At 35.0% G+C, this 54,856-nt stretch carries 54 protein-coding genes, 6 tRNA genes, 1 rRNA gene and 1 pseudogene; 30 read left to right on the top strand and 32 right to left on the bottom strand.

The window, feature by feature from the left end; genetic code table 11:
* The 3 genes from rrf to ligA all read left to right on the top strand — a co-directional run.
* Nucleotides 1–92 (top strand): 5S ribosomal RNA (gene rrf / locus BM253_RS13005); the annotation flags it as partial.
* A 455-nt stretch (nt 93–547) separates the two neighbouring features.
* Nucleotides 548–1,021 (top strand): DUF6495 family protein, encoded by a 474-nt coding sequence (locus BM253_RS13000; RefSeq protein WP_091525137.1) that lies wholly within the window; start codon nt 548–550, stop codon nt 1,019–1,021.
* An 18-nt stretch (nt 1,022–1,039) separates the two neighbouring features.
* Complete coding sequence (gene ligA / locus BM253_RS12995) at nt 1,040–3,040, top strand: NAD-dependent DNA ligase LigA (protein ID WP_091525134.1); 2,001 nt, start codon at nt 1,040–1,042, stop codon at nt 3,038–3,040.
* Between the two features lie 321 nt (nt 3,041–3,361).
* Here ligA and BM253_RS12990 read toward each other — a convergent pair whose 3' ends face one another.
* From BM253_RS12990 to BM253_RS12980, 3 genes are read right to left on the bottom strand one after another with little or no spacing between them, the layout of a single operon-like run.
* Nucleotides 3,362–3,850, bottom strand: a complete 489-nt coding sequence (locus tag BM253_RS12990; protein ID WP_091525130.1) for a hypothetical protein — start codon at nt 3,848–3,850, stop codon at nt 3,362–3,364.
* A gap of 45 nt (nt 3,851–3,895) precedes the next feature.
* Entirely contained in the window at nt 3,896–4,807 is a 912-nt protein-coding gene (locus tag BM253_RS12985; RefSeq protein ID WP_091525126.1) for a bifunctional metallophosphatase/5'-nucleotidase, read from the bottom strand.
* Complete coding sequence (locus tag BM253_RS12980) at nt 4,807–5,586, bottom strand: 5'-nucleotidase C-terminal domain-containing protein (RefSeq protein WP_091525123.1); 780 nt, start codon at nt 5,584–5,586, stop codon at nt 4,807–4,809. The genes BM253_RS12985 and BM253_RS12980 overlap by 1 nt, the downstream gene beginning before the upstream one ends.
* A 103-nt stretch (nt 5,587–5,689) precedes the next feature.
* Between BM253_RS12980 and dapA the strand changes: the two genes are divergently transcribed.
* The 7 genes from dapA (at nt 5,690) to recN (ending at nt 12,130) form a co-directional block, all read left to right on the top strand.
* Nucleotides 5,690–6,565 (top strand): 4-hydroxy-tetrahydrodipicolinate synthase, encoded by an 876-nt coding sequence (gene dapA, locus BM253_RS12975; RefSeq protein ID WP_091525119.1) that lies wholly within the window; start codon nt 5,690–5,692, stop codon nt 6,563–6,565.
* A 20-nt stretch (nt 6,566–6,585) separates the two neighbouring features.
* Complete coding sequence (locus tag BM253_RS12970; protein WP_091525116.1) at nt 6,586–7,098, top strand: ferritin; 513 nt, start codon at nt 6,586–6,588, stop codon at nt 7,096–7,098.
* Between the two features lie 153 nt (nt 7,099–7,251).
* Entirely contained in the window at nt 7,252–8,061 is an 810-nt protein-coding gene (locus BM253_RS12965; RefSeq protein WP_091525113.1) for an outer membrane protein assembly factor BamD, read from the top strand.
* A 4-nt stretch (nt 8,062–8,065) separates the two neighbouring features.
* Complete coding sequence (locus tag BM253_RS12960; RefSeq protein WP_091525109.1) at nt 8,066–8,374, top strand: DNA-directed RNA polymerase subunit omega; 309 nt, start codon at nt 8,066–8,068, stop codon at nt 8,372–8,374.
* A gap of 7 nt (nt 8,375–8,381) precedes the next feature.
* On the top strand, nt 8,382–9,590 hold the full coding sequence (gene coaBC, locus BM253_RS12955) for a bifunctional phosphopantothenoylcysteine decarboxylase/phosphopantothenate--cysteine ligase CoaBC (RefSeq protein ID WP_091525105.1): 1,209 nt from the start codon (nt 8,382–8,384) through the stop codon (nt 9,588–9,590).
* Nucleotides 9,580–10,467 (top strand): type IX secretion system protein PorD, encoded by an 888-nt coding sequence (gene porD, locus BM253_RS12950; RefSeq protein ID WP_091525101.1) that lies wholly within the window; start codon nt 9,580–9,582, stop codon nt 10,465–10,467. The genes coaBC and porD overlap by 11 nt, the downstream gene beginning before the upstream one ends.
* A 10-nt stretch (nt 10,468–10,477) precedes the next feature.
* Entirely contained in the window at nt 10,478–12,130 is a 1,653-nt protein-coding gene (gene recN / locus BM253_RS12945; protein WP_091525097.1) for a DNA repair protein RecN, read from the top strand.
* Between the two features lie 83 nt (nt 12,131–12,213).
* Here recN and BM253_RS12940 read toward each other — a convergent pair whose 3' ends face one another.
* From BM253_RS12940 to BM253_RS12840, 21 genes are all read right to left on the bottom strand, one after another.
* Nucleotides 12,214–12,963, bottom strand: a complete 750-nt coding sequence (locus BM253_RS12940; protein WP_317040963.1) for a maleate cis-trans isomerase family protein — start codon at nt 12,961–12,963, stop codon at nt 12,214–12,216.
* Between the two features lie 127 nt (nt 12,964–13,090).
* Complete coding sequence (locus BM253_RS12935) at nt 13,091–13,999, bottom strand: fumarylacetoacetate hydrolase family protein (protein WP_091525090.1); 909 nt, start codon at nt 13,997–13,999, stop codon at nt 13,091–13,093.
* A 15-nt stretch (nt 14,000–14,014) separates the two neighbouring features.
* Nucleotides 14,015–14,659 carry a DNA alkylation repair protein gene (locus BM253_RS12930; protein ID WP_218154379.1) on the bottom strand — a complete coding sequence of 215 codons (645 nt, stop codon included), beginning with the start codon at nt 14,657–14,659 and terminating at the stop codon, nt 14,015–14,017.
* 27 nt (nt 14,660–14,686) lie between these two features.
* A complete protein-coding gene (locus BM253_RS12925; RefSeq protein WP_143095661.1) occupies nt 14,687–15,148 on the bottom strand; it encodes an acyltransferase in 462 nt (153 codons plus the stop codon).
* Complete coding sequence (locus tag BM253_RS12920; RefSeq protein WP_091525083.1) at nt 15,145–16,551, bottom strand: hypothetical protein; 1,407 nt, start codon at nt 16,549–16,551, stop codon at nt 15,145–15,147. Before BM253_RS12920 ends, BM253_RS12925 begins: the two co-directional genes overlap by 4 nt.
* Nucleotides 16,548–17,663 (bottom strand): cupin domain-containing protein, encoded by a 1,116-nt coding sequence (locus tag BM253_RS12915; protein ID WP_091525079.1) that lies wholly within the window; start codon nt 17,661–17,663, stop codon nt 16,548–16,550. Before BM253_RS12915 ends, BM253_RS12920 begins: the two co-directional genes overlap by 4 nt.
* A gap of 70 nt (nt 17,664–17,733) precedes the next feature.
* On the bottom strand, nt 17,734–18,351 hold the full coding sequence (locus tag BM253_RS12910; RefSeq protein ID WP_091525076.1) for a hypothetical protein: 618 nt from the start codon (nt 18,349–18,351) through the stop codon (nt 17,734–17,736).
* Nucleotides 18,352–18,465: 114 nt separating this feature from the next.
* Nucleotides 18,466–19,434 carry a carbon-nitrogen hydrolase family protein gene (locus BM253_RS12905; RefSeq protein WP_091525073.1) on the bottom strand — a complete coding sequence of 323 codons (969 nt, stop codon included), beginning with the start codon at nt 19,432–19,434 and terminating at the stop codon, nt 18,466–18,468.
* Between the two features lie 50 nt (nt 19,435–19,484).
* Nucleotides 19,485–19,958 (bottom strand): DUF1572 family protein, encoded by a 474-nt coding sequence (locus BM253_RS12900; protein WP_091525071.1) that lies wholly within the window; start codon nt 19,956–19,958, stop codon nt 19,485–19,487.
* A 15-nt stretch (nt 19,959–19,973) separates the two neighbouring features.
* A complete protein-coding gene (locus BM253_RS12895) occupies nt 19,974–20,447 on the bottom strand; it encodes a hypothetical protein (protein WP_091525067.1) in 474 nt (157 codons plus the stop codon).
* A gap of 3 nt (nt 20,448–20,450) precedes the next feature.
* A complete protein-coding gene (locus BM253_RS12890; RefSeq protein WP_091525064.1) occupies nt 20,451–20,870 on the bottom strand; it encodes an acyl-CoA thioesterase in 420 nt (139 codons plus the stop codon).
* 36 nt (nt 20,871–20,906) lie between these two features.
* Nucleotides 20,907–22,487 carry an AMP-binding protein gene (locus BM253_RS12885; RefSeq protein WP_091525060.1) on the bottom strand — a complete coding sequence of 527 codons (1,581 nt, stop codon included), beginning with the start codon at nt 22,485–22,487 and terminating at the stop codon, nt 20,907–20,909.
* A gap of 58 nt (nt 22,488–22,545) precedes the next feature.
* Entirely contained in the window at nt 22,546–24,837 is a 2,292-nt protein-coding gene (locus tag BM253_RS12880) for an oxidoreductase (RefSeq protein ID WP_091525057.1), read from the bottom strand.
* Complete coding sequence (locus BM253_RS12875; RefSeq protein ID WP_091525054.1) at nt 24,834–25,442, bottom strand: flavin reductase family protein; 609 nt, start codon at nt 25,440–25,442, stop codon at nt 24,834–24,836. Before BM253_RS12875 ends, BM253_RS12880 begins: the two co-directional genes overlap by 4 nt.
* 109 nt (nt 25,443–25,551) lie before the next feature.
* Complete coding sequence (locus BM253_RS12870; protein WP_091525052.1) at nt 25,552–25,854, bottom strand: type II toxin-antitoxin system RelE/ParE family toxin; 303 nt, start codon at nt 25,852–25,854, stop codon at nt 25,552–25,554.
* Nucleotides 25,836–26,078: a hypothetical protein gene (locus BM253_RS12865; RefSeq protein WP_091525050.1), complete on the bottom strand. Its 243-nt coding sequence runs from the start codon at nt 26,076–26,078 to the stop codon at nt 25,836–25,838. Before BM253_RS12865 ends, BM253_RS12870 begins: the two co-directional genes overlap by 19 nt.
* A 63-nt stretch (nt 26,079–26,141) precedes the next feature.
* The gene (locus BM253_RS12860; RefSeq protein ID WP_143095660.1) at nt 26,142–26,951 is read right to left on the bottom strand and encodes a DUF4249 domain-containing protein; all 810 of its coding nucleotides are present in this window, start codon (nt 26,949–26,951) and stop codon (nt 26,142–26,144) included.
* Nucleotide 26,952: 1 nt separating this feature from the next.
* Nucleotides 26,953–29,325 carry a TonB-dependent receptor gene (locus BM253_RS12855; RefSeq protein WP_091525045.1) on the bottom strand — a complete coding sequence of 791 codons (2,373 nt, stop codon included), beginning with the start codon at nt 29,323–29,325 and terminating at the stop codon, nt 26,953–26,955.
* 22 nt (nt 29,326–29,347) lie between these two features.
* Nucleotides 29,348–29,749, bottom strand: a complete 402-nt coding sequence (locus tag BM253_RS12850) for an NUDIX hydrolase (RefSeq protein ID WP_091525042.1) — start codon at nt 29,747–29,749, stop codon at nt 29,348–29,350.
* 73 nt (nt 29,750–29,822) lie between these two features.
* The gene (locus BM253_RS12845) at nt 29,823–32,045 is read right to left on the bottom strand and encodes an NADP-dependent isocitrate dehydrogenase (protein ID WP_091525040.1); all 2,223 of its coding nucleotides are present in this window, start codon (nt 32,043–32,045) and stop codon (nt 29,823–29,825) included.
* Nucleotides 32,046–32,284: 239 nt separating this feature from the next.
* Nucleotides 32,285–32,674, bottom strand: coding sequence for a DUF1573 domain-containing protein (locus BM253_RS12840; protein ID WP_091525037.1), 390 nt, complete (start codon nt 32,672–32,674; stop codon nt 32,285–32,287).
* Between the two features lie 192 nt (nt 32,675–32,866).
* Between BM253_RS12840 and BM253_RS12835 the strand changes: the two genes are divergently transcribed.
* On the top strand, nt 32,867–35,500 hold the full coding sequence (locus tag BM253_RS12835; protein WP_091525035.1) for a valine--tRNA ligase: 2,634 nt from the start codon (nt 32,867–32,869) through the stop codon (nt 35,498–35,500).
* Between the two features lie 72 nt (nt 35,501–35,572).
* Here BM253_RS12835 and BM253_RS12830 read toward each other — a convergent pair whose 3' ends face one another.
* Both BM253_RS12830 and msrA read right to left on the bottom strand, forming a co-directional pair.
* Entirely contained in the window at nt 35,573–35,878 is a 306-nt protein-coding gene (locus BM253_RS12830) for a hypothetical protein (RefSeq protein WP_091525032.1), read from the bottom strand.
* 44 nt (nt 35,879–35,922) lie between these two features.
* Nucleotides 35,923–36,468 carry a peptide-methionine (S)-S-oxide reductase MsrA gene (gene msrA, locus BM253_RS12825; RefSeq protein WP_091525030.1) on the bottom strand — a complete coding sequence of 182 codons (546 nt, stop codon included), beginning with the start codon at nt 36,466–36,468 and terminating at the stop codon, nt 35,923–35,925.
* A gap of 113 nt (nt 36,469–36,581) precedes the next feature.
* Here msrA and BM253_RS12820 point away from each other — a divergent pair, with 113 nt between their 5' ends.
* The 5 genes from BM253_RS12820 (at nt 36,582) to BM253_RS12800 (ending at nt 41,150) form a co-directional block, all read left to right on the top strand.
* The gene (locus BM253_RS12820) at nt 36,582–37,244 is read left to right on the top strand and encodes an ABC transporter ATP-binding protein (RefSeq protein ID WP_091525027.1); all 663 of its coding nucleotides are present in this window, start codon (nt 36,582–36,584) and stop codon (nt 37,242–37,244) included.
* Between the two features lie 15 nt (nt 37,245–37,259).
* Nucleotides 37,260–37,682 carry a DUF2750 domain-containing protein gene (locus BM253_RS12815; protein WP_177205784.1) on the top strand — a complete coding sequence of 141 codons (423 nt, stop codon included), beginning with the start codon at nt 37,260–37,262 and terminating at the stop codon, nt 37,680–37,682.
* Nucleotides 37,683–37,732: 50 nt separating this feature from the next.
* A complete protein-coding gene (locus tag BM253_RS12810; RefSeq protein ID WP_091525022.1) occupies nt 37,733–39,889 on the top strand; it encodes a S9 family peptidase in 2,157 nt (718 codons plus the stop codon).
* 46 nt (nt 39,890–39,935) lie between these two features.
* Nucleotides 39,936–40,418, top strand: coding sequence for a glutathione peroxidase (locus tag BM253_RS12805; protein ID WP_091525019.1), 483 nt, complete (start codon nt 39,936–39,938; stop codon nt 40,416–40,418).
* A 117-nt stretch (nt 40,419–40,535) separates the two neighbouring features.
* The gene (locus BM253_RS12800) at nt 40,536–41,150 is read left to right on the top strand and encodes an NUMOD4 domain-containing protein (RefSeq protein WP_091525016.1); all 615 of its coding nucleotides are present in this window, start codon (nt 40,536–40,538) and stop codon (nt 41,148–41,150) included.
* 15 nt (nt 41,151–41,165) lie between these two features.
* Here BM253_RS12800 and BM253_RS12795 read toward each other — a convergent pair whose 3' ends face one another.
* A complete protein-coding gene (locus BM253_RS12795; RefSeq protein ID WP_091525014.1) occupies nt 41,166–42,017 on the bottom strand; it encodes a DUF6929 family protein in 852 nt (283 codons plus the stop codon).
* A gap of 40 nt (nt 42,018–42,057) precedes the next feature.
* Between BM253_RS12795 and BM253_RS12790 the strand changes: the two genes are divergently transcribed.
* Nucleotides 42,058–42,924: a PPK2 family polyphosphate kinase gene (locus tag BM253_RS12790; protein ID WP_091525139.1), complete on the top strand. Its 867-nt coding sequence runs from the start codon at nt 42,058–42,060 to the stop codon at nt 42,922–42,924.
* 31 nt (nt 42,925–42,955) lie between these two features.
* Here the strand turns inward: BM253_RS12790 and BM253_RS12785 are convergent, their stop codons facing one another.
* The 3 genes from BM253_RS12785 to BM253_RS12775 all read right to left on the bottom strand — a co-directional run bounded on the left by BM253_RS12785 (nt 42,956) and on the right by BM253_RS12775 (nt 46,366).
* Nucleotides 42,956–44,302: a DEAD/DEAH box helicase gene (locus tag BM253_RS12785; protein WP_091525011.1), complete on the bottom strand. Its 1,347-nt coding sequence runs from the start codon at nt 44,300–44,302 to the stop codon at nt 42,956–42,958.
* 55 nt (nt 44,303–44,357) lie between these two features.
* Nucleotides 44,358–45,116: a C40 family peptidase gene (locus BM253_RS12780; RefSeq protein WP_091525007.1), complete on the bottom strand. Its 759-nt coding sequence runs from the start codon at nt 45,114–45,116 to the stop codon at nt 44,358–44,360.
* Nucleotides 45,117–45,187: 71 nt separating this feature from the next.
* The gene (locus tag BM253_RS12775; protein WP_091525004.1) at nt 45,188–46,366 is read right to left on the bottom strand and encodes an acetyl-CoA C-acyltransferase; all 1,179 of its coding nucleotides are present in this window, start codon (nt 46,364–46,366) and stop codon (nt 45,188–45,190) included.
* Between the two features lie 256 nt (nt 46,367–46,622).
* Here BM253_RS12775 and BM253_RS12770 point away from each other — a divergent pair.
* The 6 genes from BM253_RS12770 to BM253_RS12745 all read left to right on the top strand — a co-directional run bounded on the left by BM253_RS12770 (nt 46,623) and on the right by BM253_RS12745 (nt 47,172).
* Nucleotides 46,623–46,706: transfer RNA gene (locus BM253_RS12770), tRNA-Ser, on the top strand.
* 5 nt (nt 46,707–46,711) lie between these two features.
* A tRNA-Pro gene (locus tag BM253_RS12765) sits at nt 46,712–46,786 on the top strand.
* A gap of 25 nt (nt 46,787–46,811) precedes the next feature.
* A tRNA-Arg gene (locus BM253_RS12760) sits at nt 46,812–46,885 on the top strand.
* A 27-nt stretch (nt 46,886–46,912) separates the two neighbouring features.
* Nucleotides 46,913–46,985: transfer RNA gene (locus BM253_RS12755), tRNA-Lys, on the top strand.
* 9 nt (nt 46,986–46,994) lie between these two features.
* Nucleotides 46,995–47,077 (top strand) — tRNA-Leu (locus tag BM253_RS12750).
* A 22-nt stretch (nt 47,078–47,099) separates the two neighbouring features.
* Nucleotides 47,100–47,172, top strand: a tRNA-Lys gene (locus tag BM253_RS12745).
* Nucleotides 47,173–47,953: 781 nt separating this feature from the next.
* On the opposite strand, the pseudogene BM253_RS17705 reads toward BM253_RS12745, so the two are convergent.
* Nucleotides 47,954–48,214, bottom strand: a pseudogene (locus BM253_RS17705) (recombinase family protein); the annotation flags it as partial.
* Here BM253_RS17705 and BM253_RS17545 point away from each other — a divergent pair.
* The 7 genes from BM253_RS17545 (at nt 48,170) to BM253_RS12715 (ending at nt 54,528) form a co-directional block, all read left to right on the top strand.
* Entirely contained in the window at nt 48,170–48,631 is a 462-nt protein-coding gene (locus BM253_RS17545; protein ID WP_317040962.1) for a hypothetical protein, read from the top strand. The pseudogene BM253_RS17705 and the gene BM253_RS17545 overlap by 45 nt on opposite strands.
* A gap of 4 nt (nt 48,632–48,635) precedes the next feature.
* Entirely contained in the window at nt 48,636–48,770 is a 135-nt protein-coding gene (locus tag BM253_RS17620) for a hypothetical protein (protein WP_317040961.1), read from the top strand.
* A gap of 647 nt (nt 48,771–49,417) precedes the next feature.
* Complete coding sequence (locus BM253_RS17365; RefSeq protein WP_177205783.1) at nt 49,418–49,615, top strand: hypothetical protein; 198 nt, start codon at nt 49,418–49,420, stop codon at nt 49,613–49,615.
* Entirely contained in the window at nt 49,606–53,238 is a 3,633-nt protein-coding gene (locus tag BM253_RS12730) for a DUF6443 domain-containing protein (RefSeq protein WP_177205782.1), read from the top strand. The genes BM253_RS17365 and BM253_RS12730 overlap by 10 nt, the downstream gene beginning before the upstream one ends.
* Before the next feature lie 3 nt (nt 53,239–53,241).
* Nucleotides 53,242–53,652, top strand: a complete 411-nt coding sequence (locus BM253_RS12725) for a restriction endonuclease subunit S domain-containing protein (RefSeq protein ID WP_091524993.1) — start codon at nt 53,242–53,244, stop codon at nt 53,650–53,652.
* Between the two features lie 10 nt (nt 53,653–53,662).
* On the top strand, nt 53,663–54,073 hold the full coding sequence (locus tag BM253_RS12720) for a hypothetical protein (RefSeq protein WP_143095659.1): 411 nt from the start codon (nt 53,663–53,665) through the stop codon (nt 54,071–54,073).
* 11 nt (nt 54,074–54,084) lie between these two features.
* A complete protein-coding gene (locus BM253_RS12715; protein WP_091524984.1) occupies nt 54,085–54,528 on the top strand; it encodes a hypothetical protein in 444 nt (147 codons plus the stop codon).
* A gap of 124 nt (nt 54,529–54,652) precedes the next feature.
* Here the strand turns inward: BM253_RS12715 and BM253_RS17540 are convergent.
* Nucleotides 54,653–54,856: hypothetical protein (locus BM253_RS17540; protein WP_450088498.1), on the bottom strand; the 204-nt coding region annotated here is incomplete at its 5' end.

Here is a 54,856-nt window from a genome sequence, read left to right as displayed (position 1 = left end):
GGCTCACCTCTTCCCATTCCGAACAGAGAAGTTAAGCCCGATTGCGCAGATGGTACTGCATCTTAATGTGGGAGAGTATGTCGCCGCCTTTTTTTAAGAAGAGGATTACTAAGATAGTAATCCTCTTTTTTTGTTATAGGTGCGGCGTGTCCCTACGGTCGATCCGCCGCCTTTTTTTAGAAAGTCCTTTACAGAAATGTAAGGGACTTTTTTGTTTTAGATAGGTTTGGATTTAATAACAGATGGATAGTACACCTCGACAGGGTGTGTTTGGCTAAAGCTCGGCGCAATTGATTTTTCAGCCACAGATTCCACAGATTTGAAGTAATTTAAAACATACAGTATCAAACACCGCACATTGAACACGCAACTGCAATAGGGATAGAGCGATTGTTGGAGCTATTTGTTTTGGAAAAACAAAAGCGACTCGCGACAGCCCGACCTGTAGCGACAGCGGAAAGGATTGCTTTAAATGTAATTTAATAATCTTTTTAAAAATGGTAGAACTATAATTTAATCCTTGTATTTTTGCTTAAAATAAAGATTAATGAAATACGCACGTTTAACAAAGGAACAATTAGAGGAATTACATGTAGAGTTTGCTAATTTTTTGGCATCGCAACAAATTGATAAAGCAGAATGGGAACAGTTAAAGATTGATAAACCTGAAGTTGCCGAACAAGAAATTGATATTTTTTCTGATTTGGTGTGGGAAGGTGTTTTAAAATCGGCACAATATATTGAGCATTTTTCAAAAAACTATATTTTTCTTTTTCGCTTTGATGACAAGGAGATTGATACTATTGTTATAAAAAACACGAATGATCAAATTGACTTTTTAACTAAAGAAGGTTTGCAATGGTTAGGCGATAATCTGTATGCAAATGATGTGGAGATTCGTTTTGGTGCAAAATCCTTTGGTGGTGATCGCAACGGAGAAATCTTTGATATTATTCAGCAAGGCGGAATTTTAAGTCAGGGAGAATTGTATCAGCAGATAAAATCGATCTTAAAAAAATAATTTCAAAACAATATTTCAATGGATATTTCAACAGAAATTGTTTCGCTTCGCAACGAATTAAATCAACATAATTACAATTATTATGTTTTAGATAATCCTACGATTTCAGATTTTGAGTTTGATCAAAAACTAAAGAAGTTACAGGAATTAGAAGAGAAACATCCGGAATTTTTCGATGAAAACTCGCCAACGCAACGTGTAGGCGGTAGTATAACCAAGAATTTTAATACGGTTGTACATGAAAATCGAATGTTTTCTTTAGAGAATTCGTATTCGCAAGAAGATCTAATTGATTGGGAAAAACGTATCCAGAAAGTTTTGGGAAATGTTGCTGTTGAATATGTTTGCGAATTAAAATACGACGGTGCATCGATTTCGATAACTTACGAAAACGGAAAACTTGTTCGTGCGGTAACTCGTGGCGATGGTTTTCAGGGCGATGATGTTACCAACAATATAAAAACCATAAAATCGGTTCCGTTACAGTTGAAAGGTAATTATCCGCCAAAGTTTGATATCCGCGGTGAAATAATTCTTACACTTGCCGGTTTTGAAAAAATGAATATGGAATTGGTCGATATTGGCGAAACTCCGTATTCAAACCCAAGAAATACGGCGTCGGGCAGTTTAAAACTGCAAAACAGTGCAGAAGTTGCCAAGCGTCCGTTAGAATGTTTGTTGTACAATATCGTTGGCGCAAACAATTATTTTAACACGCACGCCAATTCTTTGGAAGCCGCGCGCTCATTCGGATTTAAAGTTCCAAATCAATCAAAATTAGTCAAAAGTTTAGACGAAGTTTTTCAGTTTATAAATTACTGGGATACACATCGACACGATTTACCTTACGAAACCGATGGCGTTGTAATTAAGGTTAACGATTTGTTTCAACAGGAAGAATTAGGCAATACGGCAAAAAATCCGCGTTGGGCAATTGCGTACAAGTTTAAGGCAGAGCAGGTTAGTACGGTTTTAGAAAGCATTTCGTATCAGGTAGGCAGAACCGGCGCTATAACGCCTGTGGCAAATTTAAAACCGGTGCAATTGGCGGGAACAATCGTTAAAAGAGCGTCGTTACATAATGCCGATCAAATTGAAAAGTTAGATGTTAGAGTGGGAGATAGTGTTTTTGTGGAAAAAGGTGGTGAGATTATTCCAAAGATTATAGGTGTTGATTTTACAGGAAGATCTGCAGATAGTGTTAAAACAGAATATATTGCTGATTGTCCTGAGTGTGGAACCGTTTTGGTTAGAAAACCAGGCGAAGCACAACATTATTGTCCGAATTTTTACGAATGTCCACCACAGATTATTGGTAGAATTGAACATTTTATCAGCCGTAAAGCTATGGATATTGACGGATTGGGTGGCGAAACGGTTACTTTGCTGTATAAAAACGGATTGGTTAGTAACTATGCCGATTTGTATGAATTGAAAAAGGAGCAGGTGCTTCCATTGGAACGTATGGCAGAAAAATCGGCAGATAATCTAATGAAAAGCATCGAACAATCTAAAGAAATTGCTTTTGAACGTGTGTTGTTTGCATTAGGAATTAGATTTGTGGGTGAAACCGTAGCTAAAAAACTGGCAAAACATTATAAAAATATTGATGCGTTAATGCAGGCAGATTATAGTGAACTGATAAATGTTGATGAAATTGGCGATAAAATAGCTTTGAGTATTCGATCATTTTTTAAAGACGAAGGAAATTTGCAATTGATTAACCGACTAAAAGATTACGGTTTGCAGTTTGCTGTTGAAGCGAAAGAAAGCACGCAGGTTTCTAATAAATTTGAGGGAATGACAATGGTTGTTTCGGGTAAGTTTGAAACTTTTTCTCGAGATGAAATCAAACAAAAGATTGAAGATTACGGCGGTAAAAATGGAAGTTCGATCACCGGAAAAACTTCGGTAGTTGTTGCAGGAGCCGATATGGGTCCGGCGAAATTAGAAAAAGCTACAAAACTCGGAATTCCTATCTGGACTGAAGATGATTTTATAAATCAGCTGAATAATTAAGTATTCTTCAAAAAAAGAAGTAATAATTACTTAAACATTACTAAATGTTCAAATAACCAAGCTGTGGTAATTTTGTATTGTAATAAAAAAATGCAATATGAAATCTATTGAAATGAAATCTGTTTTAAAAGGAGTTATGAGTTTGTTTGTCTATGTTGCCTTAATGGTATTAGTATTTTCGAACTTATAAAATGGAAATTACTACAATGTAAAAGAAGGTTAAATGATTTGCGAAAGCAATCATTATTTGAATTAGTTAGTTAAAATATGAAAGCATCCATTTTAGTGGATGCTTTTTTTATATCGATAAGACGAAAAATATTAAAAAGGCTCTTCGTATGTATATTTTATTATACCATCTTTAATTTCATATGTTTTATCATTATTGGTTAAAGTTGCAGAAAATGTCATATAAAAACACTTATTTGTGTTACTTATAACTTCGCTGTTTACCACTCCGTGAGTAATATTTCCAGAAAAGTATTCATTTCCCGAATAGTAATGAAATGAAAATTTTGATAGTAAATTTTTTCCTAATTTTTTGTAAGGAAGTTCTATACTAACAGCAACTTCTTTAGTAGGATCACTTTTATAATGTCCGAATCCGAGATCTAAAATGTATCCATTTTGAGTAAGCATTATTCCACGTCCCATTGCTTCCATTTGAATTGGTTCGCCATTAATATTCATTTCAACATACGTAGGATAACAGATTTGGTTAACTTCCTCATTCTTTTGATCATCATTAGAACATCCATAAAAAAATAGCGGTGCAAGTGCTAAAAAAAGAATTTTTAATTTGTTTCTCATTGTAAATGTTTTTATAAATATAATAAATAATGAGAAATAAAAAAATTACACATTTATAACCCTTGCAGTTGTTGATTTGTTTTTAAATTCATCAAAGTAAAAATCAATTTGCCCAACGCGAACGCCGTAACAGCCAACCTGATTTATAATTACTTCTTTTTGTTCGGCATTGAGTATAATCGTTGGTTTTTCGAGAAAAGTATGTGTGTGTCCGCCAATAATCAAGTCGATGTTTTTTGTTTTTGATGCTAAATCTAAATCTGAAATCATTTGAGAATTCCCTCCGAATTTATATCCTAAATGTGATAAGCAAATAATTAAATCGCACTTTAAATCATTTTTTAAAATTCGCGTAACATCTTGCGCAATTTCAATTGGGTTGTTCCAAACTGTTTCGCCATATTCGCTTTTGTTCACCAAACCTTCCAGCTTTATTCCTAAACCAAACACACCAATCTTAATTCCGTCTTTCATAAAAACTTTGTAGGGCTTGGTTAAACCATCCATTAACGTATTTTTAAAATCGTAGTTGGCATTAATAATATCGAAATTAGCTTTTTGTATTTGCTCTGCCAAGCTATTAACACCATTGTCAAACTCGTGATTTCCTAAAGTTCCGGCATCGTACTTCAACATATTCATGACTTTAATTTCTAATTCGCCACCGTAATAATTAAAGTAGGGCGTACCTTGAAACATATCACCGGCATCTAAAATCAAGGTATTCGGATTTTCACTCTTTACTTTATTGAAAATAGTAGCACGTTTTGCAGCACCACCCTGATTTGGAAATTTGGCATCGGTTTGCGGAAAAGTATCCAAATGACTGTGCGTATCGTTGGTATGCAAAATGGTAATGCGCTTTGTTTTTGCCGATGAAAAACTGCTTAACCCAAATCCTGTTAATGTTATGGCGGTTGCAGCCGATGTTTGTATGATAAAATCGCGACGTTTCATTATTCGAAAATTATTCTTGGTTTAGCAGAAGGATTCAATGTATCAATTTTAGTAAAATAAGCAATAAACATGTTTCTTAGCTTATAATCTAACGAATAATTTTCGGCCGATTTTAAAAGAAAATCCATTTTATCGCCACCTTTTGCCAAATAATCGTTTGTAATTACATAATAGGTTTTGTTTTTATCGATCGATTGATTGTTGATCTTTATATCCTTAACCAACTGATTTTTATCAACAAAAATTTCAATTCCACTTAACGGATGTGCCACTTTATTTGCAATAATAAAATTCGCCAATTCGTAAACACTTTCTCCTTTTAATCCCAAAACAATCGCGTTATTTTCAAATGGCATAATATCATAAGCAGTTCGGGTGGTAATAGCTCCTTTGGCAATAGTTGCTCTAATTCCGCCATAATTCAACAAGCAGAAATCAATTTTTTTACCTGTTCGTTGTTCAAAAACTGGGGCTGCAATTTCAAAAATAGCATCGGCATAAAAATTAGTCATTGGGTTTTGCCAGCGTTCAGCAGCTTTGTCCAAATCTTGCGGATTATAAGCTAAAATTTTTGATAAATCGTTGGTAATATGGTCGCGGTAAGGCTTTAAAAAAGCATCAATATCGCTATTGGTTTCAATAGTATTTGCAACTTCAATATAGGTTGTGTTAATTTTTGTATTGGTGTATTTTTTAGGTGCACAATTAGTGACTAAAAATGATGCAACGCCAACAATAATCAGGTAAAAATATTGTTTGTGCAAGTTTTTATATTTCATATTTTTTTTAATGAAAATGGTTAACTTTGTTACAAACAAAATTACAACGAATAATTTGTATCTTATTAAGACAAGATTATTTTTAACTTACTAATTTATTAAAATGAAATCATTTATAGGTACCGGTGTGGCGTTGATTACACCTTTTAAAAAAGATTTGTCGGTTGATGTTGAAGCTTTAAAAAGCATTGTAAAATATAATATTGATGGGGGTGTAGAATATTTGGTTGTTTTAGGAACCACTGCAGAAACCGCTACATTAACGAAAGAAGAGCAAGCTTTGGTAAAACAGATCATTATAGATGCCAATAACGGTAAATTACCTTTGGTTTTAGGTGTTGGTGGAAATAATACTGCAGAAGTTGTTAGCCAGTTGAATGCGGAGAATTTAAAGGGTTTCGATGCAATTTTATCAGTATCGCCTTACTACAACAAACCAACGCAGGAAGGAATTTATCAACATTTTAAAATGATTGCTGAAAATTCGCCTTTACCTATAATAATATACAACGTTCCGGGACGTACAGCAAGTAACATGTTGCCAAGCACCGTGGTTCGCTTAGCTACCGATTTTAAAAACATTATTGGAATTAAAGAAGCAGCAGGCGATATGGTTCAGGCAATGGAGCTAATTCGCAGCACACCAAACGACTTTTTAGTTATTTCGGGTGATGATATTATTACGTTGCCAATGGTATTAGCTGGTGGAGCAGGAGTGATTTCGGTTATCGGAGAAACGTTCCCTAAAGAATTTTCTGAAATGGTGCGTTTGGGATTAAAGAGAGATGTTGATGCAGCTTACAAAATCCATTACAAGTTAACCGATGCGATCAATATGATTTTTGAACAAGGAAATCCGGGTGGCGTAAAAGAAGTTTTTAAGCATTTAGGTTTGTGCGAAAATTATGTAAGACTGCCTTTGGTAAATGTTAATGATGATTTATCGAACCGTTTGGCTAATTTTGTTAAGAAATTCTAACCATAAAAAGAAAATAAACTATGTTATCAAAAGATTTGCAAACAGCTTTAAACAAGCAGGTAAAAATAGAAGGCGATTCATCGCAAATTTATTTGGCAATGGCATCTTGGGCAGAAAATCAAGGATTCGAGGGTATCGCAACCTTTATGTACGCTCAGTCTGACGAAGAACGCATGCACATGCTAAAACTAATAAAATACATCAACCAACGTGGAGGCGAAGCACTAATTCCTAATGTAGAGCAACCGCAGTTAGATCATTCCTCATTCAAAACATTGTTTAAGCAGTTGTTTGAACACGAAGTTTTTGTATCGCAAAGCATCAACGATTTGGTACATATTTCGTTACAGGAACGCGATTATGCTACACACAATTTCTTACAGTGGTATGTTGCAGAACAGATCGAAGAAGAATCAACAGCACGTACAATTTTAGATAAAATTAATTTAATTGGCGACGATAAAGGTGGATTGTATTTGTTTGATAACGATATAAAAAACTTTCCACAACAACAAGCCAATCAAAACATATAATAATTTAACGAATCATTAAGTTTAATTGTCAGGAAAGATGTCTTATTTTAGGACATCTTTTTTTGTTTAAAAAGATATTGTTCTGTAACAAGATAAATATTAACTTTGCGTTTGCTATTAAGTACATAGCTTTTGTATAAACAACAACAATTTATGAAACAAATTTCGTATATTCTTTTAACCGCATTACTGTTTGCAAGCTGCTCGCCACTTCAAAAAGCCTTAAAGGTAGATGACAGTGCTTATAAAAACGAAGTAGCCGACCAATTATACGAGAAAGGAAAATACAAACAAGCCATTCGTTTATACGAACAAGTAGAAAAGAAAGAAGGTTGGGCTGCCAATTACCAGTCAATGTATTACAAATACAGCAAATCGTATTACAATGCAAGAAAGTGGGAAGCTGCCAAACCAATGTTTCAAAAGTTTAATTTGCTTTATTTAGCAAGTCCAAACCGCGAAGAAACTATGTATTTAGAAGCGATGTCGGCTTATCAGATGTCCGAAGTTTTTACGTTGGATCAACACGTAACCTACGAAGGAATTCAAAAATTCGATGCTTTTTTATCGGCTTATCCTGAATCGCAATATAAAGAAGACGCAAATACAAAAAAACGAGAGCTTACCGAAAAAATTGAGCGTAAAGCATACGAATCTGCAAGATTATTCAACAAAATTGGAGAATATACAAGAGATTATAACGCGGCAATTGTAGCTTTAGATAACTTTTTGTTAGATTATCCGGGAACAGTTTATAAAACCGATGCATTGTTTTATAAGTTCGATTCAGCTTACAAACTGGCATTAAACAGTGTGTATTCTAAAATGGAAGAACGTTTAAAAAATGCTGTAAGTTTGCACGAAGATTTAATTGCTTACGATGCAAATACAAAATACAAAGACGAAGCAGACAGAATGCTTGAAAGATTAAAGAAAGAATTACAACAATTTTCAACAAAATAAGAAAATGGATTTAAAGAAAACCCACGCTGCGGTAAACACAATTACCTACAACAAAGCCGAAATTGAAAAACCAACAGGTAATATTTACGAAGCTATTACAATTATTGCAAAAAGAGCTAACCAAATTAATACCGAAATTAAAAAGGAATTAATTGATAAGTTAGACGAATTTGCAACTTACAACGATAGTTTAGACGAGGTTTTTGAAAACAAAGAACAAATCGAAGTTTCAAAATACTACGAAAAATTACCTAAACCACACGCTTTAGCAGTAGAAGAGTGGTTAAATGGCGATATAACATTTAAAGAATAGATAAAAAATGTCTGTCTTAAGCGGTAAAAAAATTATTCTGGGAATTTCCGGTGGTATTGCCGCTTATAAAACGGCAAGTTTTGTACGATTATTAATAAAAGCAGGTGCGCAGGTTCAAGTAATCATGTCACCTGCTTCTTGTGCTTTTATAACTCCGCTAACTTTAGCAACCTTATCAAAGCGACCTGTTTACACACAGTTTGAAAAAGATTTTGGCGAATGGACTAATCATGTAGAATTAGGTCTTTGGGCTGATTTAATGATTATGGCTCCTGCAACGGCAAACACATTGTCTAAAATGGCGAATGGCTTGTGCGATAATCTGTTGCTTGCAACTTATTTGTCTGCCAAATGTCCCGTGTTTTTTGCTCCGGCTATGGATTTGGATATGTTTGTACATCCATCTACAACAGAAAATATTCGCAAGTTAAAAAGCTACGGAAACATAGAAATTGAGTGTACTTATGGCGAACTGGCTTCGGGATTAATCGGTCAGGGAAGAATGGCAGAACCGGAATACATGCTTCAAACCATTACTGATTTTTTCAATAATGATTCGGCTTTAGATCTTAAAGGAAAAAAAGTTGTAATTACTGCCGGACCCACATACGAACCAATAGATCCTGTACGTTTTATAGGAAATCATTCCACAGGAAAAATGGGGTTCGATATTGCCAATGAAGCTGCGAAACGCGGTGCCGATGTAGTTTTAATTACCGGACCAACATCTTTAAAAACAGCGAACGATTCAATACAAGTTGTGAAAGTGCTTTCGGCAAAAGAAATGTATCAGGCTTGTCACGAAGTGTTTCCTTCGGCAGATATCGTAATTGGTGCAGCTGCGGTTGCTGATTATCGACCAAAAGTGGTTGCCGATCAAAAAATCAAAAAGAACGACGAAGAATTTACCATTGTTCTGGAGAAAAATCCGGATATTCTGGCATCATTAGGTGCTATTAAAACCAATCAGTTTTTAGTTGGTTTTGCTTTAGAAACCGAAAATGAAGTAGAATACGCAAAATCGAAACTAAAAAAGAAAAATTTAGACTTAATTGTCTTAAATTCACTAAACGATCAAGGTGCAGGTTTTGGTAAACCAACAAATAAAGTTACCTTTATAGATAAAGATTTTAGCATTTATCCACAGGAATTAAAATCGAAAGAAGCTGTAGCCAAAGATATTATTGACCAAATTGTTAAGAGTTATGTTGAATAAATTTGTATTGTTTTTTGTTTTATTAAGTAGCTTTTCTGGTTTTTCGCAGGAATTAAATGCCAATGTTATGGTTAATTCCGAAAGAATCCAGCAGTCTAACAAGCAGATATTTACTACGCTGCAAAACAGCATGCGCGATTTTTTAAACAATACAAAATTTACCAATTTAAACGTAAAACGCAGCGAATTGATCGATTGCAACGTAATGTTGGTAGTTTCAGATTACGATCCAAACTCAAATTCGTTTTCGGGAACGCTTCAAATACAGTCAACTCGTCCTATTTACAATTCAAGTTACGGAACATCGCTTTTAAACTTCAGTGATAAAAACATCAATTTTAATTATATCGAATTTGAGCCTTTGGTTTATTCAGAAAACTCCATCGGATCTAATTTAGTTGGAATTTTAAGCTTTTACGCGAACATCATTATTGGTTTAGATGCCGATTCTTTCGCCTTATACGGTGGAACGCCAAATTATCAGAAAGCAACAAATGTGGTTTCTATGATGCAGCAAAATGGCGATAAAGGTTGGGTTATGGGCGATCAAAACAACAGATACGCACTTTCAAACGATTTATTGTCGAACATGTATTCGCCGTACCGTGAAGCTTTGTACGAATACCACATAAAAGGATTAGATGTTATGTCAACCGATCCCAATCAAGGAAAAGCAGGCGTTGCAAACGCAATAAATTTATTGTCAAATGTACATAAAGCAAGACCAAATGCCTTGCCTACACGTATTTTCTTTGATGCAAAAGCCGATGAAATTGTAAAGGTTTTTGGAGCTGGACCAACGTATGATACTTCAAAATTAATAGAAACATTAACACGCATTAATTCTATTAACGGAACCAAATGGAACCGAATGTAATTCAACTACAATGTTAACACACTTATCAATTACAAATTATGCCTTAATTGCGCATACCGCTATTGATTTTACAAATAATTTAACCATAATTACGGGAGAAACCGGCGCGGGAAAATCTATTTTGTTAGATGCGCTTGGCTTGGTTTTGGGCAAACGTGCCGATTTGAACACGTTGCGAAATCCCGAGGAAAAATGTGTGATCGAAGCACATTTTAATATCACATCGTATCAGTTGCATTCATTGTTTTCAGAGTTGGATTTAGATTATGAAAATGATACCATTGTAAGGCGAGAAATTCTTCCGTCAGGCAAATCGCGTGCGTTTGTAAACGATGTGCCTACTACATTACAAAACCTTCAGCAGTTAGGAAATTTTCTGATTGATATTCATACACAGCATCAAACACAAGATCTTTTCAGCGAAAAATATCAGTTGAATTTAATTGATGTTTATGCCGATAATAGTAATTTGCTAAAAGAGTACCAGCAACAATTACAAAGTTTTAAAAAGTATCAGCAGCAGTTGAATCTTTTAAAAGAGCAACAATCGCAGGCATCCAAAGAACAAGATTATAATGCTTTTTTGTTAGATGAATTAACGCAGGCTAATTTAAAAAGCGGCGAACAGGAAGAATTGGAAGGTCAGTTTGAAGTATTGGCGAATGTTGAAAAAGTCGGCGGATTTTTAGAGCAAGGATATGCTGTTTTATCAAACGAAGAGTTCGGGATAACCAAACAGTTGTACGAGGTTAAATCGCAAATTCAAAAGTTGGCACAAATCAGCACAAAATACGAAAATCTGTACCAGCGTCTAGAAAGCAGTTTTATTGAATTGGAAGATATAGCCGATGAATTACAAACTGAATTACAACAACTGGTTGCCGATCCACAGCAATTAGAACTGATCAATCAAAAGTTACAATCAATTTATCAGTTGCAAAAAAAACACAATGTTTCATCGATTGACGAATTATTGGAAATTCAAAACGAATTATCGCAAAAAGTTGCCGGAGTTGAATCTATTGAAGAAGAAATAATTGCGGTTGAAAAATTACTGCAAAAGACCGAAGCAGATTTAAATGCTTTGGCACAAGATTTACATGTTAAAAGAACATCGGTTTTAAAAGCGTTGAGTTCAGAAATTGAAAATCTGATAAAGCCTTTAGGAATGCCAAACGCACAGTTTGATATTCAGTTAACTTACACCGAAACCTTTTTGAGCAACGGAAAAGACGAAGTAAGTTGGTTGTTTTCCGGAAATAAAGGAATGCAGTTTGGTTTGTTGAAGAAAACAGCATCGGGCGGAGAACTTTCCAGAATTATGCTTGCCGTAAAGTCTATTTTAGCACAAAAAAGTAAATTACCAACGATTATTTTTGATGAAATTGATACCGGAGTTTCAGGCGATGTCGCCGATAAAATGGGAACTATTATGCAGGAAATGGGCAATTACATGCAAATTTTTTCCATAACGCATTTGCCACAAGTAGCATCAAAAGGAAAACAGCACTTTAAAGTAACCAAGTTTGATGATGATAAGGTAACAACTTCAACCATAAAATTATTGAATACCGAAGAACGTATTCATGAAATTGCACAAATGCTTTCGGGCAATACCATTACAGATGCAGCTTTGCAACACGCAAAACAATTGTTGAATTAATATCCTGCAAGGTTTTAAAAACCTTGTAGGTATCAGAAAATTTTAAAACCTACAAGGTCCGTTAAGACCTTGCAGGATCAATCTTAATAATTCCCTTTTAACAAACTTCCGCCAATCGTAGATTTAGCTTCAATTCCTAATTTTTTCATCATTTCGTAAGTCGTACAAACTGCAGCCGATGTTACCGGAATACCAATTTCCTGTTCAATTTTATCAATTGCTTCCAGCGACGGCATTTGTACGCAGGCAGATGCTACCAGAACATCAACTCCGGTTAAATCCAACTGTTTGTAAATATCCAGTAAATTCAACGGGTTCTGAGCGGCAACTTCTAAATTATCAGCGATTTCCAAAGCAATACTTTCTTTTACTTTAAAACCTTGATGTTCAATATAATCAACAACCATATCAGTTAACGGACGCATATACGGCGTAATGATCGAAACCGTTTTTGCACCCAAAACATTCAAACCGTTAATCAACGCGCCGGCAGATGTTACAATTGGTGTAGGAAATCCGTTTGCAATCGTTTCCTGATGCAGATTCACTTCAGACACGCAATGATATCCGCGACCCATACTCATAATCGCCACCAAACACGCATAACCCATCACATCAACATGCGCGTCAGACAATTCCAACGCACATTTTAAACTCATCGCATCCATCGCTTCCAACTCTTCTTTTGTCACTTTTTTCATTCGCATTCTGCTTGAATGAAAAGTGAAGCGTTCAGGTAAAATAGTTTCGCGCGCCTTGAATATTGCCGGAATTTCGGTTTCCATGGTTACGTTGCTCGATGGAACTATTTGTCCGATTCTGTATTTTTTCATTTTTATTTTCTATATTTTGGGCGTTCCCCGCTGGGACGGGTCGGGCTTTTCGTTTCAATCTTTAAAATGTTTTTAAGAAACATTTTAAAGGATTTTCACTTCAATCCCTAACGCTTTGTTGTTGTAATTAAATTTCTTTAACAGTATTTACAATTGTTCCAATATTTTCCACATAACATTCCACAACATCGCCGTCTTTCATCCATTCCTGCGGATTTCTACCAGCACCAACACCAGCTGGAGTTCCTGTTGCAATGATATCTCCAGGTTCTATGGTAAAAACCGTACTTAAATCTTCGATTAAATCATTAATATTAAACAACAAGAATTGCGTGTTAGAGTTCTGTTTTTCGATTCCGTTTAACTTTAAAGAAAGATTTAAGTTATGTGGATTTTCAATTTCGTCTTTCGTAACCAAGAACGGTCCCATTGGTGCAAACGTATCCTGTCCTTTTGATACAATCCATTGTCCTTCTCTGCGGCAATCACGCGCCGAAATATCATTGATGATCGTGTATCCAAATACATAATCCATGGCATTTTCTTTGGCAACATATTTACCTTTTTTACCAATTACAACGGCTAATTCCACTTCCCAATCTAACTGCTGCGTTAATTTGCTATTTAATAAAATGTTGGTATTTGGTCCGGTAACTGTTGTAGGAGGTTTTGAGAAAATAATTGGTTTTTGAGGCAATTTTCCTGTAGTATCCAACGTGCGAGCGCTTTCGGCAACGTGTTCGGTATAATTTAAACCAATACCAATGATGTTTTTACGAGGTTTTTCAATAGGAGCTAAAATTTCAACATCTTTCAACGAATAAGAAATGTTTTCGAAATCAACTTCGCGTGTGTCTTCAATTAAGTCATTGATTTCAGCAATCACTTCAAATCCCATATCAATTAGTTCCAACATATCGTTTGGTAACGGAAAATTCGAAATTCCACCAAAATCTTCCATGTCCACAACCATATTGTTGTGCATAAATCCTAATCGCGGTTCGCTGTCTTGTGTTTTGTATGTAAGTAGTTTCATTTTATTGTTTATATATTATTTTTTAAGTTTTGCAACCTGTATGTTTATAAAATCGGGTAAATAATTTGGCGTACAATTTTTTGCGACCATTTCGTCTTTAAAAAGCCCGGTGCGTTCGCCAAGAGCAATGCATCTTTTTCTGTATTCCTGTTGATAAACGCCGATTTGCGCTGCGGTAAAATTCATAGCCCATTGCACTTCGGGAACTTCGTTTTCGATTTCTTTTTCAATAACCGAAAGGAGTTCTTCTGTATTTGGCGGCGGTGTTTGACCAACCCATCGTAAACGAGCCTGATGATACCAAAATATACGTCTTTGCAGACTTGATTTGTTGTTTTTCCATGATTCCATCAATGCTACGGTTTTCTTGTCTTTAGCCAATTGATTCGCCATTAACCAATCAATAAGCTGCAGTTTTTCGTCTTCTAGGTGTTTGTTTATGTCTTGATCTAACTGATTGATTACTTCTTGCGAAAGCAACTTTTTATCCATTATCAAAATTGCCAATTGTCGTGCAAAATACGATCCGGTTGACCATAATTCCATTGCCAATTCATGATCTTTCTTAATATCTTTTGCAATAGTACGCAAATCGCCCAATTTGGTGTTTTCGGTAAGTTGATCGATTATATTTTTTGCTTTCGGCGATAGTTTCATCATGGGTAGATTTTTTGAAGCAAGAATTATTTATTCTTCTAAGATAGGAAATTTAATTTTTAATAATTGATAAATGTAATCTGTAGTAAAAAATGAAAAACAAAGTATTAATATGTTTGATGTTGCACGGAATATCCACTTCTTAGTTGAAAAATCTTGCCTTACAAATTTACTTATTAAAACAAATAATGCCATAATTAAAAACCAAATAGAAAAAAATATTGATAATTTTCCACGCACTATTGTTGTAACAAGATCATGAATCATTCCGCAAAATACAAAGGTTGCTACTAAGGAAATTGATGCAGGAACTACCTTTTTTAATGGTTTGTAAATTTTTATTCCTAAGTAATATCCAAAAATAGGATTCCAATAGTTCCAGAATAGTGCAAAATTTTTAGCGCCTAATGAACGATACAAATTGTTTCTAAGCGAATTTGAACTGCTCATTGACACACCGTTTCGTTTTTTTACATATTCTTGTAAGGTCATTTAATTATCAAGTCTTTTATTTGTTCGATTAGCTCAGATTGTTCAACAACTGTCATTGAAGTTATATCATTTGTGAAGAATACAGGGAAATTTGTACCATTCAAAATGTAACTTTCATTTGATTCACTATTAGGATTTACCCAACGGTCTGCACCAAAAATTAAATCTTTGCAATAATCACTAAAAAAGAAAATAGCAACAGGCTTAATTTTTAATATGGTTTCGTATGTTAGTTCAAGTTGTTCACGAATGAAATTATGGTCTGAATTTAATAATAAATCTCTATTGTCTTCACGAGCATAAAGCAAATTTATATGTGTGTAACCTTTACTTATTTTGTTTGCAAAAAACTCTAATGCTTTAAAATATTCTGGTGCGTTAGGAAGTTGATAAAAACTTCCGTACATCAAAGAATTTTCATCATTACTTTTTATAAAAGTATTGTCATCTGATGGATTGTAAGATGGATTGATACCAACGAATAGAATACTATCATTTACTCCGTCTGCTGAAAAAATAGGTTTTCTATTGATGATTTGAGTATTTATTTTTCCGTTGTATTTATTCCAAATTTCAGATAGTCTTTTTTCTATTCGTTCATTCTCGTTTAAGTCGAAAAACACAGATTCTTCAACAACATTGTCTTCTATGATTATTGTATCCTCTATATTATTTGTTTCTTGAACTTTTATTTCTTCTTGAATGTATCTAACATTTGTTGTTTTAGCTGTGTCTTTTTGTTGATTACGTTCGTAATATTTATAACCAAATATAGCTATTACAATAAGTGCTATTGGTCCAAAAATAATAGTGAAAAATCCTTCGGCAATTAGGAAAATACAAAATACAGCAAATATTAAGGAAGCAATTATTAGTAAAGCTATGTTCTTTTTAAAAAATCTTTTCTTTTTAAAGTCCTTGATGTTTTTTTCAAAATATTCTAATTGCGAGTGATTTGAGTCAATTGATTTTAAACGTATAAAAGTCTGATTGTATTTTTCTAACAATGCTTCATTATACTTATTTCTAATTTTTCCTTCTTCGGTATTATATTGCCATTTGTTGGTTTTGATTTGAATAGTTAATTCTGATAATAAATCAACAACTTGTTCTACATTATTGGGAATTTTAATAGAAGAAAGAGAATCAACATTTTGAAGTACGGCAGTATCAATTACAAGTAATTGTTCCTTTTGTCTTAATTTATCTTCAAGTCTAATTTGGGTTAATCTTTGTTGATGAAAATTATCCTCTTGTATTCTTTGTTGATTTAATTTTTGTTGTCGTCTGCTTTCAGCTCTTCGATAAGGTGTTGCGTGTCCGTCTCCGAAAATGACATTACTAACCCATTTTCCCGTATTCTTTCCAAGTTCTCTTTCAAAAGATTTCCCAAATAAACTCATAAGTTATTTTCAATTTGATTCCCACCATCATCCTCATAAACTTTTTCCTGATACAAGCCTAAACCTTCAATAACAGGTAAATCGTTAAATGAAAATAAGCAAGCGTCTTCGGTTTCCGAAAGGTTGTGATGTTCGTGCCAAGCCCAACTTGGAACACAGAAAATATCGCGCTCTTTCCAATCAAAACGTTTTCCGTTAATGATAGAATATCCTTTACCTTTTGCGCATTGATACACGAAAGATCCAGTATGTTTGTGTGCCTTTCCCTTAAAACCTTTTGGCAGTAATTGAATAGAAGCTCCCATGGTTTGCATTACATGACCACCTGTTAGCGGATTGCTGTACTGCATAATAATTCCATCAAAACTATTTACATCATTCACTTTTTCGGCTTCTAAAAGGGCAGGGTAAACGGTTCTCCAAGAATATTTAAACAACGGAGAATATGGTTTGTTCCATTCTTTATCAGGAGGAATCAACCCTGTACCACTATACGTCATTGGCGACTGATTTAACGGAGCGGTTAATTCTTGCTTGCCATCGTAAACCGCATAATCGTTCGCTTCCAAGGCATTTACCAACGGAATGTCTAAACCGTCTTGCCAAATGCAGGTTTTTCCACCTTCTTCTACGCCATGTTCATGCCATGTTGAGTTTGGTGTGATGACAAAATCGTTAACTTCTAACATAATTTTATTACCATCGACAACCGTGTAGCCTTTTTCGCCTTCCATAATAAAACGCAATGCTGATGCCTTGTGGCGATGAGCGGATGTGCTTTCGCCCGGGCGTGTAACCTGAATGCCGGTGTACAACCAACCTACGGCTGCCGAAACATCTTTGCGGTTATCGTTTACCAAATAAACCACACGGCGACCGGCTTGCTCGGGTGTAACTAATTCAGAAGATTTTAAAACCAAATGTCTTAAATCTTCGTATTTCCAAAGCATTGGGATTGATTTACTTTTTGGCTCCCAAGGTTCAATATCGTTGGCAACCGTCCATAAAGCGCCGGCACCTAATGTTTCTAATTCTTTGTAATAAGCTTGCAATTCGGGTGAATCCTGAACTCGAGCTCTTCCTAATTGATCGTCTGAATGGTTTTCGTTCATGGTTTTTTATTTTATTTTCCAACTCCTAACTCCGACAGAGTTCAAAACTCTGTCGGAGTTAGAGTGTTAATTATTCGATTATCAAACTGTTTATTTCACTTAAATTTTGTTCTTGATCATGATATTGGATAAAATTTTCAAGATCACCGTAATATTCTATTACTTCTTGTCTTTTTAGTTTTGTTGGTCTATCGGATAGTATTGTGCCATAAGAACTCCAAGGATAATTGTTTATGTTCGCAGTAAAACCATGAAAGACAGGGTTGTTATGAATATAAAAAATCAAATTTTGAAAATATTTCTCTGATTCTATCAACTTTCGCTCAAACGGTCTTTCAAACAAACTGCCAGTTCGGTTGAATTTTTTGTTTACAGCTTGCGTGTAAGCATTGAACAAATAGCCAAATTGGTTTGAAGGGTTAAAATCTTTTGGTTTTTCAATGGTTGAGTATTCTAATTTTTCAAAATCAATTTCACTATCAGTTTTTATATACACCAACACATGAAAATGGTTTTTAAGCAAGCACCAAGCAAAAGTATCAGCAATAGGCGAAATATATTTGTCATACAGTCGTAAGAAATGATAATAACTTTCATTATCAAAAAATACATCAATACCATTGTTACCACGATTGTAAATGTGGTAATAACGTCCTTTTGCAAGTGGTATTGGTTTGTATGATTTCATGCTGTTTTTTCTCCAACTCCGACAGAGTTCAAAACTTTTAGTTTATTTTTATTATTCACTCTAACTCCGACAGAGTTCAAAACTCTGTCGGAGTTAAATTAATTAAATTACATTTTATTCTTTCGAATGATCTACAAACGTAATTTTTCGGGTAGGAGCAACGTTTACTCGTAAATCAAAAATATCAAAGCGGTTGTAATGCCCTAAAATATCGTGCATTTGTTTTGGTTGGATACATTTTGATAAATCAATATCAGCATACACAATTCCTTCTTCATCAATTAAAGGCTCACCAATTACGGCTCCGTTTGGACCGATAAACCCAGAAAAAGCACTGTTTTTTCGATCTAATAATTCATCTATATTAGGAACATCGTTTCGCAAAGCATCTTTAATTTCCTGTGAAATGGTTGAACATGAAACAATGGTAAACAATTTTCCTTCAAACGAATGCGCGGCAGCACGAATTTTAATCGCTTCTGCCATATTGTAATCGGGTGGGGCAACCGGTAACGAAATATAATTGGCAATGTGGATCAATTCGCCTTGAGAAAGTAACGTAAATCGAGCCAATGTGTTGGTGTTTTCGCCACAAGCTAAAGTTCCAACCGGACCAACTTCGGTATCATATACTTTTAACGAAGATCCATCGCCACTTGTCCAAGTTAGTTTTTCTGCCCATGTTGGCACTAATTTTCGGTGCTTTCCTATTACATTTCCGTTATTGTCAATAATTAAATTGGTGTTGTAAATTTCTCCATAACTATCGCCACGTTCGTTAATTCCAATGACAATATTCATATCGAAATCTTTTGCTGCTTTGTACAGTTTCAGCATAGCTGTATCGTTAACAGCAACCGAGTTTTTATACAATTCTTCGTACCATTTGCTGCCTTGAACGGGTGTCATAATCCAGTTCCAATAAGGATATCCGGCAATGAAAACTTCAGGAAATGCGATTAATTTAGCTCCGTTTTCATGTGCTTCTTTTATGAATGAAATGGCTTTATCAATTGTTTTTTCTACATTTAAAAAAACAGGTGCGGTTTGAACCGTTGCTGCTTTAAATTTTTTAAATTCCATAATAATATTGTATTAAGATTGGAGTATTAAGTATTAAGACATCTGGAAACTTATTTATCTTGTAATAACATTTTCTTTATAAGCACAATTTGACCTAAATGATAATAACTGTGTTCGATCATTGCTTCGATGTTTCTATGATAAGTTCCATATTTTTCATCAACAAAAACCGAATTTAATTTATCATCGTTCATTGCTTCAACTTTTCGAGCAAATTCTTCAGCATCATTCCAAAATCGATTTAAAAACAAATTCCATTGTTCTTGAGATTCAACCGGAGGAAAATCAAAACTAAATTGATCTTTTATATCTAACGTTCCTCCATTAAAAACATTCAGTACTCCTGAAACATAATAATGTATATGTTGCGCTAAAACGGCAATGGTGTTTAACGAATCTATTTTCTTGGTAGCAATTTTCCAATTTAATCCAGCCAACTGATCTTTAAAATTGGTATTGGCGATCCAGGTTCCGTTGAGGATTACTTCACGAAACCGATTAGCTATTTGAAGAGATTGACTCATGTTCAATTAATGATTTTAAATTTTTCTACGATTTTCTCTTAAGATTTCAATCCAATTATTTGTTTCAGATATTAATTCAGATTTGTTCTTTTCCGTTTTGAGGGAAATTGGATATACAGACATGTTTATTAGACGAGAAGCTGAACAAGTTGAATAAGAGTAAAAATATTTTTTCTTTTTAATTTCATTAAGATAAAAAATATATCTTCCTTTTTCTCTCGGAATTGTGAAACAACAATTTGTGTAACCATTCTCGTCAGTAACTGTACCTCTAATTATTTTATCCTTTTTTTCTCCTTTAAGAACTTCAATAACTTTAATTTTATAATTTTCACCTGTTTTTACAACATCTCCAATAATTACAAAATCACTATATTTATAACTCCTCTCGTCAAAATGTCTTAAATCCGATTGACCACAGTCACAAGCGAAAAGTCTTGATGTACTTATGAATAAAAGTAATGTAATAAAAACAGAAATTCTTTTCATAGTTTACAATTGATATTTCTCAATTTTCGCTTTCACTTCGTCATTAAAAGCTTCGGCTTTAATTGTTTTTCTATCTTCGGCAATGGCAACATTTACCAAGGTAACTTCGCCTTCTAAAACTGTTTTTTCTTGCTGATTGATAAATTGAAAACCGCAAATTACCGATGAACTTTTTAATTCTTTAACCCATAATTTTTTGGTTAGAATTTCGCCAATTCGGGCCGCATTTTTAAACTGAACCTTTAAATCAACCGTAGGAATTCCGTTGGTTTCATGGATTTTAGAAAAAGGTCGGTCTAATGCTTCGTCAAACCAATCTTCAACCAAATCGTTCAGCATTTCTAAAAAACGTGGATAAAAAACAATTCCTGCAAAATCGGTATGTCTAAAACGTATTTGTTCTTCTTTTATAAAATAACTCATTATATGTGTCTTAATACTTAAATCTAAAATCTTATATTACTTCAACTTAAAACGCTGAATTTTACCTGTTTCGGTTTTGGGCAACTGGTCAAGAAAATTAATAACCCGCGGATATTTATACGGAGCTGCATTTTCTTTAAACCAGTTTTGAATGTTTTTAGCCAATTCTGTTGATGCATTTGCCTGATTTTTTAAAACGATATTAGCACAAACCAACATGCCGCGTTCTTCGTCTGGCAAGCCAACAACTGCACATTCTAAAATTTCGTCATGAGTAAGTAGCACACTTTCAACTTCAATTGCAGCGATATTGTAGCCCGATGAAATAATCATATCGTCGCCACGCGCCACAAACCAAAAATAACCATCTTGATCCTGCTTAAAAATATCGCCTGTGATATTCCAACCGTTTTCAACATATTCCTGTTGCTTTTCAGGTCGGTTTAAATATTTACAGCCGGTAATTCCACGAACAGCCAATCTGCCTGGAGTATTATGTGGAACATCGTTTCCGTTTTTGTCGATGATTTTCGCTTCGTAACCAGTAATGGCAATTCCGGTTGATCCCGGTTTCATATTTTCTTGGTTCGATGAGATAAAAATATGAAGCATTTCGGTAGCGCCAATTCCATCGATAATTTTTAAACCGGTTGCATTGTACCAATCTTCCCAAATTTTTAATGGAAGTGTTTCACCTGCCGAAATACATCTTCGTAAACTCGACAAATCATAATCTTTAGATTTCTCCGTAAGAATACGCCAAGCTGTGGGAGCCGTAAAACAAATGGTAATTTTTTCGTTCTGAATGACTTCTAAAAGTACATCCGGACTTGGTTTTTCTATCAAAAAAGAACTCGCTCCAAAATACATCGGAAACAAAACCAAACCGCCCAAACCAAAAGTAAATCCAATTGGCGGACTGCCTGTAAAAATATCATTTTCGGTAGGTTGTAACGAATAATTTGGGAACGCTTCACAAATATTCAGAATATCTTTATGATAATGCGCCGTCATTTTAGGATTTCCGGTTGTGCCCGAAGTAAAACCTATTATCGCAACATCATCTGCTTTAGTGTTATAATTTTGAAACGTTTTTGGTTTCGATTGCATTAATTCATCAATAGAACCATTTCTGTAAAAAGAAACCGATTTTAAAAAGTCTGATTTTACCAGATTCATTTCATCTGCCAACGAACTATCACAAATTACATGCGAAATTTCTGCACAATCAATCAACGTTTTTAATTCTTTTGATCGAAGTAAAGGCATGGTTGCAACTACAATTCCACCGACTTTTAGAACGGCAAACCAGCACGCAACCATCATAGGGTTGTTACACGAGCGTAACAAAACACGATTGCCGGGCTGCAAACCTAAATCATCAACCAAAACATGCGCAATCTGATTTGCTTTTTCAAACAAATCGTTATACGTCCATGTTTCGCCAAATGTTTTTAAACATACGTTTGAACCTTTTGCGTTGGTAATGTGATCGTCTAAAAGACGCTCCACACAATTCAAATTTTCAGGTCTTTGGAATTGTGATAAATCCAAGAAAGCATATTTAGGATGTAAGTCCAAACTCGGTAAGCTGTTTTGCGCGAAATTGTCTTTCATATTTTTATAATGTCTTAACTCTGACAGAGTTTCAAACTCTGTCAGAGTTGTAAAAGGTTTATTTTTTATTACTTTTTGGTTTTAAAGCCTTCTTCATACGTTCGGTTTGTTTTCTTTCAGAAATTGTTGAACTGTACAAATTTTCTATTCCTTTTTGATATTGATTCGGAATATCTGCAATAGTAATTTGTTCGTAAGCTTGGGCTTTTCTAACAAAATAAGGATCTAACAACAACGGTTTTCCAAGAGCAACTAGGTCGGCTTTTCCACTTAAAATAATCGTGTTGATTTGATCGATATCTGTAATAGTTCCCGTGGTAATCGTTGGAATATCAGCAGAATTTCTAACCATATCAGAGAACGGAACCTGCCACATTCTGCCAGTTTTAGGGTTTTGATTTTCAACTGTATTTCCTGTTGATACATTAATGATATCGGCACCTGCTTTTTTAAATTCCGAAGTTATAAAAAGAACATCTTCTTGCGAAATGCCATTTTCAGCCCAATCAGTAGCCGAAATGCGGACAGATATTGGTTTTTCTGATGGGAAATTTTCTCGAATGGCATTAAAAACCTGTAACGGAAAACGCAAACGGTTTTCTACAGATCCGCCAAAATCATCTGTTCTATTATTGGTTAAAGGAGATAAGAATGATGCCAATAAAAAGCCGTGATGTGCTTGTAATTCAATCATATCAAAGCCTGCTTTTTCTGCATTTTTAGCAGCATTAGCAAACTGATTGATTACATTTTGCATATCATTTGCAGTCATTTCTTTTGGAGCGGCCATTTTATCATTAAACGCAATTGCAGATGCCGAAAGTAATTCCCAAGCATTATCGATTGGTTCGTTTGTACCTTCCCAAGGTTTTTTAACAGCACCTTTTCTACCTGAATGTCCTAATTGAATTCCGATTTTTGTTGCCGTATGTTCATGAACAAAATCAGTAATCTTTTTCCACTCAACAACTTGTTCTTCATTATAAATTCCTGCACAACCCAACGTAATTCTTCCGTTGGCATCAACCGCTGTCATTTCGGTCATTATCAAACCTAAACCGCCAATTGCACGTGAAGTATAATGCTGAAAATGCCAGTTATTTACTAAACCGTTGTTTGCTGAATACTGCCCCATAGAACTCATCACAATTCTGTTAGAAAGTTCTAAACCACGCAATTTATAGGTAGAAAAAGCGGCTGCGTTTGTGTTGTTATTATGTTGTTGGTTGAATTCTTGTAATACTTTGTCGGTGTATGATTGATCTCTTAATTTAAGATTTTCATAGGTAACTTTTTTAGATCGAGTCATACATCCGAATGAAAACTGATAGAAGGGATATTTTTCGTATCGATTCATATTTTCAAACCATTCCAACGAAACCGATGCAGCGTATTGAATCATTTCAACCGGATTTTTTCTAGTTTTCTCGTATTGCTGAAACGTATTTTGAACGTTATCCGGATTTGCCATCAACGCATCGAACAAACCAATAGCGCAATCCATTGCCAGTTTTGTACCCGAACCTATTGAAAAATGTGCAGTTGCTTTGGCATCGCCCAATAAAACAATGTTGTTATGATACCAGTTTTTGTTGGTTACGTGCGGAAACTGTCGCCAATGCGATTTGTTAGTAATCAATGGATGTCCGTCCAATTCGTCTTTAAATATTTCGGAAAGTTTAGCTACGGTATCCGTTTCATTTTCCACTTCAAACTGCAGGTTTTTCCAAGTTTCATCGGTACATTCAAAAATCCACGTGCTCATTCCTTCTTCATATTGATAGGTGTGTGCAACTATGATTCCGTAAGGTGTTGTTCTAAAAAAATAGGTAAAAGCATCTAACGGTTTGGTAGATCCCATCCATACAAATCGGTTTGATTTTAACTGGATATTCGTACCAAATTCGTTTTGAAACTGGGTACGGATTCCGCTTCCAATTCCATCTGCAGCAACAATAATATCTGAATCGTTAAACTGCGAAAGATCATCAATGTTTTGTTCAAAATGTAATTTTACACCTTCTTCTTCGCAACGCTGATGCAGTAATTTAAGCAAGGTTTTACGCGAACAACCGCAAAATCCGTTACCGGCAATGCTTACTTCTTGTCCGTCACGAGCCACAATAATATCGTCCCAATAGGCAAATTTGCTGCGAATTAGTTCGTAAGACTGCATGTCGCGTTTTAAAAATTCGCCCAAAGTTTCATCGGAAAATACTACACCAAAACCAAAACTGTCTTCTGGTTTGTTGCGTTCGTACACGTTAATTTCCCAATAGGGCATTGCTTTTTTGGTTAAGATTGAAAAATAGAGTCCGCCCGGACCACCGCCTATAACCGTTATTTTCATAGATTTCGTTTTATTGAGAAAGTTTCGCCCAGTTTGCTGTAATTAGATCCGGCTAAACGGGCAACAGGTTGGTATTTGTCTAAATTTATTCGGTAATTTTCCAGAAGAATGTCGTCGGAAATGTGTATCATGAGTACTTTACCAATAACTACACATGCACCGCCATTTTTATGATCTTCCAGAAAATAATGATGCACCATTTCGCATTCAAAATGGGCTTTTGCTTCGGCAACTCGTTTAGGTTTAATCAATTCGCAAGAGATAGGCGTAAGGTTTGCCAGCTGAAATTCATCAACAGCATTTTCTACCGCGTTAGACGTAGTGTTCATTTCTACCACCACCTCTTCGGTAACCAAATTCACGGCGAACTGTTTGTTTGCCAAAACATTGTTTAAGGTATCTTTATTTTTATCGCCTGTACGAACGGTTGAAAACATCACATGTGGCGGATCTTCGCCCACAACATTAAAGAACGAGAAAGGAGCAAGATTGTTAATTCCGTTTTCATCAACAGTAGAAATCCAGCCAATTGGGCGCGGAATTACCAAACCTGTCAATAATTTATATAAAACACCAGAATCGGTATCTTTTACAGAAATTTGCATAAAAAAATGTAGTTTACACAAATAACGTAAAAAATATTTATAATGCTGATTTTTTTTAGATATTAATGAGTTATTTTACGGTGTATGTATAGTGATTTCTTTTGATTATTTATAGAAGTTTTGCAAGATCAGCCGGGTTTTGACGATTATCCCAAAATGCAGTAATGAAAATTTTAGAATCGGTTATTTTATAGTAAATGCTAAAATTTCCCATAGCTGCTTCTCGGGTGTCTAAATGGTTTGTAAGTTTTCCTGCATACGGATTTTTTAAGATCAGTTCAATACGTTTCTTAATAAGCTGTATGAGTTTTTCGGCATAAAGAGTCGATTGATTTCGAATGATCCAATATTTTAAGATTTCACGACGTTGCTTAATTGCAGTTTCAGTCCAAATTACAGACCTTTTAGCCATTCTAAATCCATTTTATCTAATTCTTCTTGAGAAACAATGCGGTTATTCTTTATATCGTCTTCACTCATGTTCAACATTAATAACTGATCTTCTGAAAGTTGTATGGCATCGTTTTCAACAGAACTTTTACTGATTAATTTATAAAGCGCATTTAGATATTCTTTATTAGATATTGTAAGTAATTTATCTATAATATTATTTCTGATGTTATCGGCTGTATCCATAATCGAATAATTTATAACAAAGGTTGTAAATTTATTTCAAAGTTCAAAATTGCATAAAATCAATTACTTAACGGTGTACGTATAGTGATTTCGTTTAGCGATATGAAAATATCCCAATGCAAAATTTGATTGATTTGTTTGGTTTACGATGTTTCCTTTTATGGTTCCCATTGGACTTGAAAACGGATTACCGCTTTCGTTTGCAATAGACAATAATTTTGACAAATACTGATAATATTGCTTGCTGATTGAGGTTAGGGAATGATTCAACGCATCGCCCGGTTTTAAATCTTCTTTATCAAAAAAATATAAATCGTTCATGATGTTTCCGTTTGTGAATTGATCGTCGGTTACACCAAAATAATTATCAACAGGCGAAATCATTTGTACCAGATAATAGTTTTCTTCGTTGGCATTATCCTGAAAATTAAATGCGATTTCATACGAATCTCCACCAAAACCGCCGTCGTCTTTTTGATCTACATTCAAAATTTCTGGCGATGCTAATAGGGTAGAATTTGCTGTATAGGTTTCGTTATTGTACACAACGGTTAACTCGTAATTTCCGCCAATTTCGGGTTGAAAAAGCTCATTGGTGAAATCACCGTTTCCAATACTTGCAAACTGATAAACCGTATTGCTGTCCGTATCTTTAATAGAAACTTCGGCATTATTGACCGTTGGAAAAACTCCCGAATAAAAATCGGTTGTGGTAGAAAGATGTATTTTGTTGTAATAGCTTTCGTCTGCAAAAAGATTTCCTTCAATAACCAAACGCGGTATGTTTTTATCAAAATCAAGCGTAATATCTTCTTCGCAGCTCACAAAAAGCAAACTGCAAACAGTAGCGAATATGTAAAGTAACTTTTTCATGTTAAAATTTAAAATTATAGGTAACACTTGGCACAATTCCAAAAATAGACAGTTTGGTGGTTTCGGTCATAGTATTAGAATCTTCAACTGATCTAAAACTAATCGACGCTGCGTTTTTACGATTATACACGTTGTAAATTCCAAAAACCCATTCGCTTTGCCATTTGCGGTTCTCGTTTTTAGTTGGCGTGTAGGTTGCCGAAATATCTAAATGGTGAAAAGCCGGCATGCTGTAATTGTTTCGTTTGTTGTAGTTTGGTACCTGCACGCCTAAAAATTCGTATTTTCCGTCGGGATAGGTTACTGGTCTTCCTGATTGCAGAGTAAAACTTGCGTTGAAATTCCATTTTTTACTGAAATCATACGTAGCAACAATTGATAAATCGTGTAAACGATCGTGCGGGGTTCTATACCATTCGCCGTTGTTAATACCGGTTTCTTGCGGCGTTCTACCAGGCGTTTGCTGCATACTTTTTGCAATGGTGTAGGCAACCCAACCTGTTAATTTTCCTTCGTTTTTTCTGAATAAAAATTCCAAACCGTAAGCCTCGGTTTTTCCATTTAAAAGAACTTGCTCAATGGCACGGTTTCCTATTAAATCGGCACCATCAATATAATCCAAACGATTTTTACCTAATTTAAAGTACGATTCAATTTCTAACGAATATTTATTGTCACTTAAGTTTTGAAAATATCCAACGGCATACTGATCCACAATTTGCGGTTTTACATACGGTCCGCTTGGTTCCCAAATATCTAACGGAGTTGCCGATGTGGTGTTTGAAATTAAATGAACATACTGTGCCATGCGGTTGTAGCTCATTTTCACCGATTGATCGTCGGTTAATTTCACTGAAACAGCCACACGCGGTTCAAAATTATCAAATTGGCTTATGCTTTTGTTTTTACCGTAATATTTTGTGCCGATCGGGACTGCTTTTTCATACGTATCGGTTTGCTGATTGTAAACCACCGGATTATTGTTCTCATACAAATTGATGTTTTCTTCGCCCAAACGGTTAAACATACTGTATCGTAAGCCGTAATTTACCGATAAAAACGAATTAATTTCTTGTTCGGCTTCTATAAAAATGGCATTTTCCCAAGCATATTTATGCGGAATTTGAAACGGATTTACCTGCGAATCAGGTTTGCTAGGCTCCATCGTGCCCGGATTGAAATTATAGTACAAACTGCTGATTCCGTATTTTAAAGAAAATTCATCGTTGATCTGATGATTGATTTTATAATTGAAATCATAGTTTTTAATGCCAGAATCCCAACTGAAACCAACAAAGTTTAATGTCAATCCATAATAATAATCAGAATATCTTACCGAAGCTTCGCTGTTTATTTTTGATGAATATTTGCTGTTCCAAGTTAAATTGGCAACGGTGTTTCCGAATTTATTATCAAAACTATCATTGAATTTAAAAATATCTCTTCCAAAATATCCGGTAAAGTACAACTGATTTTTATCGTTCATTAAATAACTCCACTTGGTATTTAAATCGTAAAAATAAGCCGAACTTTTAATATCTGTAAGCTTTAAAAACAAATGCGCATACGATGCACGACCTGCAAACAAATACGATAATTTATCTTTAATAACAGGACCTTCAACCATTAATCTGCTCGATAAAAGTCCTATTCCTCCAGTCGCTTTATGATCTTTGTAATCGCCTTCTTTCTGATTGATTTCTAAAACTGATGAACCACGACCGCCGTATCGAGCAGGAATTCCGCCTTTGTACAGTTTGATATTGCTAACGGCATCGTTATTAAAAACCGAGAAAAATCCGTATAAATGCGAAGACCCGTAAACCGAAGTTTGATCTAACAACAATAAATTTTGATCGGATCCGCCACCGCGAACGTTAAAGCCCAATGTTCCTTCGCCCGAATTTACAACTCCCGGCAATAACAAAATAGTTTTTAAAATATCGGTTTCACCCAAAACCACCGGAGCTTTTTTAATTTCGGCAGCGGTAAGCTTATTAACGCTCATTTCGGGTTTGCGAATATTGATTTTGTTCGATGTTGTGATAACGATTTCATCTAAAGAATTATCGTCGGGCTGCAAAGAAATATTCTGAACCACATCTTTTGTAAGATCGATTTTTTGCGAAACGTATTCAAATCCTTCCACATAAACCGAAAGTTGATAAGTTCCGCTTGCTGCCATTAATGAATAATTTCCAGAATCATCGGTCTGTAAAACTTGTTCTTGATCATCTAAAGTAATGGTTACGCTTGTTAATGCCAAAGGCGTATTGTTTTTAGCTTGCGTTATTTTGCCTGACAATTTTTGCGGTTTTTGAGCAAAAGAAAAACTAGAAACCAGCAATGATAATACTACGAGTGTCTTTTTCATAAAGTTTTTAAAATGTATGGCACTATAAAGATAGCCATTTGGGTTGAACTAATTCTTTAGCTAAATGAGCCCAGTTGTATTCTTGATAATTATTTTTGTTCATCCACACAAATTTATCAATTTCATTTGCTATCACCGGTTCAAAAAAGTAGGGCAGATGTAACCAATAAACGTAACCATGTACCATTGTATTGTGTTCGTTTACGGCTTTTGTTTGGTGCGATCCTAAAAAAGTTAACTGCTGAGGTTGAATTTCTAAACCAATTTCTTCTTTAGCTTCACGAATTATGGTTTCGATATCATTTTCATCCTCTTGAATTTTACCACCGGTTAACTGATAAAATTCTGAATTTTTCTTACAAACCAAAAGCAGTTCTTTGTTAGGATTGATAATGGCAACCGATGCTATATGTAAGGTTTTCATGGTGATATAACTGATTTGACATCATAAAAAAACCGTCGTGAATTCGACGGTTTTTGTGTATGTAAATTATGAATTATCCTAATTTAGAAACAATTGCATTTAACGTTGCAGACGGACGCATAGCTTTTGATGTTAAATCAAAATCTGGTTGGTAATAACCTTTAATTTCTTGGGCTTTACCTTGTGATCCTATCAATTCTTCGTTAATTTTAGCTTCGTTAGCTGTCATTTCTTGTGAAATTGGAGCGAATAAAGCTGCTAAATCTGCATCTTTTGTTTGCGCTGCCAAAGCTTCTGCCCAATACATTGCCAAGTAAAAATGAGAACCACGGTTATCGATTGTTCCTAATTTTCTTCCCGGAGATTTATCTGTAGCCAAGAATTTTTCTGTAGCAACATCTAAAGCATCTGCTAAAACTAATGCTTTCGGGTTGTTTTGTGTTTGCGATAAATGCTCTAAAGAAGCTCCCAACGCTAAAAATTCACCTAACGAATCCCAACGTAAATAACCTTCTTCAATAAATTGCTCGATATGTTTTGGAGCCGATCCACCTGCACCGGTTTCAAACAATCCGCCACCGTTCATTAAAGGAACAATTGACAACATTTTAGCCGATGTTCCTACTTCTAAAATAGGGAACAAATCGGTTAAGTAATCACGTAAAACGTTTCCTGAAACAGAAATAGTGTCTTCGCCTTTACGAATTCTGTCTAAAGAAAATTTACAAGCATCAACCGGAGCCAAAATGCGAATATCTAATCCTGTAGTATCAAAATCTGGTAAATATTTGTTTACTTTTTTAATGATTTCTCTGTCGTGCGCACGGTTTTCATCTAACCAGAAAACTGCCGGAGTTGCAGATAAACGTGCACGGTTTACCGCCAACTTAACCCAGTCTTGAATAGGTGCGTCTTTAGTTTGGCACATACGGAAAATATCGCCTATGGCAACTTGCTGCTCCATAAATACATTTCCTTCAGCATCAACAATACGAATAGTTCCTTCTGCATCTGCTTGGAATGTTTTATCGTGCGAACCGTATTCTTCTGCTTTTTGAGCCATTAATCCAACGTTAGGAACAGATCCCATTGTTTTAGGATCTAATGCGCCGTTTGCTTTACAATCATCGATAACCACCGTGTAAATTCCTGCGTAAGATCTATCTGGAATCAATGCAAATGTATCTTGCTGTTTACCTTCTTTATTCCACATTTGACCCGAAGTACGAATCATTGCCGGCATAGAAGCATCGACAATAACATCAGATGGTACATGTAAATTGGTAATTCCTTTGTCAGAATTTACCATTGCCAAAGCCGGTCCGTTTGCAATTGCAGCATCAATCGCCGCTTTAACGTCAGCTTCTTGAGCGTTTCCTGCAATTTTACTGTATAATTCGCCTAATCCGTTGTTTGGATTGATGTTTAATTCGTTGAATAAATCTGCAAATTTTGTAAAAACGTCTTTAAAATATACTTCAACAATAGCTCCGAAAATAATAGGATCCGAAACTTTCATCATTGTCGCTTTTAAGTGCGCAGACAATAATACACCTGCCGCTTTAGCCTCTGCAATTACATCCGCAACAAAGCCTTTCAACGCAGTAATGCTTAATACAGATGAATCGATAACTTCGCCTGCTTTTAATGGCGATAAACCTTTTAACTCTTTTACAGAACCGTTTGTTCCAACAAATTCTATTTTAAATTGAGAAGCATTTTCAACAGTAACAGATTTTTCTGTTCCGTAGAAATCTCCACTTTTCATGTGAGCTACTTTTGTTTTAGAATCTGCAGACCAAGCTCCCATGGAATGCGGGTTTGCTTTAGCATAATTCTTAACAGCTTTTGGAGCACGACGGTCAGAATTTCCTTCACGTAAAACAGGGTTTACCGCTGATCCCAATACTTTTGCATAAGCAGCTTTTATTGCTTTTTCGTCGTCGTTTGTTGGATCTGCAGGATAATTTGGTACTGCAAAACCATGTGCCTGCAATTCTGAAATAGCAGCGGTTAACTGCGGAATTGAAGCTGAAATATTTGGCAATTTAATGATGTTAGCTTCAGGTGTTTTTGCTAATTCACCTAATTCTGCCAAAGCATCACCAATTTTTTGATTTTCTTTTAAGAATTCAGGAAAGTTTGCTAAAATTCTTCCTGCCAACGAAATATCGCGTGTTTCCATTTCGATACCGGCTGGTGCAGTAAAAGCTTTAACAATAGGTAAAAATGAATAAGTTGCCAACATTGGCGCTTCATCTGTTAATGTGTAGATAATCTTAGATTTTGACATTATGATAAGATTTATTAAAATCGGAATTAAAATTTGCTTACAAATATAATAAATACACTTTTATTTTTTGGTGTGTTAACCGATAATGATGTAAGAATTAGTAATTTGATAATTCGGTAGTAGCACTATTGCAGAACTAATAAAATAATTGTTTAAAAAAGTATATTTAGCACAAATGTGAGTATTGTATAAAACAAAAAAGGTTGTTCGTTTAGAACAACCTTTTTATCAATAGTAATTTTTTAACTTTCTACCACTTTACCTTTAATGTATAAAGCTACGCTTCCACCAGGTACGTTTGTTGCATTTGATTCAACCGTAATAGTCTTAGAAATAGGACCTGGGTTCATGTTGTATCTTACTTCAATTTTGTCAGATTTTCCTGGCATAATTGGCTCTTTTGGCGGAGCAGGTACTGTACAACCACAAGAAGAACGCGCCGCAGTAATTACTAAAGGCTCATCTCCTGTATTTGTGAACTCAAAAGTTCTTACACCACTATCAACACCTTTAACAACAGTACCGTAATCGATCGTGTTGTTTTCAGCTTTAAACTCAATTTTTGGACCAGTTTGTGCGTATGAAGCAGCTCCAACTAATGTCATCGCTACTATTCCTAAAAATTTTTTCATTGTTTCAATTAATTTTAATTATGTAAATTTAATTAGTTTCAAATGAAATCCAAACAATATTCATTTTTTTTGCATTTCGTTATGAAATTTTCAAAACCTGTGCCAAACTTAACAATTTTAAAATTAGTGAACTAAATTTTAAAGATTATTGTATTTTTGTTTTTTTATCACACGATTTAAACAGTAAAATATATGACAATTCCTGCACAGTTTGATGCAAAACAAGTTGAAGCCAAGTGGTACGACTATTGGATGAAAAACAACTATTTTCGTTCAACACCAGATCATAGAACTCCTTATACTATTGTAATTCCACCACCAAACGTCACGGGGGTTTTACACATGGGGCACATGCTGAACAACACCATTCAGGATGTCTTGATTCGTCGTGCACGTTTAAAAGGTTTCAATGCTTGCTGGGTTCCGGGAACAGATCACGCGTCTATTGCTACCGAAGCTAAAGTTGTTGCCAAATTAAAGGCAGAAGGAATTAATAAAAACGATTTATCGCGTGAAGAATTTTTAAAACACGCTTGGGAATGGACCGATAAATATGGTGGAACTATTTTAGAGCAGTTAAAAAAACTAGGCGCTTCATGCGATTGGGAACGTACAAAGTTTACAATGGACGATGAATTGTCTGCTGCAGTTATAAAATCGTTTGTTGATTTATATAATAAAGGAATGATTTATCGTGGTTACCGCATGGTTAACTGGGATCCGGAAGCAAAAACTACCTTGTCAGACGAAGAAGTAATTTACGAAGAACGCCAAGGGAAACTGTATCATTTAAAATATCAGATCGAAGATACAAACGATTTTATTACCATTGCTACCACGCGTCCCGAAACTATTTTGGGCGATTCTGCAATCTGTATCAACCCGAACGATGAACGTTACACACATTTACGTGGAAAAAATGCTATTGTGCCTATTGCAAACCGAGTAATTCCTATTATTTTCGACGAGTATGTTGATATGGAATTTGGTACAGGTTGTTTAAAAGTTACACCTGCGCACGATGTGAATGATAAAGAGTTGGGCGAGCGTCATAATTTAGAAATCATCGATATTTTTAACGATGATGCTACTATGAACGATTTAGGCTTACATTATAAAGGTAAAGATCGTTTTGTGGTTCGCGAAGAAATTTCTAAAGAATTAGAAACAATCGGTGCTTTAGAAAAAGTAGAGAATCACTTGAACAATGTTGGAACTTCTGAACGAACAAAAGCGGTAATCGAACCAAGATTATCAGATCAATGGTTTCTTAAAATGGACGATTTGATTAAACCTGCAATCAAAGCCGTTTTAGAAACCGAAGAAGTTAAACTGTATCCAAGCCGTTTCAACAATACGTACCGTCATTGGATGGAAAATATCCGCGATTGGAATATTTCGCGTCAGTTATGGTGGGGGCATCAAATTCCTGCATATTATTATGGTAGCGGGAAAGAAGATTTTGTGGTTGCCGAAACCATTGAAAAAGCTGTTGAATTGGCTCAGCAGAAAACCAATAACTTACAACTTACAGCTAAAGACTTGATACAAGATGCCGATGCTCTGGATACATGGTTTTCGTCTTGGTTATGGCCAATGTCGGTTTTTGATGGAATTGTGAATCCTGATAATGAAGAATTCAAATATTATTATCCAACAAATGATTTGGTTACCGGTCCGGATATTTTATTTTTCTGGATTGCCCGAATGATTATTGCAGGATACGAGTTTACAGGCGAAAAACCTTTTACAAACGTATATTTAACAGGAATTGTACGTGATAATCAACGCCGTAAAATGTCTAAATCGTTAGGGAATTCTCCTGATCCGTTAGATCTGATCGAGAAATTTGGAGCCGATGGTGTTCGTTGCGGATTGTTGTTGTCATCATCTGCAGGAAACGATATTTTGTTCGATGAAGAATTGTGCAATCAAGGAAGAGCGTTTACAAACAAAATCTGGAATGCCTTTAGATTGATTCAAGGTTGGGAAGTATCAGAAACGATTCCACAGCCCGAAGCATCAAAAGTTGCGGTAGCTTGGTACGAAGCCAAATTACAGAAAACCTTGGCTGAAATTGAAGATCATTTTGAAAAATACCGAATTTCTGATGCCTTAATGGCAATCTATAAATTGGTTTGGGACGATTTCTGTTCGTGGTTCTTGGAAATGATAAAACCGGGATATCAACAACCAATTGATGCTGTAACGTTTAAAGCGGCGACAGAAATGTTGGAAGCGAACTTAAAATTACTGCATCCGTACATGCCGTTTTTAACCGAAGAAATTTGGCAACATATCGCGGAGCGTTCAACAGAAGATGCGTTAATTGTATCAACTTGGCCGGAAATTAAATCGTTCGATCAGCAATTGATTACCGATTTTGATTTTGCAAGCGAAGTAATTGCTGGGATCAGAACCATTCGTAAAGACAAAAATATTTCGTTTAAAGAAACAATCGATTTAAAAGTGTTGAATAACGAAAACGCTTCTAAAACTTTTGATGCCGTTATTGAAAAATTAGGAAATGTTGCGAGTTTAGAATACGTGAACGAGCAGGTTTCAGGTGCGTTATCGTACCGTGTAAACTCAAACGAATATTTTATTCCAATTTCAGGTTCGGTAAATATCGAAGAAGAAGTTAAAAAGTTAGAAGAAGAATTAAAGTATTTACAAGGATTTTTACGTTCGGTACAAGGAAAATTATCAAACGAAAAATTCGTAAGCGGCGCACCGGAACAGGTAATTGCAAACGAGCGCAAAAAAGAAGCCGATGCTTTGTCTAAAATTGCAACTATTGAACATTCTTTAAAAGGATTGAAATAATCTCTCTTTTATATAACAAAAATCCTCTCAAATAAACTGCCCCCAAAAAGTAAAAACTATTTGGGGGCTTTTTTATTTGTTGTTCTTAATTACATAGGTATAAATCCAAGTTAGGGTAAAGGTTGGTATAAAATCCAATCCGGGTAAGGCTTCTTCAACAAAAGATATAATACCGCCAATTGTTCCTATTTTACCTTTATACATGGTTTTGAGTAATATTGCCGAGATTGGTGCCCAAATAACATCTGCAAATTCTCCTAGAAACGGAATTGCAAACGAAAGTGTTCCAATAAAATCAAACAATAAGCCTAAAAACAGTAATCGATATTTATTTTTATCGGTAACATTTGTTTCTGGCTGAACTACAATTTCATTCATTTTAAATAATTTAACTATTTAATAGTTAGCAAAGTATGTGCCAATTATTTAGTGACATACTCCTGAAAAAACTTTTCGAATTTCTTCACTTTAGGCGAAATAACCATGGCACAATATGATTTTTCCGGATTATTGTTAAAATAATTTTGATGATAATTTTCTGCGAAATAAAATGTTGTAGCTTCGGTTACTTTTGTAACAACACGTTTTTCAAAGATATTTTCTTCATTTAATGTTTTTACAAATAGTTCCGCTTGTTCTTTTTGATCTTTTGTCGTGTAAAAAATTTCGCTTCTGTACTGCGTTCCAACATCACTTCCTTGTCGGTTTAATGTAGTAGGATCGTGTGTTGCAAAAAAAACTTCTAACAATTCCTGATAGCTTACTATCTTATTATCAAAAATAATTTCAATAGCTTCAGCATGATCTGTTAACCCAGTACAAACATCTTCATAAGTCGGATTTTCGGTTTTTCCGCCGATATATCCTGGTTTTACTTCTTTTACTCCGTTAATTTTCTGAAAAATGGCTTCAGAACACCAAAAACATCCATTCGCAAAAATGGCAGTTTCATTTTTATTTGAATCCATACGGTTAGATTAGTTTTGTTTTAATGATTAAATTTAAAATTACGATTAAAAAAAGTGCCATTTATATTATTTAACTAAAAGTTTAAGTAAATTCGTTTTGTAAATTTACAAGTATGATTAAAGCTGAAAATATAAGTAAACAATTTAATGGTTTAGAAGTTTTAAAGAATGTTTCTTTAGAAATTAAAAAAGGTGAAATTGTTGCCATTGTTGGATCGTCTGGTGCCGGTAAAACAACTTTACTGCAAATTTTAGGAGTTTTAGATGACCCCGAAAAGAATACAAACGCCAAACTAACCATAAATGATACCGATGTTTTAAGTTTGAAGGATCAGCAATTAGCTGCATTTAGAAATAAAAATTTAGGTTTTATTTTTCAGTTTCATCAGTTATTGCCAGAGTTTACCGCTTTGGAAAATGTTTGTATTCCCGCATTTATTTTAGGAAAATCAAAAACCGAAGCCGAAAAAGATGCGAAAGAACTTTTAGATTATTTGGGGTTAAGCCACAGAATAAATCATTTTCCGTCGGAATTATCTGGTGGAGAACAACAACGCGTTGCAGTTGCCAGAGCTTTAATTAATAAGCCTTCGGTAATTTTTGCCGATGAACCTTCGGGAAATTTAGATACCAATTCAGCAGAAAATTTACATGAATTATTCTTTAAACTGCGCGATAATTTCGGACAAACGTTTGTAATTGTTACGCATAACGAAGAATTGGCGAATTTGGCAGATCGAAAATTAGTAATGAGCGATGGTAAATTTATCGTTTAACTTTAATAAATTATAGTGGTAGAAAATTTTATAGACAATATAATTAAAAACAATAAGGTTTTTGTAATTGAATTTAAAGACGAAATTGCGATATCGCAATCATTGTTGTTTAAAGACGATGCAGGAAACCCGGTAAATGTTGTTTGTTTTTGGTCCAACAGGCAAACAGCTGCAAAATGTTGTATTGATGATTGGCAGAATTACAAACCACAAGAAATTTGTATTGCTACATTTATTGAAGATTATTTGGTAAATGTTTACAATGAAAGCTTTATTGCTGGTTTAGATTTCAATGAAAAAATGGAAGGGATAGAAGCAGATCCGTTAGATTTGATATTAGAATTGGTAAAATCGCTTAAGAAAAATAAGATCAATTTAGAATTTGAATATTTCAAGAATTTAACCGATTTAGAAAATCAGATTCAAAAATTACTATAAAACAACAATCACACAATAATACATCAACTAAATTAGCAGAAATATTTTTTATGAAAAAACTTACTTTATTTGCTTTTATGCTGGGCGGTTTTTTATCGCAGGCTCAAAATAATTTAACTATAGAAGAAGCTACATTAGGTGCTCAAAGAGGTTTTGGTACAAAAGCAATTTACGGTGCGCAGTGGCGTACAAATAGCGAACTTACGTATATCGATGCTACTTACAAAGCGTTGGTTTCTAAGAAAACAGATAAATCAACTGTTGAAAATTTTGTTACTACTGCCGATTTAGAAAATGCTATTGCAGCAGCTACCAACGAAAAAGTATCATTAAGAACCATCCCTTTTGATTATCATTGGGAAAACGATAAAGAATTTGCTTTTACTTATCAAGGCGAAAACGATAAATACTTTGTAATTTATAACGTTGAAACTAAAAAGGTTTCTAAGACTATTAAATTCAATGCTTCATCGGCAGAAGAAGTCATTGCTCCGAACAAAAATTATATTGCATATCTAAATCAAAACAATGTAGAAATTGTTTTGAGTAATGGGGAAGTAATTAAGGTTACAAACGATCCGGATCATGTGATTAACGGAAGCAGTAATACCCACAGAAATGAATTTGGTATTGATCGCGGAATGTGGATCAGCCCAGACAGCAAGAAAATTCTGTTCTATAAAAAAGACGAACGTATGGTGGAAGACTATCCGTTGGTTGATTTTGGAGCAAGAATTGCCGAAGAAAAACCAATCAAATATCCAATGGCAGGCTTGAAATCAGAAGAGGTTTCATTACATGTTTACGATATCGATACAAAAACTACAACTCCGTTAAATATAGAAGGTGATAAAGAACAGTTTTTAACAATGCCAACTTGGTCGCCAAATAGCGAATCGGTTTATGTTGGGGTGTTAAATCGTGGTCAAAATCATTTAAAATTGCAAAGATACACGGCTGCTACCGGTAAATTAGACAAGCAATTGTTCGAAGAAAAAAGCAAAACCTATGTAGAGCCTAACACACCTTTAAAGTTTTTAAACGATAAAGAATTCATCTATGTATCAGAAAAAGACGGTTACCGCCAAATGTATCGTTATAACACAAGCGGTAAGCAGTTAAACAGTTATGTGTATAAAGACGTTCTTTTTAAAGGTTTTGTAGATGTTTCGCCAAAAGAAATTTACTACATGGGTACCGCAAATAAGGGTATGGATAAATTACTGTATAAGGTAGATTTAAAATCAGGAAAAACCATTCCGGTTACAAAAACATCTGCAACGTATTCGGTAGAAATGAATAAAGATAAAACGTGGTACTATTCGCAATACACCAATTTTACTACGCCTAACAACGTTTCTTTGAATGCGGTTAACGGAAAATCGACTATTGAACTGTTGAATGCGCCAAACCCGTACGAAGGTAAAACCGTGTTGCCTAAAGTAGAAATGGTTACCATTAAAGCTGCCGACGGAAAAACGAATTTGAACGGAAGAATTCTGTACCCTGCAAATTTTAACGAGAACGAGAAATATCCGGTGATGGTTTACGTTTACGGTGGACCTCATGCGCAATTGGTTTCTAACCGATTTGGCGGTGGTGCCGGCGGATTTGACTATTACATGGCGCAGCAAGGTTTTGTGGTGTTTACGTTAGATAACAGAGGAAGTGAAAACCGCGGACGTGATTTTGAACACGTAATTCACAGAGAATTGGGTCAGAATGAAATGGCAGATCAAATGAAAGGTGTGGAGTTTTTAAAAACGAAAAAGTTTGTAGATGCTGATAAAATCGGAGTTTACGGATGGTCTTTCGGTGGATTTATGACCACAAGTTTAATGCTGAATTATCCTGATACTTTTAAAGTAGGTGTTGCCGGCGGACCAGTTATCGATTGGAAATGGTACGAAGTAATGTATGGCGAAAGATATATGGATACTCCAGAAGAAAATCCAGAAGGTTACGAAAAAACATCAACCTTAAATAAAGTAAAAAATTTAAAAGGAAGATTGTTGATGATTCACGGCGCACAAGATCCGGTTGTTGTGCAACAGCACAGTATGGAATTCATTGAAAAATGTATTAAAGAAGGCAAACAGGTAGATTACTTTTTGTACCCAACCCACGAACACAACGTTTTAGGTAGAGACAGAGTACATTTAAATGCGAAAATTGCCGATTACTTTATGACGCACTTAAAAAAATAACCTTAAAATGCATCAGCAATGGTGCATTTTTTATTTCTGAAACTAAATGGAATCAATCTATAATTTTAAAGCGAAAACATTACAGGGAAAAGAAATCGATTTTTCCGATTTTAAAAACAAAACGCTCTTAATTGTAAACACCGCCAGCAAATGTGGTTTTACTCCGCAGTACGAAGGTTTGGAAAAGTTGTATCAGCAATATAAAGATCAAGGTTTGGTGATTTTGGCATTTCCGTGCAATCAGTTTAATAATCAGGAACCCGGAGATTCTGCATCAATAAAAAATAATTGTCTGATTAATTACGGCGTTTCATTTCCTGTTTTTGAGAAGGTTGATGTGAACGGAAAAAACGCGCATCCGCTGTTTAAATTCTTAAAAAAACAATTGCCGGGTTTTATTACAAATTCAATTAAATGGAACTTTACAAAGTTTTTAATTGATAATGAGGGAATTCCCATAAAACGTTTTGCACCTTTTACCACACCCGAAAAAATTAACACTTACATTGTTAAAAATAACATTTTATAAAGAGCAAGTAACCAATAAAAAGACCTATATTTGCTAACCTTTAAAACAGAAAACACTACATAAATAGCCAAAAAAATTATCTAAAAGAACAAGTAAATTTAATTTAAGATAATTGTTATGTTAGTTTTATATCCCGGTGAAAATTTTGTTGAATTAAATCTCGGAGTCAAAAAAAGATTGCGTTATGCGGTTTCAAACTTCGGACGTTTAATAAGTTATAAAGAGCATTTTACCGATGGTACTTTGCTTAAACCAAATGTTACCAACAATTTACGAATTTTCAGGCATAAAGTTGCTAAAGAATGCGGTACAGGTTATGCTCACAAACATGTAATGCTTTCGCGCGCGGTTGCAGAAGCTTTTGTAAATAAACCTTGCGACGAGCATAATTTTGTTATTCATTTAGATTTTGATAATTTAAACGATCATTATACCAATTTAAAATGGGTTACCGAACCGGAAAAGTACGCACACCAGCGTATTAACCCGAATGTTAAGGAAGGGCACGTGAAGCGTATCGAAAAGAAACGTTTGTCACAAAAAGGAATGAAGTTAGATTCTACGCAGGTTATGCGTATTAAACGAATGATTTTTGATCCGCAGCGAAAAACCAGAATGAAAATAATTGCCAAACAGTTTGGTATTAGCGAAATGCAACTGTATAGAATAAAAACGGGCGAAAATTGGGCAAGTGTACCAACACCTAACTTTAAAGTAAAAGAAGAAAAATAAGCAGTAATTTACTGCTTATTTTATTTTTCCTTTTAAATCAACTTGTAATTTGTAGATGATAGCTTCTTTATTTTTAGCATCATCTGTATCTTCACATAGGGCAAAAGTTACATTCTTTTTATTTTGTTCAAGAACGGTAATTCCTTCAAACTTATTGGTATCGCTAATTTTTTCGGTGAAAAGCAATTTCATCTTTTTTAAATCAATCGCACCAAAAAGACTTCCTTTTATGGCTCCGTCATTATAAGTCGATGTTTCGTCTTCTGCAGTCGCAATAAAATATAGCGTATTGTTAATTACGGTTGCATCAGAAAATCCGCTTTGAACGTTATTTATTTTAGGCAGATCAAACTCAAAAAAGTAAATATTGAAATCATCGATTAAGTTTTTTCCCTGCACAACATAAATATAGTTTGGATTTTTTGGTCCGTTGCCTCGATTTATAAAAAGCCAATCTTCGTTGTAAGTAGTAACCGCTTCAATATTAAAATCATCGGTAGTTAATTCAGAAAAGCTCTTCATTTCGTCATAAAGTCCCGTTAAATCTAATTTTGTAGAGTATTTAGAGAATTTATTAACCATGAAACCTACGTTTCTGTTTTCTTTTGATCCCGATCCAAATGCATACCAGGTATTGTCAACAGTTGCAAATGATTCCAAATCGTATTTTTCAGATTTCGGCATATTGTCAGTAATCAACTCCCCATCTAAAGAATATTTCGCCAGCGAATCATTCGTTACAAAATAATGATACAGCGCATTTCCGTTATCAGAAACCAGCTGAATTTCGTTATTTTGATATCCAATGCCCGATGCGGCTACAATTCCCGCGATTTTTAACCACGAGGTAAGCAAATATTTTTTCATTGCTAAAATTTTATTGACTAATTTAGAGAAAAAGTATAATATGAAACGCAATTATTTTAAAGTTCCCGAAAATTTAAACTTAAAAGAAATTCCAACAAAATACAATACCGGTTTAGATCCAATCAGTTTAAAAAAGGAAATTAAAAAGTACAGTAAAAAGATCGCCGAACTACAGGATATGATGTACGCCGACGACCGATATTCGGTTTTAATATGTTTTCAGGGAATGGATACAGCCGGAAAAGACAGTATGGTTCGTGAAGTTTTTAAAGGATTTAATCCGCGTGGGGTGGTTGTTGAAAGTTTTAAAACGCCATCGTACAAAGAATTACAGCACGATTTTATGTGGAGGCATTATACCAAATTACCCGAAAAAGGAAAGTTTACCATATTTAACCGAACGCAATACGAAAATGTTTTGATTACGCGCGTGCATCCGGAATATTTAATGAATGAACGAAATCCGGATATTGATATAGATAATTTAACCGATGATTTTTGGAATAACCGTATGCAGCGAATGGTTCAGTTTGAAAAATTTTGGGCAGAAAACGGCGTGATTATTTTAAAATTCTATTTGCATTTAAGTAAAGACGAACAGAAAAACCGTTTGTTAAAACGTATTGACAAGCCAAAACACCAATGGAAATTTTCTCCGGGCGATTTAACTGAACGTGGCTTTTGGGAGAAATACCAGTTTTGTTACGAAGAAATTTTAAAGAATAGCAGTCATAAAAAAGGTGAGTGGTTCATAATTCCAAGTGATGATAAAGATGTAAGCCGATTAATTGTGGCAAAAATTATTTATGATACCTTGAAAAAGTATAAAGATATTTCGTATCCAAAACCTGAACCAGAAGTTTTAGAACATATTTCGAAATATAAGCAGCAGTTGTTGAAAGACTAAAAAAAGGGATTGTTTTAAAAAATCCCTTTTTTTATTTTTTCTTACGTTTTTCATCTCGTTTACGTTCAACTGCACGGTTTCTTGGTGCCGATTTTCTTGGTGTTCGTTTACCAGGACCACCTAAATTTACCTTTTTGTTTTTATCTTTTTTCTCATGAAAAGCCTCACCGCGTTCGGTATCAATTTTACGCTTGTTGGTTTTCATTTTAACTTTGTCTTTTTCAAACTCTAAACGCTGTTCTGCAATAACCACATGGCTAGGAATGTCCATCAAAGGAATTTCATAATCCATTAAAGCTTCAATATCAAAATGTGTTTCTTCTTCTTTCGGACTAATAAAGCTAACGGCAGCACCTTCTTTATCGGCACGCCCTGTTCTACCAATACGGTGAATGTATTGTTCAGGAATTTCGGGCATTTGCAGGTTAAAAACATGGGTAATATCGGTAATATCCAAACCACGCGCCATAACATCGGTTGTAACCAAACCACGCAATTCGCCGTTTTGAAACAATTCCATGGTGTTTAAACGGTAATTTTGAGTTTTGTTAGAATGAATCACGCCGAACTGACCAGGAAATTCTTCATCGATATGTTCCAAAACATAATCTGCCAAGCGTTTGTTGTTCACAAATAATAAAACTCGGGTTGTGGTTTCGTCATTCGTTAAAATATCCTTTAAAATATTTAATTTGGTAAGAAAATTAGGAACAACATAAGCCGTTTGCTTAATTTTTTCTAACGGAGTTCCCGATGGTGCCAACGAAACTTCTTCAGGAAAATTAAAATAATCATCTAAGATTTCATCAACTTCCTCGGTCATTGTTGCAGAAAAAAGAATGTTCTGCTTTTTATCCTTCATCATTGAAAGAATCGCGGTTAACTGTGTACGGAAACCTAAATTTAGTATTTCATCAAACTCATCAATAACCAATTTCTGCAAATTATCAAAACGCAAAATATTATCTAAAGCCAAATCCATTACTCTACCGGGAGTTCCCACCAAAATATCAATCCCTTCGTAAACCGATGTTTTTTGAGTGTTGATATTAACGCCACCGTAAATTCCTAAAGTGCGAATAGACATGTATTTTGTCAGTTTTTCAACTTCTTCTACCACCTGAACTACCAATTCTCGGGTAGGTAGCAAAATAGCCACACGAGGCGCATCGGTGGGTTGAAATTTCCATTGTTTTAAAATTGGTAACAGATAGGCAAATGTTTTTCCTGTTCCGGTTTGAGCGATTCCCATAACATCTTTACCAGACAATATGATATTGAAAGATTTTTCCTGAATTGGAGTAGGAGTGGTGAAACCTAAATCGTCTATTGCTTTTTGTAAAGATTTTGGTAGATTGAATTGCTCAAAAGTTGCCATAAAAAATATTTTGGGCAAAGATAAGCATTCTAAAAAAGAAATGTAGAATTAAAAATTAAATGATTTTTTTAATTACTCGAAGTTTGTGTGTATGGCGACCACTATCGATATTCAGAATTCCTAAATGATCTAAACGGTCAATACGAACTTTTCCGTGTGCATGGATAATGTAGTTGTTTTCCATGATGATGCCCACGTGAATGATGTTTCCTTCTTCATTATCGAAAAAAGCTAAATCACCAACTTCGCTTTCTTCTATAAAACTTAAAGCTTCGCCGATTTTTGCTTGTTGCGATGCATCGCGCGGAATGTAGTATCCGTTTAAACGATAAACCATTTGCGTAAAACCCGAACAATCTATACCGAAAGGCGTTTTGCCACCCCATAAATAAGGAGCGTTTAAGTACAAAAAAGCAGTTTGTAAAAGATTTGTTTTTGGTTGAATACCGGTAATCATGGTTCCATCGAACGTTAATTCTTGCGAATTGATATCGGCAAACGTCAGGTAAGATAAATCGCTTCCTAACGAAACAGGAATTAAAGTATTCTTTCCTGTTAAATAATCAATTAAATCGGCACAATAGAATTTTGCACTTTCCTGTATCTTTTTATATTGATCTTCGGTAATTTCTGTAAATTGCTTGTTGTCTATCCAGCCTTCGTACATATCGGCAGCCAAGGAAATTCTAGACCATTTTTCTTTTTTTTCTAAAATTGTAAACGTTTCTCCAAAAAGAACCTGTGTAACTAATTCACTTCGGTCTGAAGGTTCAAACCGCAAGGGAACAATAGCTAAATTACAAAGTGCATACATATTTTGAAATCTAAAAAAAGAGATGAGAAGGTTTTAAATTCCTTCTCATCTTTATAAAAAATTTTACAGAATTAAATTTTTTCGATAACGATTGCCGAAGCACCACCACCACCATTACAGATAGCAGCCGCACCAATTTTACCGTTATTTTGTTCTAAAACGTTAAGCAACGTTACAACAACGCGCGCACCAGAACAACCAAGTGGGTGACCTAAAGATACCGCACCACCATTAACATTGATTTTAGCAGGATCTAACTTTAGAAGGTTTGTATTAGCAATACCAACAACAGAAAAAGCCTCGTTGAATTCAAAGAAATCAACATCGTTAATAGAAACACCTGCTTTGTCTAATGCTTTTGGTAATGCTTTTGCCGGTGCTGTTGTAAACCATTTTGGTTCTTGCGCAGCATCTGCAAATCCTTTAATGTATGCTAAAGGTTTTAAACCTAATTCGTTTGCTTTTTCTTCGCTCATTAAAATTACGGCAGCAGCTCCATCATTAATTGTTGATGCGTTTGCAGCAGTAACTGTTCCGTCTTTTGTAAAAGCAGGATTTAATACCGGAATTTTATCTAATTTTACGTTAGTATATTCTTCATCTTTAGTAACCATGATTGGATCACCTTTACGTTGAGGAACAGCAACAGGAACAACTTCTGCAGCAAATTTACCTGCATCCCAAGCAGCAGCAGATTTTTTGTATGAATTGATTGCAAACTCATCTTGTTGTTCTCTTGTAATATTATGTTCAGTTGCAGTAGCATCGGCATAAACACCCATTGCCTGATTTTCGTAAGCATCGCTTAATCCATCTTTTTGCATACCGTCTGTAAACGCAGTTCCGCCAAACTTAACACCTGTTCTAAGATTAGCGTAATGTGGAATCATACTCATGTTTTCCATTCCTCCGGCTACAACAATTTCAGCATCGCCGTTAGCAATAGCTTGTGCACCTTGCATAATTGCTTTCATACCAGAAGCGCACACTTTATTTACCGTAGTACAAGCAACATTGTTAGATAAACCTGCTAATAATGCAGCTTGACGAGCAGGAGCCTGACCTACACCAGCCTGAACTACATTCCCCATTAAAACTTCGTCAACTTTATTTGGATCTAAATTGATTTTTTCTAATGCACCTTTAATCGCTGCTGCACCTAATTTTGGAGCAGAAACTGTAGATAATGCGCCCATAAAACTTCCTATTGGAGTTCTTGCAGCAGATACAATTACTACTTTCTTATTCATAAAATAATATATGTTTAGTTTAGTGCGAATTTACTAAAATATTATTGTTTTTTACAACAAAATTTTATAATTGAATTGTATTGGTATGAATAGGTTAAATTAATGTAAAAAAAACTGTGTTTTTATATGGTTGATTATTAATGTTATAGTGATTTTGTACAGTTTGTTTAATAAAAAAATCAAATAAACACTTGCAAAATCTTAAATCTGGTTATACATTTGCAACCGCATAACTAATTAAAATGTTAGTTTAGTAGGAGAGGTGCCGGAGTGGTAACGGAGCAGATTGCTAATCTGTCGACGGGTAACTGTCGCCAGGGTTCGAGTCCCTGTCTCTCCGCTTTTCGGGGTGTAGCGTAGCCCGGTTATCGCGCCTGCTTTGGGAGCAGGAGGCCGCAGGTTCGAATCCTGCCACCCCGACAAATTAAGCCTTGCGCTTAGGTTCGGCCCAATAGCTCAGCTGGATAGAGCAACTGCCTTCTAAGCAGTAGGTCTCAGGTTCGAATCCTGATTGGGTCACAATAATGACCATTCAAAAGTAATTTAGACTCGATAGCTCAGTTGGTAGAGCACAACACTTTTAATGTTGGGGTCCTGGGTTCGAGCCCCAGTCGGGTCACATAGTAAAGGCTGTGTGGAGGAATTGGTAGACTCGCCATCTTGAGGGGGTGGTGTCATCAAGACGTGTCAGTTCGAATCTGATCACAGTTACTTTTAAAATATTGATATTATTGACTCGATAGCTCAGTTGGTAGAGCACAACACTTTTAATGTTGGGGTCCTGGGTTCGAGCCCCAGTCGGGTCACTTGTAGGGATAAATCTTTTTTTAGATTTATCCCTTTTTTACTTTCTTTCAATTCATTGGTTTTACTGAAGATAAGCGAAACAGTCGAATTAATTTTATGAGTTCGATGTCGCTCTCCGTCAAAAATCAGATTTTCAGGGAATATCGAACTTATTATCTGACGTTTTTGTTCTATTGTCCCATATTTGTAGAGGTTTCCCATATTCCCAATCTTGCTTAACTCACTTTTTAAAAGTTTGGCTATTTCGTTATTTCGGTACGAAAGAAGTGAAAGATCAAACTCCAATCGTTCTATTTTTGCGTGGGTATCTTTTTTGATGAAAACATAGTCGTCATTATCCAAAGTTCCGTCCACTTTTTGAATCAGCGCTTTCTGAATTCGTTTGTTTAATTCCTCTATTAGAGATAAGATCTGTTTGCGTTCCAAATTCTGCTGCTTTCCCTGACTGATATATTCATTGACAATCATTTCAGAAAAGAGTTCAGCCATTCCGGCTTTTGGCAGCATGTTTTGTAATTGCTGTTCAAATATTTCATTAGCATTTTCCGCACGAAAACGTGTGCCACAAGAGCTGGAGCAATGATAGTAGTAGTAATATTTGCCCATTTTACATTTAGAGTCACTACCGATAAGCATTCGGTCACACTTCGGACATTGTAAAAACCCGCGAAGCGGCAAGCTGTCCATTGAAACTATTTTAGGTTTAGTGGTATTACGCTTTCTTCCGTCAAGTATATCCTGAACTTCACTAAATTCACTTTCACTAATTAACTGCTCATGCTGTCCTCTTACAAAATAGGATTCTTCATCTTTAAAGGCAGGAATGAATATTTTGCCACAGTAAAGAGGATTTCGTAACGCAACCCAAAAATTGTTCTTGCTAAAGCGTGGTCTTTGCTTAGACTTCTCTCTGACCATTTTCCATATTTGTTCGGTATTGAAGTTGTTCTCGAGGATCTGTTCAAAAGCCCATCGAAGTAGAGGGGCTTCTTCAGTATGCAGTGCAATATATTTCTTTTTATCCTCGTTAATCTTGTTCACGTAACTTATTTGGGAAAAGATTTTACCGATAAGCGAAAGTTGTTGCAACAGGTGGTAAACGGAGAAGTGAAACTTTGTACATCGCATATCAAATTACAAGACGGTAAAATCTTTTGGCTTCCGGTGTTTGAAATAGAAAAGGAAACGCACTGCCTGAAAGAAGAAGTTATTGCAGAAGCTTCGCTTTCATTGGAATATCCTTTGATTGTCAAGATTGGTAAATCCAGATATACGATAGGCACTCAGGAAGAGTTCCTATACAGAAGGCTGGCTATCCAGAAATCATTGGAGCGTGTGAAGGTTGGCTCAAAATATTGCAGGTCTGACAAAGGTCTCAGAAGTAAATTAAAGGCGACAGAAAAGCTCAAAAAGGCAGAAAGCAACTATGTAAACAACCGTCTGCACCTAATACAGTAAAAAGTTGATTGATTTATGTGTGGAACATCAGGTAGGAACATTAATATTGGTAGATCAGCAGGAAAAGGCAGCGATTGCCAAAACAGAAGGATTTGTTTTAAGGAATTGGAGCTATAACAATCTGGTGATAAAAATATAATATAAAGTTGACAGGGCAGGAATAGAACTTATTATAGGATAACAATATAATTACGAGGGTGCTTGTACACCTGTAGGGTGAGTTTGGTTGGCAACACTCACTAAATGCAACAGCATATACAACGCGTGGCTGACTTTTTTTTAAGATTGAAATCTGATTTTCTGAAAATAAAATAATCCAAATCAATATCTAAAATAGGGTTACGTATTAAGTTACTTTAAAGGGAAATGCTTACCGATCCTATTGGAGCTTGATTAATTCTATTTGTAAACAGGTGTTTGTTAAAACAAGTACCTGCTTGTTTTTTTTACAATCAATATAAAGGCTTTAATTCTTCTTAATTGCTTTGGGAATTCCTAAAAAGATTATAATTTATACATATAATTGACCAGAGTGGAATAATCGTATTATAAGTTAGAACAAGATGTTTTTAATTGATTAAAACTTTAGAATTGATATCTGTAGAATTAGATTAATGAAGTAAAAAAACAAAAAAAATATTTTTCGTTTTAACATTTTATTATACTTTTGCCCAAACTTATAAAAACACATTAATGAAACACAACTACACTACAAATAAAGTAGTTAAGACTACTTTAGATAATTCAAAATCCCTTTTAATAAAATCAAAATAAATATTGTTGTAAATGAAAAAGAGACTACTTTTTCTACTCTTTGGTATGTCTGCATTTAGCGGTTACAGCCAAAAAGTGGTATGGGAAAAAACAATCGGTGGCGAACATTCGGAATACCTTTTCGATATGGTTCCTACACTGGATTATGGCTTTTTGTTGGCAGGAAGTTCGCTATTCGTTATATTTATTTACAGATTATATTGCTGGTAAGTGCTTTTTCGTTTGCACAAACCAACACAGAGAATTACACTACCGAAACCATTTATCAAAACGGTAGAAATCCATCAGGATTTTACTTTGCTACAAACACTGATTTTGTAACCACTACTTATTATGATGGTTTGGGCCGCCCCATACAGCAGGTACAGCAGAATGCTTCACCGGTAGGCGACAAAAATATTGTAACCCATATAGAATATGAAAAAAATCTAGGACAAACCAAAAACTACCTGTCATTTACAACCGAGGGTAAGGAGGTTACTTCGTTTCCTGGAGGAGTGACCTCTACTTCTTACAATTCAAATTATACAACAGATGCAAAGCAATCTACGCATAATTATTACAATGCCATACATGGAGCGCCCAATCCATACAGTGAAAACCGTTTAGAGGCTTCACCCAATGCAAGAGTATTGGAAACCGGTGCTCCCGGTAATGACTGGATGATTAACAGTGCCGTTGCCGAAGCCGACCGCCATACAATTCGTTATAACTATACTTTTAACACTACAAACGAAGTTAAAAAGTATTTGGTAAATACCCAATGGAACAGTAGCCGTGAAGTTTTTACAAACACCATAGACGAAAACGGTTATTACCCTGCAAATACCTTAAAGAAAACCACCGTAAAAAATGAAAATTGGAAAGCGGATGACGGAGTAAACAATACTACCGAAGAATTTACGGGAGTTGACGGTAAAGTGTTGTTAAAACGTACCTATAACAACAACGAGGCACACGACACTTATTACGCTTATGATTTTTACGGAAACCTTGCCTATGTGGTTCCACCACTGGCGAACGGTTCTGTTGCTGTTACCAATTTAAATGAGCTTTGCTACCAGTATTTGTATGATGAAAAGAACCGTTTGGTAGAAAAAAAGCTGCCGCAAAAACAATGGGAGTATATCGTGTACGATAAAGCCGACCGTATCGTGATGACCGGACCGGCAAACAACCCGTTCGATACTTATGCAGAACCCGGCTGGATCATGACCAAATACGACAACCAAAGCCGCACCCTTTACACAGGCTTTTACAACGGGCACATGGTAAATTCCGAAAACCGCAAGGAAATAAAAGAATCTATTTATGCACAGGCAGATAATAACGAAACTAAAAGTACAAGTAATACAACCATAGATGGTGTTACAACACGCTATACCAATACCAAATTCCCTACGGCTTTTAACCTGCTTACGGTAAATTATTACGATGATTACCAGTTTCCGAGTGCACCATCGTCATTTCCTGCCGTACAGGGCGTAACAACGGTAGCAGCTGTAAAAGGCTTGGCAACCGGTAGTTGGACACGTGTGATAACTACCGATGACGAGCACAAAGCTAATGTTTCGCACACGCTGTACAACAACAAATACCAGCCAGTGCGTACCTATACCGCAAACTATCTGGGTGGTTATATACAAACCGACAATGTATTACCATTTCGCGGTATACCTACCCAAACCATAACCACAAATAAAAAAGATGCGGCGGCGGCAGTGCTAACAGTAACTAATAATTTTACCTATGATCTTAGAGAACGTTTAAGAACTCACAACCAACAAATAAACGGTGGATCGGCAAAACTGATAGCCGAGAATATTTACGACGAATTAGGTAAGCTAATAATTAAAAAAGTAGGCGGTACAAGTGCTGTGCCCTTGCAAGATATAGCCTACGGATATAATATTCGCGGCTGGCTTCGTAGTATTAACCAGATAGAAAATACCGTGGGACCATCTACCAACAAGCTCTTTAATTATACCGTAAACTACAATCAAACTTTTAATGAGGATACTTCGCAACCACAATACAACGGCAATATATCAAGTGTGGCATGGCGAACACTTACAGATAACCAGATAAAAGGGTACGGGTATGATTACGATCATTTAAACAGGCTAAACTATGCAAGTCACTTAACATCAACAGGTAATTACAGCTACAGAAATTATAACCGTGACGGACAGTATGCCGAAGATTTAACCTACGATAAAAACGGCAACATTTTAACACTGCAACGTTACGGCCAAGAAGAAAATGGTCAGCCTATACAGACAGACGATTTAACTTACGAATACACCGCTAACCAACTGCAAACCGTAACCGATGCTACCAATAACCCCGACGGTTTCAATGACGGCAATACAGTAGGACTAGATTATATATACGATACTTTTGGTAATTTAAAAGCCGATAGTAACAAAGAAATAGAAGATATAACCTATAACCATTTAAACCTGCCGGTAGAAATTACCTTTGCCACAGGAAAGATTACCTATACGTATGATGCTACAGGTACAAAAATTAAAAAAGTAGTAGAACCGGCTACCGGTGCAGCGCAGACTACAGATTATTTATTTGGTTTTGAATATGAAAACGGAGTGTTGCAGACCTTTCCGCATGCCGAAGGATATGTTAAAAATAATGGAGGCAATTATGTTTATCACTATATTTACAAAGACCATTTAGGCAACAATCGTTTAGTATATGCCGATTTAAATAACGACGGAACTATAAACCCTGCCACCGAAATTGTAGAAGAAAACAATTATTACCCGTTTGGTTTAAAACATCAGGGATACAACAATTTACCGGGCGATGGCTATAAATATAAGTTCTTAAACAAAGAATATGAAGACAGCTTTGCTTTAAACGTTACAGAGACTGATTTTAGACATTACGACAGCGCGTTAGGACGATTTAATGTTATGGATGTTTTGAGTGAGTTAGCACCTAATTTTACTCCTTACCGCTATGGTTTTAATAATCCGGTGTTTTGGAGTGATCCTTCGGGGTTATTCGAAAGCTATGATGCAGCCCAAAACTGGATAGACAGATGGGGATTATCGGGTGCAAGTATATCGTATAATCAAGATAAAGGTCTTTATGAAATTGAGAATAATGGTGTGTCTTTTTATCAGCGTGGAGTGGATATTATCAAAAGTATGTATTCATTAGATACAGGAATTACTATAGATATTATTAAAGGTGGTGCTTCTAACGGTGGTGGCGGGAAGAAATCAGGTATGGGAGCCAAGCTATCAGCTGATTTAACAAACTCTTATTCTAGTTCAGGTTTAAGACACGCTGTTAATTGGTGGAGCCGTAATATAAATTTGGGAATTTATGATTTTCTATATAACAACTCTGCTGTTACCGGTTATGGATCTGGGGAATACGGACCTTGGATACCTGATGCTTTTGGTGTATCGTTTAACGCATCAGCTTGGGGAAGTTCAGTAGGTTTTAGCATGGTACTAGATAATAAAGATAATTTTGACTGGTTTGTTTCATACTCAGGTGGTGCAGGTTACACCGGGGCAGGGTTTAGTGTAGGTGGTACTTTTGATTTATATAATAATAGTGATCCTACCAAAACTGTATTAAACGGAATACCTGGTTCAACTTATGATTTTAGTACAGGTTACGGTTTTATGGGAGGATATTCTACACCATTTGATCCAAAATCAAGACAATTTATTAACCGAGGCGTAGATAAGTACAGTTTTGGTATAGGAACAGGTGCAAGGGCTGGTGAAGGAAGAACTTATTCATCAGGTGAAATGTATCAAATGATTATTAATTATTTTAATTCGTTTAATAGATAAGCAATGAGATATAATATTTTATTTTCAACAGTTATAATTTCAACTTTACTCTCTTGCAGAACAGAAGAAGGTTGCAAAAAAATAGAAAATTCAATCAAAGAAGAAAATTACCATTTAGTTTTATCAGCGAAGCCGGAAAAAAATTCTGGCAACGGAACTTGGTTCTATGAGGTAAAAGGAAAGGATTTAGACAGCAATACAGATACAATTATTCATTTAGATAATTACAGATGGTACGAATCTTTTTATTATTTATGGGATAAGGGTGATACTTTGGTTAAAGCGAAAGGAAGCTTAATTACTGAAATTCATAAAAAGGATACAATTTACCACATGCAATGGGATTGTGAGGATCCAAAGTTAAATGGAATATCTACAAAGTTTTTCAAACCGCCTAAAGGAAATAACCATTAATTTTTAACGAATGAGATATAAGATTTTATTTTCAATGGCTATAATTTCTATCTTGTTTTCATGTAAAACGGAAGAAAGTTGTAAGGTAGAGGAAAATTATGTAAAAGAAGAAAATTACCATTTGGTTTTATCTGCCAAACCAGAAAAAACCTACGGTAAAGGAACTTGGTTTTACGAGTTAAAAGGAAAGAATTTAGACAGCAATACAGATACAATTATTCATTTAGATAATTATAGGTGGTATGATTTATTTATTTTTTTATGGGATAAGGGTGATTCCTTGGTTAAATTAAAAGGAAGCTTAATTACCGAAATTCATAAAAAAGATATTATTTATAATATCGAATGGGATTGTGACGATCCTAAAATAAATGGTGTCTCTTCAAAATTATCCAAGCCACCTAAAGGAAATAATAATTAATTTAGTAGTAAATGAAAAGATTATTAATATTAGCTATCCTTTCATTAAGTTTTTCGTGTAATAACTTAAATGTACAACGAAAAAATACAGAAAGAGATAAGGTTGAAGGCGAAAAGGTTTTAAATACCTATTTTGATAATTTAGCATCAAATAAGAGAGAGGACAATTTAAAATTGTTTAGTGAAGTTTTTTTTGAAAAAACACCGAAAGATACTTTTCTAAAACAAGATAGTATAGTAGGTTTAAAATTGGGTAAAATCATAGAAAGAAATCTATTAAAATGGGAAACCAATATCATCGAAGGTAGACGTGCGATATCTGAATATGTATTTATTTATGATGTGAAAAGGGAAAAATACAACACCAAAGAAACCTTCTATTTAATTAAAGAACCAACAGATTCAATCAGGATCCATACATATCAAGTAGAATCGGAAGGATTATTGGCAGAATAAGGAGAATATTCCAAAATTAGTACTAATTAAAAAAATAAATTTTATAGAAAATCCCTGTTCTTGCAGGGATTTTTTTATGGTTAAAATGTTTGGAGAATCTATTTTCCTTTTTACTATATCAGGTCTACTGTTGGAGTACCAAATGCTGTAAATCCGGATCATTTTTGATACGTTCCAGTTCACTTTCAATGATATTTACAATATCCCTCTTAATCTGTTTGTAATTAGCTTCGATTTCCTGTTTCATATTATCTATCCTGTTTCCCCCCCCCCCCCGATAACTATGGTTTTTCAAAATAAAAAATGTTAAAATTCTCACTGTTTTTTT

It is taken from the genome of Paenimyroides ummariense, from assembly GCF_900115115.1.
Classification (GTDB): Bacteria; Bacteroidota; Bacteroidia; order Flavobacteriales; family Flavobacteriaceae; genus Flavobacterium; species Flavobacterium ummariense.
This window is presented reverse-complemented; position numbering and strand designations above follow the sequence as displayed.

What these genes read in the sequence shown, in the direction of transcription:
- BM253_RS13000 (WP_091525137.1), top strand. Translation starts at nt 548, where the DNA reads ATGAAATACGCACGTTTAACAAAGGAACAATTAGAGGAATTACATGTA.
- ligA (WP_091525134.1), top strand. Translation starts at nt 1,040, where the DNA reads ATGGATATTTCAACAGAAATTGTTTCGCTTCGCAACGAATTAAATCAA.
- BM253_RS12990 (WP_091525130.1), bottom strand. Translation starts at nt 3,850, where the DNA reads ATGAGAAACAAATTAAAAATTCTTTTTTTAGCACTTGCACCGCTATTT.
- BM253_RS12985 (WP_091525126.1), bottom strand. Translation starts at nt 4,807, where the DNA reads ATGAAACGTCGCGATTTTATCATACAAACATCGGCTGCAACCGCCATA.
- BM253_RS12980 (WP_091525123.1), bottom strand. Translation starts at nt 5,586, where the DNA reads ATGAAATATAAAAACTTGCACAAACAATATTTTTACCTGATTATTGTT.
- dapA (WP_091525119.1), top strand. Translation starts at nt 5,690, where the DNA reads ATGAAATCATTTATAGGTACCGGTGTGGCGTTGATTACACCTTTTAAA.
- BM253_RS12970 (WP_091525116.1), top strand. Translation starts at nt 6,586, where the DNA reads ATGTTATCAAAAGATTTGCAAACAGCTTTAAACAAGCAGGTAAAAATA.
- BM253_RS12965 (WP_091525113.1), top strand. Translation starts at nt 7,252, where the DNA reads ATGAAACAAATTTCGTATATTCTTTTAACCGCATTACTGTTTGCAAGC.
- BM253_RS12960 (WP_091525109.1), top strand. Translation starts at nt 8,066, where the DNA reads ATGGATTTAAAGAAAACCCACGCTGCGGTAAACACAATTACCTACAAC.
- coaBC (WP_091525105.1), top strand. Translation starts at nt 8,382, where the DNA reads ATGTCTGTCTTAAGCGGTAAAAAAATTATTCTGGGAATTTCCGGTGGT.
- porD (WP_091525101.1), top strand. Translation starts at nt 9,580, where the DNA reads ATGTTGAATAAATTTGTATTGTTTTTTGTTTTATTAAGTAGCTTTTCT.
- recN (WP_091525097.1), top strand. Translation starts at nt 10,478, where the DNA reads ATGTTAACACACTTATCAATTACAAATTATGCCTTAATTGCGCATACC.
- BM253_RS12940 (WP_317040963.1), bottom strand. Translation starts at nt 12,963, where the DNA reads ATGAAAAAATACAGAATCGGACAAATAGTTCCATCGAGCAACGTAACC.
- BM253_RS12935 (WP_091525090.1), bottom strand. Translation starts at nt 13,999, where the DNA reads ATGAAACTACTTACATACAAAACACAAGACAGCGAACCGCGATTAGGA.
- BM253_RS12930 (WP_218154379.1), bottom strand. Translation starts at nt 14,659, where the DNA reads ATGATGAAACTATCGCCGAAAGCAAAAAATATAATCGATCAACTTACC.
- BM253_RS12925 (WP_143095661.1), bottom strand. Translation starts at nt 15,148, where the DNA reads ATGACCTTACAAGAATATGTAAAAAAACGAAACGGTGTGTCAATGAGC.
- BM253_RS12920 (WP_091525083.1), bottom strand. Translation starts at nt 16,551, where the DNA reads ATGAGTTTATTTGGGAAATCTTTTGAAAGAGAACTTGGAAAGAATACG.
- BM253_RS12915 (WP_091525079.1), bottom strand. Translation starts at nt 17,663, where the DNA reads ATGAACGAAAACCATTCAGACGATCAATTAGGAAGAGCTCGAGTTCAG.
- BM253_RS12910 (WP_091525076.1), bottom strand. Translation starts at nt 18,351, where the DNA reads ATGAAATCATACAAACCAATACCACTTGCAAAAGGACGTTATTACCAC.
- BM253_RS12905 (WP_091525073.1), bottom strand. Translation starts at nt 19,434, where the DNA reads ATGGAATTTAAAAAATTTAAAGCAGCAACGGTTCAAACCGCACCTGTT.
- BM253_RS12900 (WP_091525071.1), bottom strand. Translation starts at nt 19,958, where the DNA reads ATGAGTCAATCTCTTCAAATAGCTAATCGGTTTCGTGAAGTAATCCTC.
- BM253_RS12895 (WP_091525067.1), bottom strand. Translation starts at nt 20,447, where the DNA reads ATGAAAAGAATTTCTGTTTTTATTACATTACTTTTATTCATAAGTACA.
- BM253_RS12890 (WP_091525064.1), bottom strand. Translation starts at nt 20,870, where the DNA reads ATGAGTTATTTTATAAAAGAAGAACAAATACGTTTTAGACATACCGAT.
- BM253_RS12885 (WP_091525060.1), bottom strand. Translation starts at nt 22,487, where the DNA reads ATGAAAGACAATTTCGCGCAAAACAGCTTACCGAGTTTGGACTTACAT.
- BM253_RS12880 (WP_091525057.1), bottom strand. Translation starts at nt 24,837, where the DNA reads ATGAAAATAACGGTTATAGGCGGTGGTCCGGGCGGACTCTATTTTTCA.
- BM253_RS12875 (WP_091525054.1), bottom strand. Translation starts at nt 25,442, where the DNA reads ATGCAAATTTCTGTAAAAGATACCGATTCTGGTGTTTTATATAAATTA.
- BM253_RS12870 (WP_091525052.1), bottom strand. Translation starts at nt 25,854, where the DNA reads ATGGCTAAAAGGTCTGTAATTTGGACTGAAACTGCAATTAAGCAACGT.
- BM253_RS12865 (WP_091525050.1), bottom strand. Translation starts at nt 26,078, where the DNA reads ATGGATACAGCCGATAACATCAGAAATAATATTATAGATAAATTACTT.
- BM253_RS12860 (WP_143095660.1), bottom strand. Translation starts at nt 26,951, where the DNA reads ATGAAAAAGTTACTTTACATATTCGCTACTGTTTGCAGTTTGCTTTTT.
- BM253_RS12855 (WP_091525045.1), bottom strand. Translation starts at nt 29,325, where the DNA reads ATGAAAAAGACACTCGTAGTATTATCATTGCTGGTTTCTAGTTTTTCT.
- BM253_RS12850 (WP_091525042.1), bottom strand. Translation starts at nt 29,749, where the DNA reads ATGAAAACCTTACATATAGCATCGGTTGCCATTATCAATCCTAACAAA.
- BM253_RS12840 (WP_091525037.1), bottom strand. Translation starts at nt 32,674, where the DNA reads ATGAAAAAATTTTTAGGAATAGTAGCGATGACATTAGTTGGAGCTGCT.
- BM253_RS12835 (WP_091525035.1), top strand. Translation starts at nt 32,867, where the DNA reads ATGACAATTCCTGCACAGTTTGATGCAAAACAAGTTGAAGCCAAGTGG.
- BM253_RS12830 (WP_091525032.1), bottom strand. Translation starts at nt 35,878, where the DNA reads ATGAATGAAATTGTAGTTCAGCCAGAAACAAATGTTACCGATAAAAAT.
- msrA (WP_091525030.1), bottom strand. Translation starts at nt 36,468, where the DNA reads ATGGATTCAAATAAAAATGAAACTGCCATTTTTGCGAATGGATGTTTT.
- BM253_RS12820 (WP_091525027.1), top strand. Translation starts at nt 36,582, where the DNA reads ATGATTAAAGCTGAAAATATAAGTAAACAATTTAATGGTTTAGAAGTT.
- BM253_RS12810 (WP_091525022.1), top strand. Translation starts at nt 37,733, where the DNA reads ATGAAAAAACTTACTTTATTTGCTTTTATGCTGGGCGGTTTTTTATCG.
- BM253_RS12805 (WP_091525019.1), top strand. Translation starts at nt 39,936, where the DNA reads ATGGAATCAATCTATAATTTTAAAGCGAAAACATTACAGGGAAAAGAA.
- BM253_RS12800 (WP_091525016.1), top strand. Translation starts at nt 40,536, where the DNA reads ATGTTAGTTTTATATCCCGGTGAAAATTTTGTTGAATTAAATCTCGGA.
- BM253_RS12795 (WP_091525014.1), bottom strand. Translation starts at nt 42,017, where the DNA reads ATGAAAAAATATTTGCTTACCTCGTGGTTAAAAATCGCGGGAATTGTA.
- BM253_RS12790 (WP_091525139.1), top strand. Translation starts at nt 42,058, where the DNA reads ATGAAACGCAATTATTTTAAAGTTCCCGAAAATTTAAACTTAAAAGAA.
- BM253_RS12785 (WP_091525011.1), bottom strand. Translation starts at nt 44,302, where the DNA reads ATGGCAACTTTTGAGCAATTCAATCTACCAAAATCTTTACAAAAAGCA.
- BM253_RS12780 (WP_091525007.1), bottom strand. Translation starts at nt 45,116, where the DNA reads ATGTATGCACTTTGTAATTTAGCTATTGTTCCCTTGCGGTTTGAACCT.
- BM253_RS12775 (WP_091525004.1), bottom strand. Translation starts at nt 46,366, where the DNA reads ATGAATAAGAAAGTAGTAATTGTATCTGCTGCAAGAACTCCAATAGGA.
- BM253_RS17545 (WP_317040962.1), top strand. Translation starts at nt 48,170, where the DNA reads ATGCAGTGCAATATATTTCTTTTTATCCTCGTTAATCTTGTTCACGTA.
- BM253_RS17365 (WP_177205783.1), top strand. Translation starts at nt 49,418, where the DNA reads ATGAAAAAGAGACTACTTTTTCTACTCTTTGGTATGTCTGCATTTAGC.
- BM253_RS12725 (WP_091524993.1), top strand. Translation starts at nt 53,242, where the DNA reads ATGAGATATAATATTTTATTTTCAACAGTTATAATTTCAACTTTACTC.
- BM253_RS12720 (WP_143095659.1), top strand. Translation starts at nt 53,663, where the DNA reads ATGAGATATAAGATTTTATTTTCAATGGCTATAATTTCTATCTTGTTT.
- BM253_RS12715 (WP_091524984.1), top strand. Translation starts at nt 54,085, where the DNA reads ATGAAAAGATTATTAATATTAGCTATCCTTTCATTAAGTTTTTCGTGT.